Origin of the sequence: Streptomyces cyaneofuscatus (genome assembly GCF_000718135.1) — a bacterium.
Classification (GTDB): domain Bacteria; phylum Actinomycetota; class Actinomycetes; order Streptomycetales; family Streptomycetaceae; genus Streptomyces; species Streptomyces cyaneofuscatus.
Genome location: NZ_JOEM01000004.1, coordinates 223299 through 280969, shown reverse-complemented (window position 1 = coordinate 280969; position 57671 = coordinate 223299). Strand labels below are relative to the sequence as shown.

48 protein-coding genes and 1 pseudogene (2 of these 49 cut by a window edge) are annotated in these 57671 nt (G+C 71.7%); 20 read left to right on the top strand and 29 right to left on the bottom strand.

Annotated elements, in window-relative coordinates:
* From IF17_RS0108525 to IF17_RS0108495, 7 genes are all read right to left on the bottom strand, one after another.
* Nucleotides 1–1267 carry the 5' portion of a hypothetical protein gene (locus IF17_RS0108525; RefSeq protein ID WP_030563780.1) on the bottom strand. Its footprint begins 122 nt before the window's first position, so the window shows 1267 of its 1389 coding nt (coding positions 1–1267); it begins with the start codon at nt 1265–1267; its stop codon lies off the left edge, out of view.
* A gap of 427 nt (nt 1268–1694) precedes the next feature.
* Nucleotides 1695–2669 (bottom strand): N-acetylglucosamine kinase, encoded by a 975-nt coding sequence (locus tag IF17_RS0108520; protein ID WP_030563778.1) that lies wholly within the window; start codon nt 2667–2669, stop codon nt 1695–1697.
* A complete protein-coding gene (locus tag IF17_RS0108515) occupies nt 2660–3925 on the bottom strand; it encodes a 6-phospho-beta-glucosidase (protein ID WP_030563776.1) in 1266 nt (421 codons plus the stop codon). The genes IF17_RS0108520 and IF17_RS0108515 overlap by 10 nt, the downstream gene beginning before the upstream one ends.
* 2 nt (nt 3926–3927) lie before the next feature.
* Nucleotides 3928–4830, bottom strand: a complete 903-nt coding sequence (locus IF17_RS0108510) for a carbohydrate ABC transporter permease (protein ID WP_030563774.1) — start codon at nt 4828–4830, stop codon at nt 3928–3930.
* Nucleotides 4831–4833: 3 nt separating this feature from the next.
* On the bottom strand, nt 4834–5775 hold the full coding sequence (locus IF17_RS0108505) for a carbohydrate ABC transporter permease (protein WP_030563772.1): 942 nt from the start codon (nt 5773–5775) through the stop codon (nt 4834–4836).
* A 7-nt stretch (nt 5776–5782) separates the two neighbouring features.
* The gene (locus tag IF17_RS0108500) at nt 5783–7114 is read right to left on the bottom strand and encodes an ABC transporter substrate-binding protein (RefSeq protein WP_030563770.1); all 1332 of its coding nucleotides are present in this window, start codon (nt 7112–7114) and stop codon (nt 5783–5785) included.
* Between the two features lie 61 nt (nt 7115–7175).
* Nucleotides 7176–8381, bottom strand: coding sequence for an ROK family transcriptional regulator (locus IF17_RS0108495; RefSeq protein ID WP_030563768.1), 1206 nt, complete (start codon nt 8379–8381; stop codon nt 7176–7178).
* Between the two features lie 183 nt (nt 8382–8564).
* Here IF17_RS0108495 and IF17_RS0108490 point away from each other — a divergent pair, with 183 nt between their 5' ends.
* The gene (locus tag IF17_RS0108490) at nt 8565–9134 is read left to right on the top strand and encodes a hypothetical protein (RefSeq protein WP_244890442.1); all 570 of its coding nucleotides are present in this window, start codon (nt 8565–8567) and stop codon (nt 9132–9134) included.
* A gap of 87 nt (nt 9135–9221) precedes the next feature.
* Here the strand turns inward: IF17_RS0108490 and IF17_RS0108485 are convergent, their stop codons facing one another.
* On the bottom strand, nt 9222–10292 hold the full coding sequence (locus IF17_RS0108485) for a mechanosensitive ion channel family protein (RefSeq protein WP_030563764.1): 1071 nt from the start codon (nt 10290–10292) through the stop codon (nt 9222–9224).
* Between the two features lie 315 nt (nt 10293–10607).
* Between IF17_RS0108485 and IF17_RS0108480 the strand changes: the two genes are divergently transcribed.
* Nucleotides 10608–11144, top strand: coding sequence for an HNH endonuclease (locus IF17_RS0108480; RefSeq protein ID WP_018511439.1), 537 nt, complete (start codon nt 10608–10610; stop codon nt 11142–11144).
* A gap of 31 nt (nt 11145–11175) precedes the next feature.
* Here IF17_RS0108480 and IF17_RS0108475 read toward each other — a convergent pair whose 3' ends face one another.
* Nucleotides 11176–14160, bottom strand: a complete 2985-nt coding sequence (locus IF17_RS0108475; protein ID WP_030563762.1) for a glycoside hydrolase family 84 protein — start codon at nt 14158–14160, stop codon at nt 11176–11178.
* Nucleotides 14161–14483: 323 nt separating this feature from the next.
* On the opposite strand from IF17_RS0108475, the gene IF17_RS0108470 reads away from it, so the two are divergent.
* The 5 genes from IF17_RS0108470 to alc all read left to right on the top strand — a co-directional run bounded on the left by IF17_RS0108470 (nt 14484) and on the right by alc (nt 19509).
* A complete protein-coding gene (locus tag IF17_RS0108470) occupies nt 14484–14795 on the top strand; it encodes a hypothetical protein (RefSeq protein ID WP_030563760.1) in 312 nt (103 codons plus the stop codon).
* On the top strand, nt 14796–16982 hold the full coding sequence (malQ, locus tag IF17_RS0108465; protein WP_030563758.1) for a 4-alpha-glucanotransferase: 2187 nt from the start codon (nt 14796–14798) through the stop codon (nt 16980–16982).
* 38 nt (nt 16983–17020) lie between these two features.
* Complete coding sequence (locus IF17_RS0108460; protein ID WP_030563756.1) at nt 17021–17233, top strand: hypothetical protein; 213 nt, start codon at nt 17021–17023, stop codon at nt 17231–17233.
* A gap of 145 nt (nt 17234–17378) precedes the next feature.
* Nucleotides 17379–18290 (top strand): LysR family transcriptional regulator, encoded by a 912-nt coding sequence (locus tag IF17_RS0108455; RefSeq protein WP_030563754.1) that lies wholly within the window; start codon nt 17379–17381, stop codon nt 18288–18290.
* 64 nt (nt 18291–18354) lie between these two features.
* Nucleotides 18355–19509 (top strand): allantoicase, encoded by a 1155-nt coding sequence (alc, locus tag IF17_RS0108450; protein WP_030563752.1) that lies wholly within the window; start codon nt 18355–18357, stop codon nt 19507–19509.
* A 94-nt stretch (nt 19510–19603) separates the two neighbouring features.
* Here the strand turns inward: alc and IF17_RS0108445 are convergent, their stop codons facing one another.
* Nucleotides 19604–20134 carry a hypothetical protein gene (locus tag IF17_RS0108445; protein ID WP_030563750.1) on the bottom strand — a complete coding sequence of 177 codons (531 nt, stop codon included), beginning with the start codon at nt 20132–20134 and terminating at the stop codon, nt 19604–19606.
* Between the two features lie 158 nt (nt 20135–20292).
* Nucleotides 20293–22869 (bottom strand): aminopeptidase N, encoded by a 2577-nt coding sequence (gene pepN / locus IF17_RS0108440; protein ID WP_030563748.1) that lies wholly within the window; start codon nt 22867–22869, stop codon nt 20293–20295.
* 124 nt (nt 22870–22993) lie between these two features.
* Between pepN (IF17_RS0108440) and IF17_RS0108435 the strand changes: the two genes are divergently transcribed.
* On the top strand, nt 22994–23542 hold the full coding sequence (locus IF17_RS0108435; RefSeq protein WP_051883925.1) for a DUF1203 domain-containing protein: 549 nt from the start codon (nt 22994–22996) through the stop codon (nt 23540–23542).
* Nucleotides 23543–23643: 101 nt separating this feature from the next.
* Here IF17_RS0108435 and IF17_RS0108430 read toward each other — a convergent pair whose 3' ends face one another.
* Nucleotides 23644–24672 (bottom strand): aspartate-semialdehyde dehydrogenase, encoded by a 1029-nt coding sequence (locus IF17_RS0108430; RefSeq protein ID WP_030563744.1) that lies wholly within the window; start codon nt 24670–24672, stop codon nt 23644–23646.
* Nucleotides 24673–24876: 204 nt separating this feature from the next.
* On the opposite strand from IF17_RS0108430, the gene IF17_RS0108425 reads away from it, so the two are divergent.
* Nucleotides 24877–25398 (top strand): RNA polymerase sigma factor, encoded by a 522-nt coding sequence (locus IF17_RS0108425; protein WP_030563742.1) that lies wholly within the window; start codon nt 24877–24879, stop codon nt 25396–25398.
* Nucleotides 25399–25400: 2 nt separating this feature from the next.
* Nucleotides 25401–26051 carry a hypothetical protein gene (locus IF17_RS1000000137085; RefSeq protein ID WP_051883924.1) on the top strand — a complete coding sequence of 217 codons (651 nt, stop codon included), beginning with the start codon at nt 25401–25403 and terminating at the stop codon, nt 26049–26051.
* 74 nt (nt 26052–26125) lie between these two features.
* On the opposite strand, the gene IF17_RS0108415 is transcribed toward IF17_RS1000000137085, so the two are convergent.
* The 3 genes from IF17_RS0108415 to pepN (IF17_RS0108405) form a co-directional block, all read right to left on the bottom strand.
* Nucleotides 26126–29434 carry a S8 family serine peptidase gene (locus IF17_RS0108415; RefSeq protein WP_030563738.1) on the bottom strand — a complete coding sequence of 1103 codons (3309 nt, stop codon included), beginning with the start codon at nt 29432–29434 and terminating at the stop codon, nt 26126–26128.
* 251 nt (nt 29435–29685) lie between these two features.
* On the bottom strand, nt 29686–30783 hold the full coding sequence (locus IF17_RS0108410) for a hypothetical protein (RefSeq protein WP_030563736.1): 1098 nt from the start codon (nt 30781–30783) through the stop codon (nt 29686–29688).
* Between the two features lie 214 nt (nt 30784–30997).
* Entirely contained in the window at nt 30998–33610 is a 2613-nt protein-coding gene (pepN, locus tag IF17_RS0108405; protein WP_030563734.1) for an aminopeptidase N, read from the bottom strand.
* Nucleotides 33611–33778: 168 nt separating this feature from the next.
* Here pepN (IF17_RS0108405) and IF17_RS0108400 point away from each other — a divergent pair, with 168 nt between their 5' ends.
* From IF17_RS0108400 to IF17_RS0108385, 4 genes are all read left to right on the top strand, one after another.
* Nucleotides 33779–34426: a mycothiol-dependent nitroreductase Rv2466c family protein gene (locus IF17_RS0108400; protein WP_030563732.1), complete on the top strand. Its 648-nt coding sequence runs from the start codon at nt 33779–33781 to the stop codon at nt 34424–34426.
* A 112-nt stretch (nt 34427–34538) separates the two neighbouring features.
* Nucleotides 34539–34886 carry a VOC family protein gene (locus IF17_RS0108395; protein WP_030563730.1) on the top strand — a complete coding sequence of 116 codons (348 nt, stop codon included), beginning with the start codon at nt 34539–34541 and terminating at the stop codon, nt 34884–34886.
* An 83-nt stretch (nt 34887–34969) separates the two neighbouring features.
* A complete protein-coding gene (locus IF17_RS0108390) occupies nt 34970–36370 on the top strand; it encodes an MFS transporter (protein ID WP_244890441.1) in 1401 nt (466 codons plus the stop codon).
* Nucleotides 36360–37901 (top strand): pyridoxal phosphate-dependent decarboxylase family protein, encoded by a 1542-nt coding sequence (locus IF17_RS0108385; protein ID WP_030563725.1) that lies wholly within the window; start codon nt 36360–36362, stop codon nt 37899–37901. Before IF17_RS0108390 ends, IF17_RS0108385 begins: the two co-directional genes overlap by 11 nt.
* Here the strand turns inward: IF17_RS0108385 and IF17_RS0108380 are convergent, their stop codons facing one another.
* The 5 genes and pseudogenes from IF17_RS0108380 to IF17_RS0108360 all read right to left on the bottom strand — a co-directional run bounded on the left by IF17_RS0108380 (nt 37902) and on the right by IF17_RS0108360 (nt 41736).
* Entirely contained in the window at nt 37902–38309 is a 408-nt protein-coding gene (locus IF17_RS0108380) for a hypothetical protein (RefSeq protein ID WP_030563723.1), read from the bottom strand.
* Between the two features lie 21 nt (nt 38310–38330).
* A pseudogene (locus IF17_RS0108375) lies at nt 38331–38687 on the bottom strand (ATP-grasp peptide maturase system methyltransferase); the annotation flags it as partial.
* Nucleotides 38639–39343, bottom strand: a complete 705-nt coding sequence (locus tag IF17_RS1000000139640; protein WP_244890446.1) for an MvdC/MvdD family ATP grasp protein — start codon at nt 39341–39343, stop codon at nt 38639–38641. The gene IF17_RS1000000139640 and the pseudogene IF17_RS0108375, both read right to left, overlap by 49 nt.
* 79 nt (nt 39344–39422) lie before the next feature.
* Nucleotides 39423–40079, bottom strand: coding sequence for a CatB-related O-acetyltransferase (locus IF17_RS0108365; protein ID WP_030563719.1), 657 nt, complete (start codon nt 40077–40079; stop codon nt 39423–39425).
* An 85-nt stretch (nt 40080–40164) separates the two neighbouring features.
* Complete coding sequence (locus IF17_RS0108360) at nt 40165–41736, bottom strand: MFS transporter (protein ID WP_078615838.1); 1572 nt, start codon at nt 41734–41736, stop codon at nt 40165–40167.
* A 104-nt stretch (nt 41737–41840) separates the two neighbouring features.
* Here IF17_RS0108360 and IF17_RS0108355 point away from each other — a divergent pair, with 104 nt between their 5' ends.
* On the top strand, nt 41841–42761 hold the full coding sequence (locus IF17_RS0108355) for a helix-turn-helix transcriptional regulator (protein WP_030563715.1): 921 nt from the start codon (nt 41841–41843) through the stop codon (nt 42759–42761).
* 2 nt (nt 42762–42763) lie between these two features.
* Here the strand turns inward: IF17_RS0108355 and IF17_RS0108350 are convergent, their stop codons facing one another.
* The 4 genes from IF17_RS0108350 to IF17_RS0108335 all read right to left on the bottom strand — a co-directional run bounded on the left by IF17_RS0108350 (nt 42764) and on the right by IF17_RS0108335 (nt 45286).
* Nucleotides 42764–43528, bottom strand: a complete 765-nt coding sequence (locus IF17_RS0108350; protein WP_032771802.1) for a DUF2071 domain-containing protein — start codon at nt 43526–43528, stop codon at nt 42764–42766.
* On the bottom strand, nt 43525–43869 hold the full coding sequence (locus IF17_RS0108345) for a metalloregulator ArsR/SmtB family transcription factor (protein WP_030563711.1): 345 nt from the start codon (nt 43867–43869) through the stop codon (nt 43525–43527). Before IF17_RS0108345 ends, IF17_RS0108350 begins: the two co-directional genes overlap by 4 nt.
* 172 nt (nt 43870–44041) lie before the next feature.
* The gene (locus IF17_RS0108340) at nt 44042–44683 is read right to left on the bottom strand and encodes a superoxide dismutase (protein WP_018511460.1); all 642 of its coding nucleotides are present in this window, start codon (nt 44681–44683) and stop codon (nt 44042–44044) included.
* Between the two features lie 144 nt (nt 44684–44827).
* Complete coding sequence (locus tag IF17_RS0108335) at nt 44828–45286, bottom strand: hypothetical protein (RefSeq protein WP_051883933.1); 459 nt, start codon at nt 45284–45286, stop codon at nt 44828–44830.
* Between the two features lie 127 nt (nt 45287–45413).
* On the opposite strand from IF17_RS0108335, the gene tkt reads away from it, so the two are divergent.
* Together tkt and IF17_RS0108325 are read left to right on the top strand one after the other, a co-directional pair.
* On the top strand, nt 45414–47648 hold the full coding sequence (tkt, locus tag IF17_RS0108330) for a transketolase (RefSeq protein ID WP_030563707.1): 2235 nt from the start codon (nt 45414–45416) through the stop codon (nt 47646–47648).
* A 51-nt stretch (nt 47649–47699) separates the two neighbouring features.
* Nucleotides 47700–48377, top strand: a complete 678-nt coding sequence (locus tag IF17_RS0108325) for a Dps family protein (protein ID WP_030563705.1) — start codon at nt 47700–47702, stop codon at nt 48375–48377.
* Nucleotides 48378–48392: 15 nt separating this feature from the next.
* Here IF17_RS0108325 and IF17_RS0108320 read toward each other — a convergent pair whose 3' ends face one another.
* Nucleotides 48393–49457: a glycerophosphodiester phosphodiesterase family protein gene (locus IF17_RS0108320; protein ID WP_030563703.1), complete on the bottom strand. Its 1065-nt coding sequence runs from the start codon at nt 49455–49457 to the stop codon at nt 48393–48395.
* Between the two features lie 312 nt (nt 49458–49769).
* On the bottom strand, nt 49770–50198 hold the full coding sequence (tnpA, locus tag IF17_RS0108315) for an IS200/IS605 family transposase (RefSeq protein WP_076966166.1): 429 nt from the start codon (nt 50196–50198) through the stop codon (nt 49770–49772).
* Between the two features lie 50 nt (nt 50199–50248).
* Between tnpA and IF17_RS0108310 the strand changes: the two genes are divergently transcribed.
* The gene (locus IF17_RS0108310; protein ID WP_030563699.1) at nt 50249–51463 is read left to right on the top strand and encodes an RNA-guided endonuclease InsQ/TnpB family protein; all 1215 of its coding nucleotides are present in this window, start codon (nt 50249–50251) and stop codon (nt 51461–51463) included.
* Nucleotides 51464–51507: 44 nt separating this feature from the next.
* Nucleotides 51508–53388, top strand: a complete 1881-nt coding sequence (locus IF17_RS0108305) for a hypothetical protein (protein ID WP_157851137.1) — start codon at nt 51508–51510, stop codon at nt 53386–53388.
* Nucleotides 53389–53476: 88 nt separating this feature from the next.
* Here IF17_RS0108305 and IF17_RS0108300 read toward each other — a convergent pair whose 3' ends face one another.
* Both IF17_RS0108300 and IF17_RS0108295 read right to left on the bottom strand, forming a co-directional pair.
* A complete protein-coding gene (locus IF17_RS0108300; protein WP_030563696.1) occupies nt 53477–54949 on the bottom strand; it encodes an amino acid permease in 1473 nt (490 codons plus the stop codon).
* 121 nt (nt 54950–55070) lie between these two features.
* The gene (locus tag IF17_RS0108295) at nt 55071–56522 is read right to left on the bottom strand and encodes an amino acid permease (RefSeq protein WP_030563694.1); all 1452 of its coding nucleotides are present in this window, start codon (nt 56520–56522) and stop codon (nt 55071–55073) included.
* A 300-nt stretch (nt 56523–56822) separates the two neighbouring features.
* Here IF17_RS0108295 and IF17_RS0108290 point away from each other — a divergent pair, with 300 nt between their 5' ends.
* Nucleotides 56823–57416: a biotin transporter BioY gene (locus IF17_RS0108290; protein ID WP_030563692.1), complete on the top strand. Its 594-nt coding sequence runs from the start codon at nt 56823–56825 to the stop codon at nt 57414–57416.
* Nucleotides 57417–57434: 18 nt separating this feature from the next.
* Here IF17_RS0108290 and IF17_RS0108285 read toward each other — a convergent pair whose 3' ends face one another.
* Nucleotides 57435–57671: the final stretch of an FAD-binding oxidoreductase gene (locus IF17_RS0108285; RefSeq protein ID WP_030563690.1), read on the bottom strand. It continues 1059 nt past the right edge of the window; 237 of the gene's 1296 nt are visible here — the last part of the coding sequence; the start codon falls outside the window, past its right edge; its stop codon occupies nt 57435–57437.

Below are 57671 nucleotides of genomic sequence, written 5' to 3'. Positions count from 1 at the left end.
CGGTGAACTCGCCCTGCTCATGGGCGAGCGCCGTCCGCAGCGCGCTGTCGACCTGCTGGAAGGACTGCCCCGTGGAGTCCTCAGCCCCGATGATCTGCTGCAGAGCGCCCTCGTAGTCGCCCTGGTCGTCCGTGGCACGCGCCTTGCGGTGGCGCTCCTGCCACTCGGTGACGCTCTTGGCGGCCTTGGCCACCGGGGCGCTGCCGCTCTCGTCGTCCGCGAGCCGCTCGGCCTCCTTGAGCTGCGCCCGGAGGGCCTTCATGCCCGTGGTGTAGTCCGTCTCGTACTGGTCGGCCGAGCCGTCGGCGGTCAGCACGGCGCCGCGCGCCACCAGCGTGAGGTTCTCGTTGGCGCGCGCCTTCAGGGAGTTGATCCGCGCGTTGTTGAGCACATCGAGCGACTCCTGGCCCTGCGTCATCGCGGACCGCAGCTCGGTGCGGGCCACCGTGTGCCCGACCGCCAGCCAGAGCAGCACCACCGAGGCGGCGGCCGTGGCCACCAGCAGTCCGTGGTTGAACACCCGGTTGGTGCGGCGGTAGTTGCGGCGCTGCATCCACACCAGGGCGCCCAGCACGACCAGTCCGGCGGCGAGCGAGAGGAAGGGCCACCGGCGGGCGTCGGCGGCGTCCCGGTCGAGCCGGCCCGTCTCCGCCGCGTACAGCCGCTCGGCCGCCGGCAGCAGCTCGTTGGTCATCTTCTGGTTGGCGTACCGGAGATAGGCGCCGCCCAGCGGCAGCCCCTGCCGGTTGTTGGCGCGGGCCCGCTCGATCAGACCGGTGTAGACGGGCAGCACCTCGTTGAGCGTGGTGATCTCCCGCCAGGAGCTTGTCGAGGAGTCGGTGTTCGCCGACGCCTTCACCAGCAGCCGGGCCGCCTCCTCGATGTCCTTCCGATACTGCTCCTGTACGGCCTTGGGCTCCTGTGCCCCCGCGAGGAAGCCGCCGGCCGCCATCGTGTCCGCGTCGGCGAGCGAGCGGTAGATGCTCGCCGAGTCCGCGCTGAGCGGCTGGCTGCGCCCCACCACGTCGTCGGCGGCGGAGGCCCGGTGCGAGATCTCCAGCGCGGTCACCGCCCCGAACGCCACGACCAGCAGCGCCAGCACGGCCCCGATGATCTGGAGGCGGCCGGGCTCGGTCGTCGCCACGGCGCGCAGCCGACGGCTCTGCACGGCCCAGGAGCCCGGTCGTTGAGCGGGCAGGCCGGTGGGCGCGGGCGCCTGCTCCGGCGCGCGCTGCGTCTGCGGGCCGCCCTGCGGCAGCTGTGTCACTCGACCTCCCCCTCGGTCACCGACAGTCCCCCGGACCCCGGCAGATCGGGGCCGGCGCCCGGCCAGAAGTATGGCCGCGGGGACGGACCCGCACATCGTGAACGCCTGGATCCCGCACCGGACAACGCATTCGATCAGGGCGGACGCGGCCGATCAAGGCGATCGGCGCAACGTGCCCCGAAACATCCCCATAAGCGAACCGGCAGCCTCGTCGGCCTCTTCGCACCGCTCCGGATCCGCCCCGAGCCTCCCCGACCGCCCAGCCATCCCCGTGCGTCGCGGACTCCCCATCAGGTACACGAGTGGGGCGCCCGATCGGTTCCCCGGCCCTCCCGCGTTCCCCCGAACGAGGGAGGGGCGCCCCACCGCGCCGAACGCGACAGGACGCCCCTGGTCCCGGTGTTCCCGGGAGATCATTTCTGGGAGATCAGGCGTACTGCTCCCGCAGCCGCCGGTGGACCTCCGGCGCCGCCCCCGTGACGTCCAGCCCCAGCAGCGCGGCCCCCAGCACCGGCGGCTCGGACACCACCCGCACCTCAGCCTTCGGGGCGCGGGCCGAAAGCAGTTCGGCGATCCGGTCGTTCAGCTGCGGATGGCGCGCGGCCAGCACGCTGCCGCCCAGCAGCACCGGAGCCTCCTCCTCCAACAGCCCGAGCCGGGTCAGCGCCACCGACGCCATCGCCACCACCTCCTGTGCCAGCCGCTCCACCAGCGCGGCCGCCACCGGGTCCCCGGCGTCGGCGGTGGCGAACAGCACCGGCGTCAGCTCATGACGCCGAGTCAGCGCAATCGTGCCCCGGTGCAGCGCCTCGATCAGGGCGTACATCGAGTCGAGCCCGAAGTGCCCCGGCAGCACCCGGGCCAGCTCGGTCGGCTCACCCCGCCCGTCCTCGGCCCGCGCGGCGAACCACAACGCCTCCTCCGCGAGCCCCGCACCGCCGCCCCAGTCACCGGATATCCGGCCGATCGCGGGGAAGCGGGCCGTCCGCCCGTCGGGCACCATGCCCACGCAGTTGATCCCGGCCCCGCAGACCACCGCGACGCCCCGGGGCTCGTCCACCCCCGCGCGCAGGATCGCGAAGGTGTCGTTGCGCACCTGCACCGACGTCCCCCAGCCACGGGCTTCCAGCGCCTCGGCCAGCTCCGCCTCCTCGACCGGCAGGTCGGCGTTGGCCAGGCACGCCGAGACATGGCCGACGGAGCCGACGGGCCCGGGCAGCGCCGCGAAGGCCTCGTCCAGTGCCCCGGCCAGCACGTCGAGCGCCGCCTCCACCCCCACGTAGGGCGGCTGGAACCCCCCACCCCGGGCCGTCGAGAGAACCGTTCCGTCCGCACCGATCAACGCCACATCGGTCTTGCTGTTGCCCGCGTCGACGGCGACGACCGAGACGTTCACGCCCACGCGAGGTGCTCCCGATTGTGCGCGATCAGCCGGTCGGTGAGCTGCTCGGCGTACTCGTACTGGCCGATCAGCGGATGGGCGAGCAGCGCCTTGAAGACCCGGTCCCGGCCCCCGCGCAACGCGGCTTCCAGGGCGAGGTCCTCATACGCCGTCACGTTGGCGATCAGACCGGCGTACAGCGGGTCCAGCGCCGGGACGGCCAGCGGGGTCGCCCCGTCGTGGCCGACCCGGGCCTGCACCTCGATGACCGCGTCGTCCGGGAGGAACGGCAGCGTCCCGGTGTTGTACGTGTTCACCACCTGGACCGGCGAACCGCCGCCGCCCAGCAGGGAGGCCGCGAGGTCCACGGCCGCCTCCGAGTAGAACGCACCGCCGCGCTTGGCGAGCAGCTCGGGCTTCTCGTCCAGCGTCGGGTCGCCGTACATCGCCAGCAGCTCCTTCTCCATCGCCGCGACCTCGGCAGCGCGGGACGGCTTGGTCCCCAGCTCCCGTACGACCTCGTCGTGGGCGTAGAAGTAGCGCAGGTAGTACGAGGGGACGACGCCGAGCCGGTCCACGATCTGACGCGGCATGTGGAGGTCGTCGGCGATGGCGTCACCGTGCTCGGCCAGCAGCTTCGGCAGTACGTTCTCGCCGTCCGGGCCGCCCAGGCGCACGCCCAGCTCCCAGGTGAGGTGGTTGAGCCCCACGTGGTCGAGGTGGACCTCGGAGGGGTTCACGTCCAGCAGCCGGGCGAACTTGCGCTGGAAGCCGATCGCCACGTTGCACAGACCGACCGCCTTGTGCCCGGCCTGGAGCAGGGCCCGGGTGACGATGCCGACCGGGTTGGTGAAGTCGATGATCCAGGCGTCCGGGTTGGTGCGGCGCACCCGCTCGGCGATGTCCAGGACGACCGGCACGGTCCGCAGCGCCTTGGCGAGGCCGCCGGCGCCGGTGGTCTCCTGGCCGATGCAGCCGCACTCCAGCGGCCAGGTCTCGTCCTGGTTGCGCGCGGCCTGTCCGCCGACGCGCAGCTGGAGGAGGACCGCGTCGGCGCCGGCGACGCCCGCGTCCAGGTCGGTGGTCGTGGTGATCTTCCCGGCGTGGTCCTGCTTGGCGAAGATCCGCCGCGCCAGGCCGCCGACCAGCTCCAGCCGGTCGGCCGCCGGGTCGACGAGCACCAGCTCCTCGACCGGCAGCGTGTCCCGCAACCGGGCGAAGCCGTCGATCAGTTCAGGGGTGTAGGTGGACCCGCCACCAACTACTGCGAGCTTCATTGTCAGCCCTTTACTCCGGTGAGTGTGACGCCCTCGACGAATGCCTTCTGAGCGAAGAAGAAGACGGCGATCACGGGGGCCATGACCAGAACGGTCGCGGCCATGGTCAGGTTCCAGTCGGTGTGGTGTGCGCCCTTGAAGGATTCGAGGCCGTAACTGAGCGTCCAGGCGGCCGGGTTCTCGGAGGCGTAGATCTGTGGTCCGAAGTAGTCGTTCCAGGCGGCGAAGAACTGGAAGAGCGCGATGGCCGCGATGCCGGGCTTGGCCATCGGCAGGACGACCTTCATCAGCGTACGGAACTCACCGCACCCGTCCACCTTGGCGGCATCCAGGTACTCGTTCGGGATGGTCAGAAGAAACTGCCGCAGCAGGAAGATGGAGAACGCGTCACCGAAGGCCATCGGGATGATCAGCGGCCACAGGGTGCCGGAGAGGTCCATCTGCTTCGCCCAGAACAGGTACATGGGGATGATGACGACCTGCGGCGGCAGCATCATCATCGAGATGACGAGCATCAGGGACAGCTTGCGCCCCCGGAAGCGGAACTTCGCCAGCGCGTACGCCACGGGGATCGACGACACGACGGTGAGTACGGTGCCGAGTCCCGCGTACAAGAGGGTGTTGCGCCACCAGGTGAGGAAGCCGGGGGTGTTGAAGACCCGCTCGTAGTTGCCCCACTCCCAGGTGTTGGGGGTGAGGTCGCGGGTCAGCGCCTGCTGGTCGTTCATCAGCGAGGTGAGCACCACGAAGACGAACGGCAGCACGAAGAAGAGCGCGGCGGCGATCCCGAGCGAGTGGACGGCTATCCAGTGCAGCAGCGCCTTGCGGCGTGCGGTGCGCGCGGCGGGTGTGTGCGGGGCCTTCGCCGGAGAGGCGGCGGCGGGCTTGTCGAGGAGCTGGGTCATGGCTCAGTCACCGGCCTGGATCAGGTTGTTGCGGCCCCGCATGAGCAGCGCGGTGAAGGCCATGGCCAGGGCGAACAGGATGAGGGCGACGACACAGGCGGCGCCGTAGTCGAAGCGCTGGAAACCGAGGTTGTAGACGAGCTGGGGGAGCGTGAGTGTCGACTTGTCGGGATAGCCGGGTTCGAAGGACTGTCCCGAGCCGCCGATGATCCCGGAAGCGACCTTTCCGGCGACCAGGGGCTGGGTGTAGTACTGCATCGCCTGGATGACGCCCGTCACCACGGCGAACAGCACGATCGGCGCGATGTTCGGCAAGGTCACGAAGCGGAACTTCTGCCAGGCGGAGGCGCCGTCCAGCTCGGCCGCCTCGTACTGCTCGGTCGGCACGTCCAGCAGCGAGGCCATGAAGATGACCATCAGGTCCCCGATGCCCCAGACCGCGAGCATGGTGAGGGCCGGCTTGGACCAGGTGGCGTCGTTGAACCAGCCGGGCGTCGGCAGCCCCAGGTCGCCCAGGATCGCGTTGACCGGCCCGGTGCCGGGGTTGAGCAGGAAGACGAAGGCGAGCGTCGCGGCGACGGGCGGGGCGAGGTACGGCAGGTAGAACAGCGTCCGGAAGACGCCCGTCCCTGTCTTGATCTTGGTGATCAGCAGCCCGATCCCGAGCCCGAAGACGACCCGGCAGGTGACCATGACGACGACCAGCCAGAGCGTGTTCCACAGGGACGGCCAGAACATCGGATAGTCCTGGAAGACGTACGTCCAGTTCGTCAGGCCGTTGAAGACCGGCGCGCCGAACCCGTCGTACGACGTGAAGGAGAAGTAGACCGTCGAGACCATCGGGTACGCGAAGAAGACCGAGAACCCGATCAGCCACGGCGACATGAAGGCCGCGTTCCGCAGCGCCGACCTGCGGCGCTTGGAGCGGAGTGTGTGCGTCGTCATCGTCGGGCTACTTGGCCTTGGCGATGTCGGTGTCGATCTGCTTGGCGGTCTTCTCCAGCCCGGCCTGGAGGTCCTTCACCGCGCCCTTCTCGTACTGGTAGCCGAAGTCCTGGAGGGTCTGCTGGTACGTGGAGCCGTTGACGGCCCCGTCGGGGGTGCTGGACTTCGGGTGCTGGGCGATGTCCAGGAAGGTCTTGAAGCGCGGGTCGAACTTCAGGCCGGGCGACTTCAGCGCCTCGAAGGTGGAGGGCACGTTCCGGATGCCGTTCGCGAAGTTGACGACCGCCTCGGTGTCGCTGGTCATGTACTTCACCAGCTCCCAGGCGGCGTTCTGCTTCTTGCTCGCCGGAGCGATCCCCACGATGGTGCCGGAGAGGAACCCCTTGCCGTAGCTGTCCGCCTCGTCGTCGGCGACCGGCATCGGCGCGACCCCGATCTCGAAGCCGGCCCCGGCGTCCTCGGCCATCCCGAGCCGCCACTCGCCGTCCAGCTGCATGGCCACCTGGCCGGTGTGGAAGGGGTGCTTGGCGCCCCACTCGTCACCGAAGGTGCCGCGGTACTTCTCCAGCTTCGCGTAGCCGCCGAGGTCTTCCACGAGCTTCTTCTGATACGTGAACATCTCCGCGAACGCCGGGTCCTTGGCGATGTTGGACTTGCCGTTCTCGTCGAAGTACCTGTGGTCCCACGACGACATGTAGTGGTCCGCGACGGTCTCGTATCCGTGGAAGTTCGGCATGAACCCGAGCTGCCGGTAGCTGTCGCCCTTCTCCACCGTCAGCTTCTTCGCGACGCTCGCCAGTTCGGACATCGTCTTCGGCGGCGCGGTGATCCCGGCCTTCTTGAAGGCGTCCTTGTTGTAGTAGAGGCCGTAGGCGTCCGTGAGCAGCGGCAGGGCGCACCGCTTGCCCTCGAACTGGGTGTAGTCGAGGAGGACCTTCGGGAACGTCTTCTCCAGGTCGAGCTTCGACTTCTCGATGAACGGCTTGAGGTCGGCGAAGGCGCCCGACGAGCAGAACTTGCCGACGTTGGCGGTGGTGAAGGAGGAGACCACATCGGGCCCGTTCGAACCGCCCGCGCGCAGCGCCTGGTTGAGCTTGTCGTCGTTGATGTTGCCGGAGACCTTCACCGTGATGTTCGGGTGGGCCTTCTCGAACCGGTCGATGTTGTCCTGGACGGCCTTGACCTCGGCGGGCGAGCTCCAGCCGTGCCAGAAGTTGATCGTGGTCTTCGCCTTCGGGTCGTCGGTGGCCCCGGCCTCGGACTGGCCGGTACACGCGGTGGCGAGCACCGATATCGCGGCGACGGCGACAGCGGTGGTGGTGAGACGGCTTGTGCGCATGACAAAGCTCCCAGGGACGGGGGAAAAGAGGCAGACGGCAGGGGTGGTTACGGGGGTCGGTTCAGCGCGAGGTGTCGAACACTTCGTCGCGGGTGTCGGCGAGCGCCCTCTCCAGGGCGCCGCGCAGTACGGGGGTGCGGTCGATCTCGCCGACGACCAGCCGGGGCCGGGAGGCGGCGAGTTCGGCCAGCTCGGACTGGATCAGGGAGCGCAGGACCTCGCCGCCCGAGGCGACCGCGCCGCCGGCGAGCACGATGAGCCCCGGGTCCAGGACGGCGGTGACGGAGGCGAGGCCGGTGGCGAGCCGGTGCGCGTACTGGCCCAGCAGCTCGGTCAGCGCCTCGTCCTTCTCGTACGCGGCGGCCGCCCGCTCCAGCAGGGTGGCGGCGGCCTTGGCGTGCGGCTGCTGCGGGGGGTCGATGCCGAGCGCCTTGGCGATCCGGGGCACCGCCTGGGCGCCCGCCAGCTCCTGGAAGCCGCCGCTGTTGGCCTTGACGACTTGGCGTACGAGGGGGGTCCCGGGCACCGGCAGGAAGCCGACCTCGCCCGCGCCGCCGGTGAAGCCGCGGTGCAGGCGCCCGTTGATGACGAGGGCGGCGCCGAGCCCCTCCTCGTTCCAGAGCAGCACGAAGTCCTCGTGGCCGCGGGCCGCACCGAGGCGCTGCTCGGCCACGGCGACCAGGTTGACGTCGTTCTCGTACTCCACCGGCATCGGCAGGAACGCGGCCAGCTCGTCCAGGAGGGTGGGGGAGTGCCAGCCGGGCAGGTGCGAGGCGTACCGCAGCCGCCCGGTGCCCGGGTCGAAGGCGCCCGGGGTGCCGATGACGACCCGGTGGATGTCGGCGCGGGTCAGCCCGGCCTCCTTCACCGCCCCGTCCAGCGCGTCGGCGACCTGGCGCACCACGCTGTCGGCGCGCCGCCCCGGTGTCGCGAGCTCGAACTCCCCGACGCTTGCCCCGGTCACATCCGCCACGGCGGCGATGATGCGCCGCTCGTTCACATCGAGCCCGGCGACATGGGCGGCGCGCGCGTTCACGGTGTAGAGCTGGGCGTTGGGCCCCGGCCGCCCCTCACTGGTCCCGGTGGCGACGACGAGCCCCGCCGCTTCCAGCCGGGCCAGCAGCTGGGACGCGGTGGGCTTGGACAGCCCGGTCAGCTTGCCGATCCGGGTCCGGGAGAGCGGCCCGTGCTCCAGCAGCAGATCGAGGGCGGCCCGGTCGTTCATGGCCCGCAGCACCCGGGGGGTGCCCGGTGTGGTTCCCGTCATCGTGGATGCCCCACCCTCGTCGACTCTGTTAGGAAACTTTCCTATTCTGGGAGGACCGTAAGACGCGGGTCGCCGGGGCGTCAATGGTGACCGCGCGTCCGGCAATCAAAGCGTTACCTCGCCGGGGCGGTATCGAGAGCATCCTGGGGCGGGCACAGTTGTCCAGGCGGGGGTGTGTCAGGCATGGGGGAACAGGTACGAAGACGTGGCGGGGCCGAGCCGGGGCACGGGCGCGCCGGCCGTCCAGGGAGGCGCGCCAAGGCGCTCGCCGGGGCGCTCCCGGCCGCGATACTCCTCGCCTCGTGCGTGCTGGGTGATGCTCCGCCCGAGAAATTCTCCGGGTTCCGCATGGAGGGAACCGGCCTTCTCGCGGCCATGCCGCTCTGCTCCGACGAGACGATCACGGGGGCCGCGATCGTCGTCCCTCGGAAGGACAAGACGGTCGACGACTTCGAGACGCTCTGGAGCGCCCGCGAGCCCAGCACGGCCGAGGCGCGCGGCGGGGTCTTCCACGTGAACAGCCCGAGCAGCTTCACCACGGTGACCAAGCCGCTGTCCGGCACGCTGCCGAACACGTTCTACGTCCAGTTGCAGCATCTCCGGGCGGGGGAGGAGACGACGAAGTCCGGCTACGTCGACCTCGGGAAGCTGAGATCCGCGGAGCTGGCGGACGGTGAGTTCCTGACGTACAAGGGCGACGTGATGACCCGCGCGGAGATCAACGCCCAGCTCCCCTGCGACAAGAAGAAGTGACCGTTTTCCGATGACAGAAGAAGATGACAGAAGAAGGGGCGCCCCACCGACCCGGTGGAGCGCCCCTTCTTCAGAGCACGCGTGCCCCTACTTGTTCAGGTTCGTCGCCGGCGGCGGTATCGGCGTCGCCGCCATCGACTGCGGAGAGGTCGCCGACGCGTACGCCGACGGGGCCGCCATCGCCGCCGTCGGGTCCGCCGTGGACTCGCCCTCCGTCTGGAGCGGGACCGCGCCGATCATGCGGATGCCCGCGTCGTCCAGCGCCTGCTTGATGCGCCAGCGCAGCTCGCGCTCCACGCCCACCGACTTGCCCGGCATCGTCTTGGCGGTGACCCGGACCGTCATGGAGTCCAGCAGGACCGCGTCCAGGCCGAGCACCTCCACCGGGCCCCACAGCCGCTCCGACCAGGGCTCTTCCTTCGTCATGGTCTCGGCGGCCGTGGCGATCGCCTCGCGGACGTGCTCCAGCTTCTCCGTCGGGCGCACCGTGACGTCGACCCCGGCGGTGGACCAGCCCTGGCTGAGGTTGCCGATCCGCTTCACCTCGCCGTTGCGGACGTACCAGATCTCGCCGTTGTCGCCGCGCAGCTTGGTGACCCGCAGGCCCACCTCGATGACCTCACCGGAGGCCACCCCCGCGTCGATCGTGTCCCCGACCCCGTACTGGTCCTCCAGGATCATGAAGACGCCGGAGAGGAAGTCCGTGACCAGGTTGCGGGCGCCGAAGCCGAGCGCCACACCGGCGACACCGGCCGAGGCGAGGAGTGGCGCCAGGTTGATCTTGAAGGCGCCCAGCACCATCAGGGCGGCCGTACCCATGATCATGAAGGAGGCCACCGACCGCAGGACCGAGCCGATCGCCTCCGACCGCTGGCGTCTGCGCTCCGCGTTCACCAGCAGACCGCCCAGCGCCGTGCCCTCCACCGCCTGGGCGCTGCGGTTCATCCGGTCGATCAGGTTGGTCAGGGCGCGCCGGATCAGATAGCGCAGCGTGACCGCGACGGCCACGATCAGCAGGATCCGCAGACCGGTGCTCAGCCAGGTGGACCAGTTCTCCTCGACCCACCCCGCGGCGTTCCCGGCCTGCTCGGCGGCTTCCTCCAGCGAGCCGCCCGGCCCGGGTGACGGGGTTGCGGCCAAGAGGACGGACAGGTGCACGGTGGGGACCTCCAGAGGGACGACGGTTGACCGATAACACTAACGAAGCCGGGGGAGTGGATCGTTGCCGTCTCCGGAGGAGAGACAGGTCTCACCGGGGATACGTCCGCTGTGGCCGATCGCACACTGCGCGCGGCCGCCCTGGTGGGACCGCCCTCCGGGGCCGGGCCGGCGCCCGCCACGCCCCGGGGTGAGAAAAATCCTCCCGGCCCGTTACCCCTACGTGGTGGCGCTTTGACCAGGCATGAGGAGAGACTGAGATCGGATCGTCCCGGCGCGAGCCACGCGCCGCCGGCGTACAAGGAGGCATCCACCGTGCCGCACGTCCTGGTTCTCAACGCGTCGTACGAGCCGCTCGGCGTCGTACCGCTCCGCCGCGCGCTCGTCCTCGTCCTCGAAAACAAGGCGATCTGCCTCGAGGAGACCGGCGCCTTCCTGCACAGTGCCACCGCTGCCGTGCCCGCGCCCAGCGTGGTCCGGCTCAAGCGTTTCGTCCGGGTCCCCTACCGGGGGCCCGTTCCCCTGACACGCCGGGCGCTGTTCGCCCGGGACGGGGGGCGCTGCATGTACTGCGGGGCCGCCGCGACCAGCGTCGACCACGTGATCCCGCGCAGCCGCGGTGGACAGCACGCGTGGGACAACGTGGTGGCGGCCTGCCGCCGCTGCAACCACGTCAAGGCCGACCGCCACCTCCCCGAGCTCGGCTGGCGGCTGCGCCACCAGCCCGCCCCGCCGACCGGCCTGGCCTGGCGGATCATCGGGACCGGACACCGCGACCCGCGCTGGCTGCCGTACTTGCAACCGTTCGGCGCGGACGACGTGATGGCCCGGATCGACGGCGTTTCCGCCTGAGACCGGGCCTTCGTCGTCCCTGTCCAGAACGTCACTCCGCTACCGCGTACGCCTCCACCGACCACAGCGAGTAGCCGTACTGCGTCGCCCGGGCGTCGCCCTGCACCCGGATGAACCGGGTGTCCTTCGCGTCCATCCGCACCGACTCGCGACCTCCCCGGCCCTCCCGGACGGTCGCCGCGGTGCGCCAGGTGCGGCCGTCGGCGGAGGTCTGTATGCGGTAGCCGGCGGCGTACGCGTCCTGCCAGGACAGCACCACCTGCCCCAGCCGCACCGGCTGCGGGAGCTCGGCCTGCCACCACGCGCCGTCCTCCGCCGGCGAGGACCACCGGGTCTCCGGATCGCCGTCCGAGGCGGCGGACGCCGGGAAGTCCGGGGTCTCGTCGGCGGAGGAGGAGGCCGTGGCCGTACGCACGAGATCCGGGCCGCCCGTACGCGGGAAGGCCCGCACGGTCAGCGTGGACTCCTGGCCGCCGAAGGTCAGCGGCACCTCGTACTCACCCGCCGGGGTGTCCGCCGGAACGGTGATGTCCACCGGCACCTCGGTACGGGAGCCGCGCGGCACCGTCGTCTGCTTCGGGACCCGCACCTCGATGCCCTTCGGCGCCTTCGCCGTCAGCTTGCCCTTCACCTCGGCCGGACGCCGCCCTGCCAGCCGCGCCGCCACCCGCTGCGGCTCACCGCCGATCTCCGCGTCCGTCTCGCCGTGCGCCAGATCGAGCACGGCATCCGGCTCGTCCCCGAACCACGGCACCAGGGCGCGCAGCTTCGGGGTCCCCGCCGGGATCGCGGGGGCCGGCGGCAGGCTGGGGCTCAGGTACGACGGGGGCGTGGTCCGGGCCGCCTCGGGCACCGTGACCCGTACGGCATCCGCGCGCAGCCCCTTCGCGGCGGTCTGGGTCCAGCCCGTCGGGGACAGCTGCCCCAGCGCCCGCCACCCCTCGCCCGGCACATGGGCCTCCACGACCGCGCCGGTCAGGTCGGGTCCGGGCTCGGCGAGCGCCGTCACGGCCTCCACCGGACGGGCCCGGTCCAGGCGGACCGTGTAGCTGTGCGCGTCCTTGGTGACCCGGCCGCTGGACCGGTCCACGCCGTTCCAGCCGTCGGCGGTCTTCTCCGCCCGGTCCAGGAAGGGGTCGAGCACCCCCTTGCCGACCGTGGCCCTGGCTGCCGCGATCTCCTGGCGCAGCGGCTCCAGCGCCAGCTGCGCCCGCCAGGCGGCCGCCCCGTCGCCGGCCGCCTGGGCCTGGAGCAGATCCACGACGAGCTCACCGGCGTGGCCGTAGCGGGCCAGCTGCTCGGTCCAGGGGCGGACCTCGTCGGCGAGGCGCCCCTCGGCGGGGGTGGCGAGCCGGTCGGGGGTCTGCCGCATCACGGTGAAGGCCGCCCGCAGCTCGCGCGCCGCCCGGTCGCGTACCGGCGCGGCGGCCGCCCGGGACTGCCAGAACGCGGCGAACAGGGGCTGGAGGTAGGCGGACTCCGCCGAGCCGAGCACGGAGTCCGCACTGTTGCCCGCCAGTGCCCGCAGCGCCTCCCGGGCCCCCGCGTCGCCGCCCGCCAGATCGTCGATCGCCGCCTGCCACGACTCGTCCGCGCGGTACCCCTTCGGGTTCCAGGCGAAGTCGGCGGCGGTGAAGAGCGGGATGCGGGAGGCGGCCGCCTGCTCCATCGCGTTGGCCAGCAGCGCCGCCGAACCGCTCGCCACCGCCGGGTCCCGGCCGGTGTAAGGCCCCAGGAAGATCCGGTCCTGGGCGTAGTCGTTGACCGGGTAGTTGTCCATCGTCACCAGCGGGTGGCGGAACGCGGCCCGCGCCCCGGACAGCTCACGCCCGGTGATCTTCTTCGGTACGACCCCGACGCCCGTCCAGGCCACCTGCACCCGGCCGTCCAGCTCGGCGGCGAGCGCCGTGCGGTAGTCGGTCGCCCCGTCCTGGTAGAACTCCGTCGGCAGCACCGACAGCGGCGCCGCGTCCGGATGGCGCTCCTCCAGATGCCGGGCGACCGCCCCGGCCACCCTCGCCTGCGCGCGGGCCGCCGCCGTGGGCCCGCTGCCGAACGTCTCGGCGTCCAGGTCGCAGTGCCACTCGCTGTAGCTGACGTCCTGGAACTGGAGCTGGAAGACCCGCACGCCCAGCGCCCACATCGCGTCGATCTTCTTGGTCAGCGCCCGGACGTCCTGGTCGGAGGCCATGCACATGGCCTGCCCCGGCGAGACGGCCCAGCCGAGCGTCACATGCTCGGCCTCGGCCTTCTGCGCCAGCTCCCGGAACTCCGCGCGCTGCTGGGCCGGGTACGGCTCACGCCACCGGGCCAGCCGGTAGGGGTCGTCGCCCGCCGCGTAGAGGTACCGGTTCTGCTTGGTGCGGCCCATGAAGGCGAGCTGCGCGAGCCGCTCCTCCTGGGTCCAGGGCTGTCCGTAGAACCCCTCGGCCATGCCGCGTACGGCCGTGCCCGGCCAGTCCCGCACCACGACCCCGGCCACCGAGCCACCGCGGACCAGCTGCCGCAGCGTCTGGACCGCATGGAACAGGCCGTCCTCGCCGAGCCCGTCCAGGGCCACGGTGGCGCGCCCGGCGACCTGGCCGGAGGCGATCCGGTAGCCGCCGGTGGGCAGGTCGGCGCGGTCGGGTGCGCGCAGCGCCCGCAGCGCCTCCCCGGCGCCCGGGCCGCCGATCCGGATCAGGGGCCCGCGTCCCGGCAGGCTCTCGTGGACGGTCGTGACCCCGGCCGCGCGCAGCAGGGAGCGGAGCTCCTCCACGGCGTACGCATCCGCGTCCGGCGCGGCGACGACGGTGGCCTCACGGCCGAGCGGCACGGCCGGGCCGGTGGCCCTGATGCTCTGCGGCCGGGGCCACACGGCGGGCGGCTGCGCGCTGTCTGCGCGGTCGGGCGAGGTGGCGGGGGGTTTGCCGGGGTCGGCGGGGGCGGCGGTCGCGGCCGGTGCGAAGGGGCTCAGCAGCCCACCGATCACGGCGACGGCCACGGCCGTGGCCCGCTTTCTGCGCCCGAACCGCACGTCGCGCTCCCTCGAAAGGCCTGAGTGGGGTCCGAGCCCACCACCCGGGCGCGAGGGTGTCAATGCAGCTGGCTGTTCTGTCGGATTTGCCGGGAATACTGACACCTTCGTGCCTGGTGGGACGCGTGTGGCTGACGGGGATGGCTTAAAACGGCCCATACCTGCCGTACGGGGAACGGAATGTGACCCACGGCACGTTGGCTCGTTGTTCTGATGCGTGCGTGGTATCTGCCTGGACATGACGTGTACGTCACGTCGAGGTCTGCGCACGCGAGGCCTGGGTAGGCCTGCTGTGTCCTGTTCTCCACGGCCAGGAGGCCACCATGCCCGCATCCGCGCAGCTTCTGCTCTCCGCCCTTTCCAAACAGGTACCCGCCCAAGCCGATCCCGCACCTCTCACCAGCGGCCTCCCCCTCGACGATGTCGCCTTCCTGATCAGCGGGCCGCCGCTCGCCGATATCCCCCTCCAGCTCGGCGAGTCCTCGTTCGCCGACGCCGCACCGCTGACCAGCGAGCCCCCGCTCGCCGATGCCACCCCGCTCACGAGCGAGCCTCCGCTCGCCGCCGTCGCCCCTCTGACCAGCGAGCCGACCGCACCCGGCACCGCAGGGGGCATGGAGTTCCCAGGAGTCTGAATGGGCTTGTCCCGGCTCGCCGCACTGCACGGTGTCGCCACCTCCTACTCCCCGTCCCCGGATGTCACGGTGTCCGTCCCCGACGACACGGTCATCGCCGTGCTCGCCGCGCTGGGCGTGGACGCCGGCACCCCGGAGGACGTACGGAGGTCACTCGTCGCCGCGGAGTCCCGCTCGCGCCTGCTGCCGCCCACCGTGGTGGTCTGGGCCGGTGAGCCGCTGCCGCCCGCGCTGACCGCGCTGCCGCCCGGCTCGACCGTCACGGTCGAGCCGGAGCCGGCCGGCGGGCTCCCCGCGCCCGGCGCCTCCTGGACGGTCCCGGAGCCCGCCACCTCCTGGACGGTGCCGGAGGCCGCCTCGTCCTGGAAGCTGCCGGGGGTAGCGGAGGCCGCCCCGGACCCGGCCGAGCTCCCGCCCGGCTGGACCCAGCCCCCGTACGGCGTCCACCGCCTCCATGTCCGTGCGCCCGACCACCATGAGGCCACCGCCACCCTGGTCGTCGCCCCGGCCCGGGTCCCGCAGCCGCCCGAGCGCACCCACGGCTTCCTGGTCCAGCTCTACTCCCTGCTCTCCGCCCGCTCCTGGGGCATGGGCGACCTCGGCGACCTGGCCGACCTCGCCGCCTGGGCCGGGCGCACCCTCGGCTCCGGGTTCATCCAGGTCAACCCCCTGCACGCAGCCGTCCCCGGGAAACCCACCGACCCCTCCCCGTACCGCCCCTCCTCGCGCCGCTTCCCCGACCCCGTGCACCTGCACGTCGAGTCCGTCCCGGAGTACGGGCACGTCCACGACCGGGCCACCCTGGACGACCTCCGCCAGGACGCCGCCGCCCTCAGTGAGGCCGTCCTCAACAAGGGCGCCCTGATCGACCGGGACGCCGTCTGGGAGCTGAAACGGCAGGCTCTGGAGCTGATCGCCCAGGTGCCGCTCACCCCCGGCCGCCGCGCCGCCTACTGCGACTTCCTGGCCGAGCAGGGCCAGGCGCTGGAGGACCACGCCCTGTGGTGCGCGCTCGCCGAGGTGCACGGCCCCGACTGGCACAGCTGGCCCGAGCCCCTGCGCGACCCCCGCTCCCCGGGGACCGCCCGCGCCCGCTCCGAGCTGCTGGACCGGGTCGACCTCCACTGCCGCCTCGCCTGGCTGACCGCCACCCAGCTCGCAGACGCCCAGCGGGCCGCCGAGGACGCCGGGATGGAGGTCGGGATCGTCCACGACCTGGCCGTCGGCGTGCACCCGGCGGGCGCCGACACCTGGGCCCGGCAGGACGACTTCGCCCACGGCATGTCCGTCGGCGCGCCCCCGGACGCCTTCAACGCGCGCGGCCAGGACTGGGGCCTGCCGCCCTGGCGCCCCGACGCCCTCGCCGCCACCGGCTACGCCGCCTTCCGGGGCCTGCTGCGCGGCCTGCTGGCCCACGCGGGCGCCCTGCGCATCGACCACGTCATGGGCCTCTTCCGGCTCTGGTGGGTGCCGGAGGGCAGACCGCCCACCGACGGTACGTACGTCGCGTACGACGCCGAGGCCATGCTCGCCGTCCTCGTCCTGGAGGCCCACCGGGCCGGCTCCGTCGTCGTCGGCGAGGACCTCGGCACCGTCGAGCCCGGCGTCCGCGAGGCGCTCGCCCGGCGCGGGGTGCTCGGCACCTCCGTGCTCTGGTTCGAGCGCGACTGGGACGGCGACGGCCGCCCGCTCGCCCCCGAGAAGTGGCGCCGCGACTGCCTCGCCACCGCCACCACCCACGACCTGCCCTCCACCGCCGCCCGGCTGACCGGCGACCATGTGACGCTCCGCCACCGCCTCGGCCTGCTCACCCGCCCCCTGGAGGAGGAGCTCACCGAGGACGTCACCTCCACCGCCGAGTGGCTGGCCCTCCTCGCCCGGCTGCGGATGCTCCCCGAGGGCGACGGCAACGAGGAGGCGGCCGTCCGCGCCGTCCACCGCTTCCTGCGCGCCACCCCCGCCCGGATGACCGGCGTCTGGCTCCCCGACACGGTGGGCGACCGCCGCCCGCAGAACCTCCCCGGCACCTGGGACCAGTACCCCAACTGGCGGCTGCCCATCGCCGATCCGGAGGGCCATCCGGTCACCCTGGAGGAGATCGCCGCCTCGCCCCGGCTGCACGGACTGATGGAGGTCCTGCGGCCGGCGAAGGCCCGTACGGCACCCCCGGGCGAGCGCCCCGACTAGGCGTTCGCTACGTTGGCACCGTGGACAAGAAGAACGGAATGCGCGCCGGCGTCGTTGCGGCCGGGACGACGCTGATGATGCTGCTCATGTCGGCCCCGGCTCTCGCGTACACCCGCGACGACGGTGACGACCCGGGCCCGGGCCTCAGCGCGATGGAGACCATCGGTCTCTACGTCATCGCGCCCATCGGGCTGTTCCTGGTGATCACGGCCCTGGTCATGGTCCTGGACAAGTCCAAGAAGCAGGTCTGACCCGCACCCGTACGAAGGATGCGCCGCCGGTAGGAGCTACCGCGCGGCGCATCTGCATGTCGGCGCGGCGCATCCGTACGTCCGGCGGCGGAGGGCGCACGAGGCATCCCGTCAGGTTCACGAGGCACCCCGGTAGGTTGCTGCCATGACCGAGTGGGACGTCAAGAAGCTCCGCATCCTGCGCACCCTGCGCGACCGGGGCACGGTGACGGCGACCGCCGAGGCGCTCCTGATGACCCCCTCCGCCGTCTCCCAGCAGCTCACCAACCTGGCCAAGCAGCTCGGCGTGGAGCTCCTGGAACCCCAGGGCCGCCGCGTCCGCCTCACGGACGCCGCCCACCTCGTCCTGCGCCACGCCGAGGCGGTCTTCGCCCAGCTGGAGCGGGCGGACGCCGAACTCACCGGCTATCTGCGCGGCGAGGCGGGTGAAGTGCGCGTCGGCGCCTTCTCCACCGCCGTACCCGCCCTCGTGGTCCCCGCCGTGCGGCTCCTGCGCGCCGAGGACCGCCCGGGACCCGACGTACGCGTACGGGAGGCCGAGGCGGCACAGGCGTACGAGCTGCTCACCGCGGGCGAGGTCGACCTGGCCCTCTCGCTGGCCGCCCACGCGCCGACCGCCCGCGACCCCCGCTTCTCCCTCTTCCCGCTGCTCGCCGACCCGCTGGACGTGGCGCTCCCGGCCGGCCACCCACTCGCCGAAGCCCCCGCGCTGCGCCTCGCCGACCTGGCCGCCGACCGCTGGATCTTCGGCGGCTCGGGCCCCTGGTCCGAGATCACCACGGCCGCCTGCGAGGCGGCCGGCTTCGTCCCCGAACAGGCCCATAGCGCCGCCGGGTGGACCGCGATCCTCGCTCTGGTCGAGGCGGGCATGGGCATCGCCCTCGTCCCCCGGATGGCCTCCCGGGAGCAACGGCGCGAAGGGGTGGTGATGCGGGTCCTGGAGGAGGACCAGCCGCGCCGCCATGTGGTGGCGGCGGTCCGGCACGGGGCGGAGAGCGGCCCGGCGGTGGCCCGGGTCCTGTCGGCCCTCAGCCGCGTGGCCGGATCGTTCATCTGAGCTGAACGGTATCTGCGAAAACTTTCGATGGACCTGATGGGTCGGTCGGCGCGAAGGTAGGGACATGACCTTCGACGCGAGCGAGACCGCATTCCAGAACTCCGACACCGACCCCCACGCCAATGACGCCGCGCCCTACGGCGGCGGCGACCCCTACGCCGACTACCGCGAGGCGGGCGACCTCCCCTTCACCGAGCTGGTCGACCTGGCCGACCGCCGCCTCGGCGCGGGAGTGATCGCCGCCAACGACGAGTTCTTCGCCGAGCGCGAGAACCTCCTCCTGCGCGAGCGCGCGGTCTTCGACCCCGAGCACTTCGGCCACAAGGGCAAGATCATGGACGGCTGGGAGACCCGCCGCCGCCGTGGCGCCGACGCCGAGCACCCCTTCCCGGCCCCCGAGGACCACGACTGGGCGATCGTCCGCCTCGGCGCCCCCGGCATCGTGCGCGGCCTGATCGTGGACACCGCCCACTTCCGCGGCAACTACCCCCAGCGCGTATCGGTGCAGGCCACCGCAGTCGAGGGCGCCCCGAGCCCCGAGGAGCTGCTCGCCGACGACGTGAAGTGGGAGGAGATCCTTCCGCCCACCCCCGTACGCGGGCACGCGGCCAACGCCTTCGAGATCACCGGCGGTCGCCGCTACACCCACCTGCGCCTCTGCCAGCACCCCGACGGCGGCATAGCCCGCCTCCGCGTGCACGGCGAGGTCGTCCCCGACCCGGCCTGGATCGCCGCGCTCGGCACGGTCGACCTGATCTCGGTGCTCAACGGCGGCACCTACGAGGACGCCTCCGACCGGTTTTACTCCTCGCCCACCCAGATCATCCTGCCGGGCACCTCCCGCAAGATGGACGACGGCTGGGAGAACCGCCGCCGCCGGGTCCGCGACACCAACGACTGGGTCCGCTTCCGCCTCCCCGCCCAGGGCGCGGTCCGCGCGGTCGAGATCGACACCGCCTACCTCAAGGGCAACTCCGCCGGCTGGATCGCCCTCCACGGCCGCAACGGCGACACCGGCGAATGGTTCGAGATCATCCCGCGCACCCGCCTCCAGCCCGACACCCTGCACCGCTTCGTGCTGCGCGCCCAGGCCGTCGTCACCCACGTCCGCCTCGACGCCTTCCCCGACGGCGGGGTGGCCCGGATGCGGCTGCACGGCGGCTTCACGGAGTCCGGCACGGCCGAGCTCACCCGCCGCTACGAGGAGTCGGGCGCGTGACCCCGTCATCCCGCTGACCACCCCCAGTTCCCGCCCGGCGGACGGCTGCGCTCCCGCGCCCGCCCGCCGGGCGGTTTCCAGCCCAGCGCGCGGCTCAGGCGGCGTACGCCGAGATCCGCAGCGTCTGGGCCAGTACCCGCCAGCTGCCCCAGGCGAACACCCGGTTCACCGTGTTGCAGAAGGCCTCGCCCGTGCAGTCGGTGGGCCGGTCCTGCCAGGCGCGGACGGTCAGGGTGTGGAAGCCGAGCGTCCGCGTGAACGCGAAGCGGATGTGCATGCCCCGGCCCAGCTGGTGGCCCGGCAGCGTGTTGATCTGGAAGAAGTCGTTCCCGATGTACTCGACCTCCACCGGGTTACCGCCCAGCAGCTCGCAGCGCGCGCCCGCCCGGATCCGGCCCGCGCAGCCGCCGCTCACCGGGAAGAGCCAGAAGTGGTCGGTCAGCTGGGCCCGGACCGCGTGCGGGCTGGTGAAGGGGTGCAGCCCGAGGCTGTACCCGTACGTGTAGAGGCCGTAGCAGCCCGCCGGGCCCGCGCGGCAGCCGGTGCGGGGCTCCGCGACGGCCGGGCCCGTCAGCAGCCCCGCGCACAGGGCCAGCGCGACCGGGACAGCGGCGAAGCCGGGCATCGACCCTCCGGTTGCGTACGGCGTACGGCGTACGTCTCGCACGCTAGGCCACCGGATACGGGCCCGCACGCGGGCGTACGCCGAAGAGGCGGGGGTGTACGCCAAGGGGCGTCCCCTCCGCCGCAGCGGAGAGGACGCCCCCAGGAGCACCGTAAGGACTACGCGGTGGCCGCCGCCGCGTCCGCCGTCTGGGCCTTCAGCGCGCGCTCCACGCCCGACCGCGACTCCGACATCGTTCGGCGCAGGGCGGCGCTCGGCTCGGCAGAGGCCAGCCACGCGTCCGTGGCGTCCAGGGTCTCCTGGGAGACCTGGAGGGCCGGGTAGAGGCCCACGATGATCTGCTGGGCCATCTCGTGGCTGCGCGAGTCCGAGACCTCCTTCACCGAGGCGAAGTACTTCTCCGTGTACGGGGCCAGCAGCTCGCGCTGGTCCGCCTGGACGAAGCCGGTGATGACCGCCTCCTGGAGCGAGTTGGGCAGCTCGCCCGACTCCACGACCGAGGCCCACGCCTCCGCCTTGGCCTCCTCCGAGGGCTGCGAGGCCCGGGCGGTGGCCGCGTGGCGCTCGCCCGCCGCCGTCCGGTCGCGCTCGTACTCGGCGGCGATCTCCTCCTCGTCGAGCAGGCCGACGGCCGCGAGCCGCTGCACGAACGCCCAGCGCAGCTCGGTGTCGACGGTCAGGCCCTCGATCGACTCCGTACCGTCCAGCAGCGACTGGAGCAGGTCCAGCTGCTGCGGGTTGCGGGCCGTCGCCGCGAAGGCACGGGCCCACGCCAGCTGGTGGTCGCTGCCCGGCTCCGCCGCCCGCAGGTGCGCGAGCGTCGCCTCCGTCCACTGGTTGAGCACGGCCTCACGGGACTCCGGGGCCGCGTACAGGTCCAGGGCCAGCTTCAGCTGGCGGTGCAGCGACTGGACGACGCCGATGTCCGACTCCTTGCCGATGCCGGAGAGCACCAGCGAGAGGTAGTCGCGGGTCGCCAGCTCGCCGTCGCGCGTCATGTCCCAGGCCGAGGCCCAGCACAGGGCGCGCGGCAGCGACTCGGTGAAGTCGCCCAGGTGCTCGGTGACGACCCGCAGCGACTCCTCGTCGAGGCGGACCTTCGCGTACGACAGGTCGTCGTCGTTGAGCAGGACGACCGCCGGACGGGCCTTGCCCACCAGCTCCGGTACGGCGGTGCGCTCGCCGTCGACGTCCAGCTCGATCCGGTCCGTCCGGACGAGCTTGCCGCTCTCGTCCAGGTCGTACGCGCCGATGGCGATGCGGTGCGGGCGCAGCGTCGGCTCGCCCTTGGCGCCGGCGGGCAGCGCGGGGGCTTCCTGGAGCACGGTGAAGGAGGTGACGCGACCGTCGGCGTCGGTCTCGATCTCCGGGCGCAGGATGTTGATGCCGGCCGTCTCCAGCCACGCCTTCGACCAGGTCTTCAGGTCACGGCCGGAGGTCTTCTCCAGCGCGCCCAGCAGGTCGGAGAGGCGGGTGTTGCCGAAGGCGTGCGCCTTGAAGTACGCCTGCACGCCCTGGAAGAACGCGTCCTTGCCGACGTACGCCACGAGCTGCTTGAGGACGGAGGCGCCCTTGGCGTACGTGATGCCGTCGAAGTTGACGAGGACGTCGTCCAGGTCGCCGATGTCCGCCATGATCGGGTGCGTGGAGGGCAGCTGGTCCTGCCGGTACGCCCAGGTCTTCATGGAGTTGGCGAACGTGGTCCACGAGTGCGGCCACTTCGAGCCCTCGGCGTCCGCCTGGCAGGCGATCGAGGTGTAGGTGGCGAACGACTCGTTCAGCCAGAGGTCGTTCCACCACTCCATGGTGACGAGGTCGCCGAACCACATGTGGGCCAGCTCGTGCAGGATCGTCTCGGCCCGCACCTCGTACGCCGCGTCCGTCACCTTGGAACGGAAGACGTACTGGTCGCGGATGGTGACCGCGCCCGCGTTCTCCATCGCGCCCGCGTTGAACTCCGGGACGAAGAGCTGGTCGTACTTGGCGAACGGGTACGCGTAGTCGAACTTCTCCTGGAACCACGCGAAGCCCTGCCGGGTGACGGCGAAGATGTCCTCCGCGTCCAGGTACTCGGCGAGCGAGGGACGGCAGTAGATGCCGAGCGGGACGGACTGGCCGTCCTTCTCGTAGCTGCTGTGCACCGAGTGGTACGGGCCGACGATGAGCGCCGTGATGTACGTGGAGATGCGCGGCGTCGGTTCGAACGTCCAGACGTCGTCCTTCGGCTCCGGCGTCGGCGAGTTCGAGATGACCGTCCAGCCGGCGGGGGCCTTCACGGTGAACTGGAAGGTCGCCTTCAGGTCCGGCTGCTCGAAGGAGGCGAAGACGCGGCGGGCGTCCGGCACCTCGAACTGGGTGTAGAGGTAGGCCTGCTCGTCGACCGGGTCGACGAACCGGTGCAGGCCCTCACCGGTGTTGGTGTACGCGCAGTCGGCGACGACCTTCAGCTCGTTGGCGCCCGCCCTCAGCTGCGGCAGGGCGATCCGGGAGTCGCGGAACACGGCGGCGGCGTCCAGCGCCTCGCCGTTGAGCACGACCTCGTGGACGGCCGGGGCGACCAGGTCGATGAAGGTCTCCGCACCGGCCTCCGCGGAGTCGAAGCGCACGGTGGTCACGGACCGGTAGGTGCCGCCCTCCTGCGCTCCGGAGAGGTCGAGATCGATCTCGTACGCGTCCACGGTCAGCAGGCGCGCCCGCTCCTGTGCCTCTTCGCGGGTCAGATTCGTGCCAGGCACGCGGTCATCTCCTAGGTGTGCGACTTGATATGCGACGTTTCCGTCATCCTTCCATGGGCCGCGCTCTCAGCGCGATGTCCGTTTTCCGCCGGACGCGGACGGCTCCGGGGGCCAGGCTCGAACCATGACCGGATACGAGACCCGCGCCATCACCGCCTACGAGCCGAGCCCTGTCGCCCGATACGAGCCGCGCCCCATCGCCCCCGCCGCCCTCGCCGAGCTCCGCGCCACCGACGACGCGGGCCGCCCCTGCGCCCCGTACACGGAGACGGGGGCCGGCGCCCCTCTCCGCTGCTGCCTGCGCGGCAGCGAGCCGGGGGAGCGCATCGCCCTGGTCTCCTACGCCCCGCTGCGCCGCTGGGCGGCCGGGACCGGGGCGGCCCCGGGGGCGTACGACGAGCAGGGCCCCGTCTTCATCCACGCCGAGGAGTGCGCGGGCCCGGCCCCTGCGCGCCCCGGCTACCCCTTCTCACGCCCCGGCGCCCTGCGCACGGTGCGCCGTTACGACGCGCGCGGGCACATCGCGGGCGGCCGTCTGCTGGAGATCCCGGCCGAGGCGGGGAAGGGCTTCGACGCGGCGTTCGACGAGGCGTTCGCGGACCCGGAGGTGGCGCTGGTGCACGTACGGGCGGTGGAGTACGGGTGCTTCCACTTCGAGGTGCGGCGGCCCTGAGGTACGTATACGAAGGGGCGGCCACCGGTGCACTCCGGTGGCCGCCCCTTCCCGTGCTCGTACGCATAAAAGGGTCGCGCGTCAGCGAAAAGGGCCGCGCGTCAGCCCTTCAGCTCGGCCGCCACCAGCTCCGCGATCTGGACGGCGTTCAGCGCCGCGCCCTTGCGGAGGTTGTCGTTGGAGACGAAGAGGGCGAGGCCGTGGTCGACGGTCTCGTCGACCCGGATGCGGCCCACGAAGGAGGCGTCCTTGCCCGCCGCCTGGAGCGGGGTCGGGATCTCCGAGAGCTCGACGCCCTCGGCGTCCTTCAGCAGCTCGTAGGCGCGCTCGACGCCGATCGGGCGGGCGAAGCGGGCGTTGATCTGGAGCGAGTGGCCGGAGAAGACCGGGACCCGGACGCAGGTGCCGGAGACCTTCAGCTCCGGGATCTCCAGGATCTTGCGGGACTCGTTGCGGAGCTTCTGCTCCTCGTCCGTCTCGAACGAACCGTCGTCCACGATCGAGCCCGCCAGCGGCAGCACGTTGAAGGCGATCGGACGCTTGTAGACGGCCGGCTCGGGGAAGTCCACGGCCTCGCCGTCGTGGGCCAGCTTCTCGGCCTCGGCGACGACCTTCGACGCCTGGCCGTGCAGCTCGGCGACGCCGGCCACACCGGAGCCGGAGACGGCCTGGTAGGTGGCGACGGTCAGCGCTTCGAGGCCGGCCTCGGCGTGCAGCGGGCGCAGCACGGGCATGGCGGCCATCGTGGTGCAGTTCGGGTTGGCGATGATCCCCTTGGGCCGGACGCGGGCCGCGTGCGGGTTGACCTCGGAGACGACCAGCGGGACCTCGGGGTCCTTGCGCCAGGCGGAGGAGTTGTCGATCACCACGGCGCCCTGGCCGGCGACCTTCTCGGCCAGCGCCTTGGAGGTCGCGCCGCCGGCGGAGAAGAGCACGATGTCCAGGCCGGTGTAGTCGGCCGTGGAGGCGTCCTCGACGGTGACGGGCGCACCCTTGAAGTCGATCGTGGAGCCGGCGGAGCGGGCGGAGGCGAACAGCCGCAGCTCGTCGACCGGGAAGTCCCGCTCGGCCAGGATCCTGAGCATGACTGTGCCGACCTGACCGGTGGCGCCGACGATTCCGACCTTCACTGGGACTCCTCTGTATGTGTGTGCGGCTCTGTATGTGTATATGCGCGGCCCTATTGCCCGCTCCATGATGCGTATGTCCGGGCCCGGCTTGTCCAATCCATTGTCCGGCCTGCGGACGGCCACCGCGGAAGTGAACGCTTTGCCCGGCTCCGGCGTCGTAGGAGCGATGTCCGTCGGGGAGCGCGGTGGAGTGGGGGAGGAACCTTGCCGAAGAGGGGACGTACGGGGCCGGAGGGGGATCTTCTGGACCCTTCCCAGGTCCATCGGGTCAGGTCTGTGCTCTCCCTGGGCGGGGTGCCCCACGGCGACCTGCCCGACGGGGTCCAGCAGGTCCGCCTCCGCCTCCTGGAGCACACCGCGGCGGGCCGTGAGGCCCCGCGCGACCTGGGTGCCTGGGCCGCTGTGGTGGCCTCCAACCTGGCGGCCGACTGGCACCGGGCCCGCGGCCGGCAGGAGCGGCTGCGGACACGTCTGGAGGCGCTGGGGCCGGCGGGAGGCGGGGCGGAGGGCGGCCAGGAGGCCCGTCTGCTGTCGCTGGCCGTCGCGGAGGGGCTGGACGCACTCCCGGACGCTCAGCGACAGGTGCTGATTCTTCGCTTCTACGCCGATCTGTCCGTTCCGCGCATCGCGGAGGCGCTGGGCATTCCGGAGGGCACGGTCAAGAGCCGGCTGCACACGGCGGCCCGCGCCCTGCGTGGGCGGCTCCATGTGGACGAGGTGGTGTGACGATGACCATGAAGGACTCCGACGAGCTGATGGCCGTGCTGATGGCGGGGCCCGCGCCCGAGGGCGAGGCGGAGGCGGCCGCGTACCGGGCCGCCGAGCGGGACATGGCGCTGCTCCGGGAGGAGCTCGGCCTGCTCGGTGACCTGCTGGCCCGGGAGGAGCCGGGAGCCGCCCCGCCCCCGGTGGCCGTCGCGCCGTCCCGCCCCAGGTGGCGGCGCCCCGGAGTGCTCGCGCTCGCCGCCTCGGCGGCCGTCCTGGCCGGTGCGGCCGGCGTCGGCCTGTTCTGGACGGCGGCGCGGCCCGCGGACGACGGCATGGCCAAGCTGACGGAGGCCGGCATAGTCTCCTGCGCCCGGGTCATCGCGGACGGCACGGTGACCGCCGTGGAGCCGGCCGGGGAGCGGCTCCGGGTGGTGCTCACGGCCGACCGGTTCCTCAAGCCGGACGCGCCCGGGACGGACCGGGTGGAATTCCTCGTTCCGAGGAGCGAGGCGGCCGGGTTCCCTCCCGGCGTCCCCATGGTGGTCAGCGTGTCCCGCTTCGAGGACGAGCCGGTCATGGGCTTCACGGGGGACGGACGGGCCGAAGCCTGGGAGTGGATGGCCGCGGCGCTCCCGGAGTCGCGCTCGACACCCTGCGACGGCCGCGGATGACCTGCGAGGCCCGCGGATGAAAGGAGAAGAGGCGGGCGCCCGAAGGCACCCGCCTCTTCACCGTGCTGGGGCTGTTACGGCGTGACCTTCTCGATCACGACGCTGCCGGTGCCCGCGGCGGTGCCGCGCGCGTTGACGAGCTGGACCTCACCGAAGAACTGGCGCCCCTCGGGAGCCGCACCGGCGACCACGACCTCGGCGCCGACCTGCGCCGAGGCGCCGTTCGCCAGGTTGTAGGTCTTCGACGCGTCGACCTTCAGGGTGCCGAGCGAGGCCGCGTAGTAGACATCGCGGTAGTCGTACGTGGTCGACCCGGACGGGACCGAGTACCCCTCCACGATGACCGTGTACGTACCGGCGGCCGGGTTGGTCAGGCTGACCTTCTCCTCGGAGCCGGCGGTGGTGCCGCTGCCGACCTGCGTGGCGCCCCGGAGGACGTAGAGGTCGAGGTCGGCGTTGGCGTCCGACGTACCGCCGATGGCGACGTCGAGCTTCTCGACGCCCGCACCGATGGTGACCGTGGTCTGACGGGTCTGGCCCGTGGAGATCGACGGCTTGTCGACCTTGGCCGAGCCCAGTGAGCCGCCCTTGAGCTTGCCCTCAAGAGCCGCCGCGCCGTTGGTGACCTTCCAGTTCACCGCGGCCGGAGCGCCGATCTTCGCCTCGGCGATGGTCTGCACCGCCGGGTCGAAGGAGGCACCGAGCAGCGAGACGTCCAGCTTGAACGGGTTGTCCAGCAGCGGCGACGTACGGCGCGACTCGACCTCGATCTCCCACACGCCGGGGTACGGGTCCTTGTAGGACCGCACGTCCGGACGGCAGGTGTTGGCCGGGTTCTCGTAGTTCGGGTAGCAGTTGACCGTGGAGGTCGGGTCGACCGGCGTCCCGTACGGGTGCAGGGCGATGAACCGGGTCTGGCTGCCCGAGCGGAGCGCGCTGAGGGCGACCTCAAGGGTCTTGGCGCCCTCCGGCACGTTGATGAAGTACGAGGTGGTGCCGTTGCGCTGCACCGAGCTCGACGACTTGAACGCGTAACCGGGGTGGTTCAGCTCGTTGGCGACGACGACCGTGGAGAGGACCTGGTGGTCGATCCCCTTGGTCTTCTTGTCGTCCAGCTCCAGGATGGCGCTGTGCACGCCGGCCTTCTTGGCGTTCGCCGTGACCTTCAGCTTCACCGGGGTGTCGAGCGGCAGCGAGACGTACTCGGGGCTGCTCAGCTTGAAGGTGCCGTCGTTGTTCTTCCACGACAGCTTGTGCTGGACGTTGCGGTCCGGACCGGTGGTGCGGGTGACGGTGATCTCGTAGACCTTCGTCTCGCCGGTCTTGAGGCCGCCCTCACGGTCGTAGAGGCCGGTGCCGAAGCCCGGGTCCTTGAGCGCGAAGTCGATCGCGGTGTCGACCGGGGCCTTCACCTTGTACTCGTGCGCCGGGTTGCCCTTCCTGGTGATGAGCTTCCAGGCACCGACGATGTCGATCAGACCGGAGCCCTGGGCGTGCGCGGGCACGTCCTTGATGTGGCTCGCCGAGCTGGTCAGCGCCACACGGAGGTCGGCCGGGGGCAGCTCCAGGTCCTTCTGCTTCGCGGCGGAGAGCAGCAGGGCTGCGGCGCCGGCGGCCTGCGGCGAGGCCATCGAGGTGCCCTGGAGCATCGAGTAGCCGGGCGGCAGGGCGTAGCCCGCCTCCTTGACCGGACCGCCCTCGGACCAGGTCTGGGTGGTGTTGATCGCCGCACCCGGAGCCGAGATGGTCGGCGTGAAGCCGCCGTCCTCACGCGGACCGCGCGAGGAGAAGGGGAGCAGGTCGTACTTCTTGGTGACGCTGGAGCCGTAGTTCGCGGCCCACGTCTCCTTGGAGATCGACGCGCCCACCGAGATGACGTGGTCGGCCAGGGCCGGGTCACCGATGGTGTTGAGGCCCGGGCCGCTGTTGCCGGCCGAGATGACGAGCTGGACGCCGTAGATGTCGACGAGGCGCTTGTAGAGCTCGGCGCGGGCGTTGTTGCCGTCGTTCAGCGGCGGCAGGCCGCCGATCGACATGTTGACGATGTCGACACCGCGGTTGACGACGAGGTCGATCATGCCCTCGGTCAGCGCGATGTTGGTGCAGCCGCCGGACCAGGTGCAGGCGCGCGAGGAGACGACCTTGGCGCCGGGCGCCGCGCCGTTCATCTTGCCGCCGAACAGGCCGTTGGCCGCGGTGATCCCCGCGACGTGCGTGCCGTGCGAGCCCTCGATCACGCCGATGTTGACGTAGTCGGCCTTGGCGCCCGCGGCGTTGTAGACCACGTTCTTGCGGGTCTCGACGACGAACGGGATGCGCTCGACGACCTTGGTGGCCGGGTCGTCCTCACCGAAGTACGCGACCTGGAACTTGTCCTTGTACGGCTTGAGGGCCGTGTCGTCGGAGAAGTCCGCGTTCGCGTTCAGGTCCACCCGGATGGTGCCCTTGACCGCGTCGTACAGCACGCCCCACACGTCGGTGGTGTCACCGTCGCGGTTGAGGTCGCCCGCCATGTCGCCGCCGGTGGTGGCGGCCTCGGCGAAGGTGGCGAACTTGTAGCTGCCCGCCGGAGCCGAGTAGGTCTTCCCGCCGGCCGTGAACGTCGGGCCGGTGACGGTCTGCGACATCTGCAGCCAGGTGCCGTCGCCGTCGTTCACCGGGTCGGTGGCCGTCACCCAGTCGACGATCTTGCGCTCGCCGGTGGTGGTCTTCTTCAGCGCCGGGTGGCCGAGGTCGACACCGGAGTCCAGGACACCGATGGTGATCCCGCGGCCGTCGGCCGTCGGGTTCTTCTCGACGAACTCGACCGCACCCGTCTCGAAGGAGGGGTTGTACGGGTTGGCGGCCGGGGTGTTCTTGCCCGGTGCGGCGTAACTACCCGTGGCCTTCAGCTGCTTGGCCCCCGCGGCCCGGTCGCCCGAGGGCGTCGGGTCGTCCAGCTTGATCTCCTGCTTGAGATCGATGCCGAGCACGGACTTCAGCTTGGAGGCCGCCTCGATGGTGGCCTCGGCGGTGCCGGTCGGCACCGTCGCCCGTACGTACCCGAGCTTGTCGTAGGTCTGGCCGAGCACGGAGCCCTTGACGGCGTCCAGCTGCTCGGTGACCTGCTCGGTCGCCCCCGGGGTGGTGGCGATCATCATCGTGACGTTCTTCTCGCCCTTGGCCTCGGCCTTGGCCAGAACCTCGGCGTCAGCCTTGCCGAGCTTGTCGCCCCGGTCGCTCGTGGCGGCCGGTTTGACGGGTGCCGGTGCCGGGTCGTCGACGGCGAACACCGGCGCGGCGCCGGCGGCCGCGAGGGCGGCAGCCAGGCCGGCCGCGGCCGCTATGCGCGCGGCGCGTCTCGTCCCGGGTATGGAGCTGGGGGATTCCTTGGTCATCAGCATCCCTGTAATTGAAAGAGAGAGTCCGGAATTCGGTACCGGATGACCGCTCAGCCTGTCGTAAATGACAGGGCTTTGTGGAGAGTTGACGGAGACGAGACAGGTACATGGCATAGATCCGCCACGGGGCGCGATACGTCACGCGGGATGAATGAGGTGAAAGTGGCTGCCGGAATTCCTTATTCCGGGTCTGCGGTCCGGACCACGGGCCTGGTGGTCCGGACCAGTGGCACCGGGAACGCCTCGCCCCCGGCTCACCGCGGCAGCACCACCACATACGCGGCCGGCTCCCGGTCGTTCGCCGCCATCAGCGCCGTACGCACCACCGTGGCCTGCTGGTCCATCGCCTCGCGCAGCTTCCTCGGGGTGAGGTGGACGACCGTGACCCCCAGCCGCTCCAGCCGGTCCCGACGGGCGGCGTACGCGGACCACTGCGGGTCCTCCACGCGTCCCGCGCCCCGGTTCCCGCCCCGCCGCCCCTCTTCCGGCGCACCGGACCGGGGCGCGCGGGTGTCCAGCTCGACGGCGACGGCGAGATCCGGCCAGTACGCGTCGACGCCGCCCAGCTCCGGCCCGCCCGGCAGCCGCAGCTCCACGTTCCACAGCGGTTCCGGCAGCCCGTGCTCGCGCACCATCGCATACAGCCGCTCCTCCGCCACCGCCCGCCCCGCCGCCAGCAGCGCCTCCACCGCACCCGCCACCGCCGGCCGCCCCAGCAGCTTCGCCGCGCTCAGCTCCCGCACCACGGCGGCCGGTTCGCTGTGCCCGGCCCGCACGGCCTCGGTCAGCAGCCGGCTCACCTCCTCCGCCTCCCCCAGCCCCGCCACCGCGTCGGCCAGCGCCCGCTCCACCGGGGCGACGGGCACCCCGGCCAGCCGCACCGGCACGGGCGGCGCGGCGGTCGCCCGTACCACCTCCACGAACCGGGTCGAGCGCAACCACCGGGTGCGCGGCACCAGGACGTCGATCCGGTGCAGCGCCCCGAGGTCCGGCACCGTGGCGAAGCCGTGCAGCGCGAGCGCCGCCTGCCCGGTCACCATCGCCTCGCCGAACCCCGCGTCCGCGGGCGCCGGGACCGTACGCCGGGAGGAGACCGGCGGGCGGCCCGCGTACAACAGGGCGCCGTGCAGCCGCTCCTGGCCGCTGGGCGGGCCCGGGTGCAGCAGATAGACCCCGGGCAGCAGGTGCTGCCAGGGGCCGCCGGGCAGGCAGTGCGCGGACGTCTGCGCGGCGGAGACGCCCCGCGCGCGGAGCTGGGCCGCGGACAGGACGCGGTGCGTCACGTCCTGGAGGTGGTGCGGGGGGCGGGGGAGGCGCGGGGACAGGGGGGAAAGCGGGGTGTTCTGGGTCATGGTCGATGATTTCCCGCCGGCCGAGGGTGCCCTAACCCCTGTTACACGCCCGTCGACAATTCCGGACAACGCCGCCCTAAAGTACGGGCGTTCGAGGAACGAAAAGGGCTGTCGCGCGGGAAATGGGGAGGGGGCGCGTGGGGCAGGTGTACGAGCGCTGCTTTCACGCCGCGCACACACCTGCCCCACGCGCCCCCTGGGACACCCTGTCCGTCTACGCCTGCGCGTCGCACTCCTGGCCGCGCAGCACCCGCGCCAGGTCGTCCCGGGCCTCAAGGACCAGCCGACGCAGTGCCGGCGCGGCCTCCGCGTGCCCGGTCAGCCAGGCGTCGGTCGCCGCGAGGGTCTCCGGGCTGTCCTGGAGAGCCGGGAAGAGCCCCTTCACCACGTGCATGCCGATCTGGATGGACCGCTCCGCCCACACCCGCTCGATCACCTCGAAGTAGCGGCTCGCGTACGGGGCCAGCAGCTCCCGCTGCGAGGGCTGCTCGAAGCCCGCGATCGTCGCCTCGACCAGGGCGTTGGACAGCTTGTCCGACTCCACGACCGCCGCCCACGCCTGCGCCTTGACCGCCTCCGAGGGGCGCGAGGCCAGGCACCGTACGTGGTGGCGCTTGCCGGACGCCGTGTCGTCGCGGGCCAGTTCGGCGTCGATCGCCGCCTCGTTCGCCACCCCGTGCGAGGCGAGCGGCGAGAGGAAGGCCCAGCGCAGCTCCTGGTCGACCTCCAGCCCGTCGATGCGGGCCGTGCCGTCCAGCAGCCCGCCCAGCAGCTGGAAGTCCGGCTCGGAGCCCGCGACGGCCGCGAAGAACCGGGCCCACGTCAGCTGGTGCTGGCTGCCCGGCTCGGCTCCCCGCAGCTCGCGCAGCGCGCCTTCGGCCAGCGCCCGGCCGCCCTCCTCGCGCCAGGCGGGGGCGGCGTAGTTCACCAGCGCCGACTGCGCCCAGGCGTGCAGCATCTGGAGGACGCCGATGTCGCTCTCCCGCCCGGCGTGCGCCAGCACCAGCGCGACGAAGTCGCGGGCGGGCAGCAGGGCGTCCCGGGTGAGGTTCCACAGCGCCGACCAGCACAGGGCGCGGGCCAGCGGGTCGGTGATGGAGCCCAGGTGGTCGCGGAGGGTGGCGAGCGACCCCTCGTCGAAGCGGACCTTGCAGTACGTGAGGTCGTCGTCGTTGACCAGGATCAGGTCGGGCCGCTCGGAACCTGCCAGCTCCTTGACCACCGTGCGCTCCCCGGCCACGTCCACCTCGGCCCGGGCGTACCGCGTCAGCTCACCCTCCGGCGTACGCCGGTAGAGGCCGACGGCGACCCGGTGCGGGCGCAGTTCCGGATGGGAGGCGGCGGCCTCCTGTACGACGACGATTTCCGTCAGCTTCCCGGCCTCGTCGTACGACGCGACGGGCGTCAGCACGTTGACGCCGGCGGTCTGGAGCCACGAGCGCGACCAGGCGGTCATGTCACGGCCTGAGGTCTCCGCAAGCACCGAAAGAAGGTCACCGAGACGCGTGTTGCCGTACGCGTGACTCTTGAAGTAGCGCCGCGCGCCCTCAAGGAAGGCGTCGCGTCCCACGTATGCCACGAGCTGCTTCAGTACGGAGGCGCCCTTGGCGTACGTGATGCCGTCGAAGTTCAGCTTGGCGTCCTCCAGGTCACGGATGTCGGCCGTGATGGGGTGCGTGGAGGGCAGCTGGTCGGCGCGGTAGGCCCACGCCTTGCGGTTGTTGGCGAAGGTGATCCAGCCGTTGGTGAAGCGGGTCGCCTCCACCATCGAGAAGGAGCCCATGAAGTCCGCGAAGGACTCCTTCAGCCACAGGTCGTCCCACCACTTCATGGTGACGAGGTCGCCGAACCACATGTGCGCCATCTCGTGCAGGATGACGTTGGCGCGCCGCTCGTAGGCCGCCGAGGTGACCTTGCCGCGGAAGATGTACTCCTCGCGGAAGGTGACCATGCCCGGGTTCTCCATCGCCCCGAGGTTGTACTCCGGCACGAAGGCCTGGTCGTACTTCCCGAAGGGGTACGGGTAGTCGAAGTTGTCGTGGAAGAAGTCCAGGCCCTGCTTGGTCACCAGGAAGACGTCGTCCGCGTCGAAGTGCTTGGCGAGCCCCTTGCGGCACATCGCGCCGAGCGGGATCTCCAGGGTGGTGCCGTCCTCGAACGTACGGCTGTAGTGGTCGGTCACGTAGTGGTACGGACCGGCGACGACGGCCGTGATGTACGTGGAGATCGGCTTGGTCTCCGCGAACCGCCACACCCCGCCCTCGTGCGACTCCTCGGCCCCGTTGGACCAGACCCGCCAGCCGTCGGGGGCGGTCACCTGGAAGCGGTAGGGGGCCTTCAGGTCCGGCTGTTCGAAGTTGGCGAAGACCCGGCGGGCGTCGGCCGGCTCGTACTGCGTGTAGAGGTAGACCTCGCCGTCCTCCGGGTCGACGAAGCGGTGCATGCCCTCGCCGGTCCTGCTGTACGCGCAGCGGGCGTCGACCACGAGGACGTTCTCGCCCTCCAGGAGCCCGTCCAGGGCCACCCGGACCCCGTCGAAGACAGCGGAGGGGTCGAGGGCCTTCCCGTTCAGCGTCACGGCGTCCACACCCGGCGCCACCAGGTCGGCGAAGGTCGAGGCGCCGGCCCGGGCGGAGCGGAACCGGATCGTGGTGAGCGAGCGGAACGTACGCGGACCGGAGTCACCCTCGCCCCCGCCGTCGCCCCCGTCGGCCCCCTCGGGCCCGTCGACGGCGGAACGCAGGTCGAGCTCGACCTCGTAACCGTCGACGGTCAGCAGCTCGGCCCTCTTCTGGGCCTCGTCGCGGGACAGGTTTTCACCGGGCACGGGCACTCCTTCGTGACGCGCGTCATGTGTCGTGTTCGAACCCATTGATCCTTGCACGCGTCCCCGGCGGCCGGTATCCGGTCAGGCCGTAGTGGCCGGTACGGGAATGGGAGGCCCTCCGGTGGCGTTGCCGCCCACAGGAGCAACAGGCCTTATCCGAGGAGAGAGATGTCCCAGAACACCCCCGCGAACGGCAAGACCCCGGCCGACTTCTGGTTCGACCCGCTCTGCCCGTGGGCCTGGATGACCTCCCGCTGGATCCTGGAGGTCGAGAAGGTCCGCGACATCGAGGTCCGCTGGCACGTGATGAGCCTCGCCGTCCTGAACGAGGACAAGCTGGACGACGTACCCGAGGAGTACCGCGACAAGCTGGTGAAGGCGTGGGGCCCGGTCCGGGTCGTCATCGCCGCCCAGCAGCTCCACGGCGACGAGGTCGTCGGCCCCCTGTACACCGCCCTCGGCACCCGCTTCCACAACAACGGCGAGGGCCCCACCCGCGAGGCCATCGCCGGTGCCCTGAAGGACGTCGGCCTGCCCGAGGACCTGCTGGAGTACGCCGACAAGGACACGTACGACACCGAGCTGCGCGCCTCCCACCAGGAGGGCATCGACAAGGTCGGCCAGGAGGTCGGCACCCCGGTCATCGCCGTGCCCGGCGCCGACGGTGAGCAGGTCGCCTTCTTCGGCCCCGTCGTCACCCCCGCCCCCAAGGGCGAGGACGCGGCGAAGCTCTGGGACGGCACGCTGCTGGTCGCCTCCATCCCGGGCTTCTACGAGATCAAGCGGACCCGCACGCAGGGCCCGATCTTCGACTGACCGGGCCTTCCGCTGACCGGGCTTTCCGCTGACTGGGCCTTCCGCCTGGTCGGGCCGGGAGCACGCGCGTGCTCCCGGCCCGTTGTCAGTGGCGGATCGTACGGTGAGGACCGTGCGAATCTCACCGGAGATGATCACGATCGACTGTCCCGACCCGCAGACGCTCGCCGCCTGGTGGGCCACGGCGCTGGGAGTGGAGGGCACGCGGGACTACGGCGAGTTCGTCATCGTCCCCGCCACGCCGCTGTTCCTCGGCTTCCAGCGGGTGCCCGAGCCCAAGTCCGTCAAGAACCGGGTGCACGTCGACTTCGCGTCGCCCGACCGCCCGGCGGACGTGGAGCGCCTGGTGGGGCTGGGGGCGACGGTGATCGGCGAGCACTCCATGCACGGCCTGGTCTGGAACGTCCTGCAGGACCCGCAGGGCAACGAGTTCTGCGTGGCGGACGAGGGCACGCAATGAGCCGACGAGGGCACGCGGTGAGCTGAGAGGGCTCCGGCCCCACCCCTTGCCCTTCGCTCGAACTCTCGTTCATGATCTGCCCCATGCCGACCGAGAGCCGCCACGACAGCGGTACGGAGCAGGGCCCGGGGAGTCCCGGGATTCCGGGCCCGCTCCTCCTCCCGCGCCGGGTGCGGATCGGGTACGGCCTCGGCTCGCTCTGCACCGGGACCTTCGCCACCGTCCCCGGCCTGATCCTGCTGTACTACCTGACCAACGTGCTCGCCGTCTCCCCGGCCCTCGCCGGGGCGGCGGTCTTCCTGCCCAAGGCCTGGGATGTCCTGATCAACCCGCTCGTCGGCGCGCTCTCCGACCGCAGCCGGCTGCGCGGCGGCCCGCGCCGGCCGTTCCTCCTCATCGGCGCCTGCACCCTGCCGCCGCTCTTCGCGCTGATTTTCGCCGCGCCCCCGCTGCGCGGCATGGCCGCCGCCGCGTACGTCGCCGCCCTCTTCCTGCTCGCCGCGACCGCCTACGCGGTCTTCCAGGTCCCGTACGTCACGATGCCCGCCGAGATCACCGACGACCCGGCCGAGCGCCGCCGGGTGCTGAGCTGGCGGGTGGGCTTCCTCGGCGCCGCGATCCTGCTCTCCGGCGCGCTGGCCCCGGCGATCGCCCATGCGGACGGCGGCACCCCCGCGAGCTACCGCCTCATGGGCATAGCCGTCGCCGTCCTGCTCGCGGTGGGCATGTTCGGCGCCTGGTTCACCACCCGGTGGGCCCCCGCAGTGGCCCGCTCCACCGCCGAACCCTCCCTCCGCGCCCAACTGGCCGTGGCCCGCACGAACCGGCCGTTCCTCTTCCTGGCCGGCATGTGGTTCCTCCAGGCGCTGGCGGTGGGCGTGATGCTGGCGGGGGTCCAGTACTTCGCCACGTACACCCTCGGCTCACCGGGCGCCGTCACCCCGCTCTTCGCCTGCCTGATCGGCCCGTTGGTCCTGGTCATGCCGGTGTGGACGAGGCTGGCCCGGCTGCGCGGCGCGAAGTACGCGCAGGGCTGCGCCACCGTGCTGTACGTCGCCGGGGCGGCGGCCCTCGCCTTCACCGGCCAGGTCGGCAACGCCTTCGGATACGCCGCCGTCGCGGTCATCGGCATCGCCTACGCGGGCCTCCAACTCCTCCCGCTCACCCTGCTCGCGGACACGCTGGCCGCCGACACCGCCCGTACGGGCAAGCGGCGCGCGGCCACGTTCACCGGCCTGTGGACGGCGGCCGAGACGCTGGCGTTCGCGCTGGGGGCGGGCGTCTTCGCGCTCGTCCTCACGGTGACCGGTTTCCGCTCCTCGGACGCCGACCACGAGGTCGCCCAGCCGGCCGCCGCGCTGACCGGCATCACGGCGGGTATGAGCCTGCTGCCCGCACTCCTCGCCGCCGCGAGCCTGTGGCTGCTCCACCACTACCGCGAGGACCCCGTCGACGCCCCGGAGGACGCCACCTGTGCAGCCTGACCCCGCAGCAAGCGCCCAAGAGACCCCCGCGCTCCCCGCAGGCCGCCCGGCGGCAGAGATCCTCACCGAACTCAAGGCGCTGCGCACCGCCGACGCCCCCACGCGGGGCGGCCGGACCTTCGCCTACGTCTACGACCCCGGGCGCGAGGGCCTGGACGAGCTGGCCACCGAGGCCTACGCCGCGTACGCCACCGTCAACGGCCTCGACCCCACGGTCTTCCCGAGCGTGGCGCGCTTGGAGAACGACCTGGTGGGAGCGGCGGCGGCGCTCCTCGGCGGGTCACCGCAGACGCAGGGCACCTTCACCAGCGGCGGCACCGAATCGATCCTGCTGGCGGTCAAGACGGCGAGGGACCACGCCCGTTCGACCCGTGGCGTGACCGACCCCCAACTGGTGCTCCCGTCCACCGCGCACGCCGCGTTCCACAAGGCGGCCGCCTACCTGGGCCTGGAACCGGTGGTGGTCCCGGTGGACCCGGTGACGTACAAGGCCAACCCCACCGCGATGGCCGCCGCGATCACTCCCCGTACCGCCCTGGTGGTCGCCTCGGCCCCCTCGTACGCGCACGGGGTCATCGACCCGGTGGCGAGGATCGCGGAGGCGGCGGCGGAGCACGAGGTGCTGTGCCATGTGGACGCGTGCATCGGCGGCTGGCTGCTCCCGTACCTTCGCAAGGCGGGCCGCACGGTGGAACCCTTCGACCTCTCCCTCCCCGGCGTGACGTCCCTCTCGGTCGACCTGCACAAGTACGGCTACGCGGACAAGGGCGCCTCCGTGGTCCTCTACCGGGACGCCGAACTCCGCCGCCACCAGTACTTCGCCCACGCGGGCTGGCCGGGCTACCCGGTGGTCAACCCGACGGTCCAGGGCACCAAGTCGGCGGGCCTGCTGGCCCAGGCGTGGGCGGTGCTCCAGCACATAGGCGAGGACGGCTACACGACCTTGGCCGCAAGGGTGGCGGAAGCCTCCGACCACCTCCTCGAGGGCCTCCGGGCCACCCCGGACCTCCACATCCTCGGCGAACCGGAGGCGGGCCTGGTCGCGTTCACGGTCCTCACCTCCGCCACACCCGACCGGCCCTCCGGCACGCCCGACCTGAGCCTCCTCCTGCACCTGGCCGACGAGATGCGCGTACGCGGCTGGTACCTCCAGCCCCAGCTCTCCTTCGACGGCCTCCCGCCCAACCTCCACCTCACCCTGACCCCCGCCACGGTCGACCGCGTGGACGCCCTCCTCACCGACCTCCCGGAAGCCCTGACCTCGGCCCGATCCCTGCCCCCGACCACCGCCGACCCAGCCCTCACGGACCTGGCGGCGACCCTGGACCCCGACACCCTCACCCCGGAGGACGTGGCGGGCATCCTGGCCTTCGCGGGCCTGGGGGAGGGGCCGGACGGGTCGGGTGAGCCGGGCGGGCTTCCGGAGCGGATGGCTCCGGTCCTCTTCCTGCTGGACACCCTGCCGGTCCGGCTGAAGGAACGGCTGCTGACGGAGTTCGTGGGGTCGGTGTTCCAGCGGCGCACGCCCTGATCAGGGCTCGTCGATGCCGTTGGGCGACGTGATCAGGTCCCCGAGGGGGTCGGTCACGAAGAAGGAGTGCGGGCCGGGGTGGTGGTCGAAGTACGCGCATGAGGTGACCGTGTGGGTGGCCAGGCCGCGGAGGCGGGCGGGGCACAGGGGCAGGATGTCGAGCCGGTAGAGGCGGTGGGCGCCGGTGCCGGCATAGAGCAGCCACAGGTCCTGGTCCACGTCCGGGGTCCGGGCTGCCCAGAGGTACGCGGCGTGCTCCACCGACTCGTCGTGCTCGCCCAGTTCGCAGAGCAGGAACTCGTCCGGGGCGAGTACATCGGGCGGGTGCTCGGGCCCTCCCTCCAGGGTGGCGAGCGCGAGGAGCGCCTCGGCGTACGGAACGGGTGCCACGGCGGTGCACTGCAACACGGTCTCGGGTTATCTTCCTTACGGCATCGGGGCAGCACGAAGCCACGGGATCGCGGTCTCGACCCGGTCCCACAGCCGTACGGGACCACGCTGCACGACCGTCCACCCGCCACCCGGCCCGGGCGCCGTCCGCGCCTGGGAGCCGGTCGAGACGTCCCAGAGGATCTGTTCAGGCCCCGACCCCATACGTTCCGCCGCCGGCGCCGCGAGCTGGGCCACCCAACCACCTGTCCACGTCCCGATCACCGCAGGGTCGATCAGGCTGGGCCGTTCCTCGCCGGGCAACAGGGCCAGGGGCGGACGGGGTGGCCGGTCGTGCGGGCGGGCGATCATGAAGCTGGTGTACCCGGGCAGGAACCGTCCGGTCGCGGTTCCTGGCCGTAACCCGTGACGGGGCCTGGTACTTCCTTGAGTGCAACCCCAACGGGCAGTGGGCATGGCAGCCGCCCGGCATCACCGACGCGGTCGCCCATGCTCTCGCCGATCAGCTGGAGAAAGGCTCGGAACCGTGAGCACATCCGCTCAACTGCGCGCCGCCCTCGCCGACGTACTGGCCGAGGGGCGAAGTCGAACGCCCCGTACACCAGACGGAAGTGGGTGAGGTAGGCGATGACGGAGACCCGCACCGCTTCGGGCACCTCCATCGGCCCGCACCGCATGAGGTTCTGGCGACGCCGCCAGTCGAGATCGGGGCTGTCGACCCGGGCCCCGAACAACCGATGACCGACGGCGGTCACCCGCACATCGAACGCCTTGTCCACCCGGGTCTGGAAGAGGTGGGGGCAGACGTTGTCCTTCTCGGGGATACCGCTGAGGTACGCCTCGGTGAGGACGTACGGCAGCCCGTCCACCCGGAACCGGATACTGCCGTCGGGGTAGGCGCTGACGCGGACCTTGCGGCCGTCGGGAAGCTCGATCGGCTCGGTGACGAAGTGAGAGGGGGCCGGCCAGCTCCACAGCGTATGGGTGCGTGAAGTGCGTGAGCAGGAGATCACGGACGCCGTGGCCGCGATCCTGAAGATCTCGCCCGGCAAGCAGGGAAGCAACTGCGGTAGGTCGACCCCTAGCGCCCCCGGACTCCTTCGCGGAGGCCGGGGGCGGGCGCTTCGCGTCTCAGTCCCGGGGAGCCGCCGCCTCCAGCTCCGCCACCGTGCCCGACATCACCGTACGGATATGGCGTGTCAGGTGCTCCGTCGGCCAGTCCCACCACGCCACCGCCAACAGGCGCGCGATGTCCGCCTCCTCGTACCGGGTGCGGATCAGGCCGGCCGGGTTGCCGCCGACGATGCCGTAGTCCGGGACGTCCGAGACGACCACGGACCGCGAGCTGATGATCGCGCCATGCCCGATGCGGACGCCCGGCATGATGACCGCCTCGTAGCCGATCCACACGTCGTTGCCGATCACCGTGTCGCCTCGGTTGGGCAGGCCCGTCAGCAGGTCGAAGTGGTCGGCCCAAGAGCCGCCGAGCGTCGGGAACGGGAACGTGGACGGGCCGTCCATACGGTGGTTGGCGCCGTTCATGATGAACCGTACCCCCGTCCCCAGCGCGCAGAACTTGCCGATGACCAGGCGTTCCGGGCCGTAGTGGTAGAGCACGTTCCGGGTCTCGAACTCCGTGGCGTACTCGGGGTCGTCGTAGTACGAGTACGCCCCCACCTCGATCAGCTCCGAGGTGACCAGCGGCTTCAACTGCACCACGCGCGGCTGCCCGGGCATCGGGTGCAGGACGCTGGGGTCGGCCGGGACGAGGGCGGGGCCGGGGCTCATGGAGCGCCTCCAGGCTCGGGGCGGGGGCGGGTGGACGAAGGTCATCGTGGCAGTCCGGCCGCATCCGTGCCGGGCATTTTTCGGCTCAGGGCATGGCGGCCTCCCTCTCGCCGCCCGACCCGGAGGCCTCCGCCCCGGCGGCCTCCGGGCGGTCGCCCTCGCCGCCCCGGCCGGCACCCCCCTCGTCCTCCAGGGACTTCGGAGACTTCGGAACCCGGCGCAGGGTGAGCAGGCCGAGGACGATGTGGAGGAGGGCGGCGGTGACGGCGACCACCCGGAGGCCGGTGACGAAGGCGTCCTGCGCCTGGTCGACCACCGCCTGCGCGAGGCCGGGGAGGGCGACCGTCTCGCCGAACGTACCGGCGAGGTCAGGGCCCTGGAGGCGGAAGACGAGGACGGACAGCGAGCCGAGCAGCGCGATGCCCAGAGCGTTGCCGAGCTCGTTGCTGGTCTCGGCGATCGCGGCCGCCGACCCGGCCCGTTCGGCCGGAACCGCGGCGACGGCCGTCTCGGCGACGAGGCTGAACGAGATGCCGTACCCGACCCCGGCGAGCACCGTGGACGCGATGTACCAGCCCACCCCGCCGGAGGACGCGACGGGCAGCAGCAGGAGCAGACCGGCGGCCACGAGGAGGTGGCACGTGACGAGCGCCGTCCGCTTGCCGATGCGCGCGACCAGCATCGGCGTCACGATGCACGTGACGGTGAGCAGCAGGGCCCCGGGGAGGGCGAGCAGCGCGGCGCGCAGGATGGGGATCCCCAGTACGGACTGGAGGTAGACCCCCGAGAGGTAGGCGGTCGCCGACCACGCGGCGAGCGGCAGCAGCCCGGTGATGATCGCGACGGTGAACACCCGGTCCCGGAACAGCCTGAAGTCGATCAGCGGATGCTCCAGCGTGAGCTGCCGCCGGACGAACCACACCAGCACCGCCAGGCCGGCCACCCCCACGGCCGCGACGGCCGTCGACCAGCCCTCCGCGGCCAGGTGCTTGACGGCGTAGATGGTCAGCAGGAGGCCGGCCACGGACTGCACGGTGCTCAGGACGTCTATGCGGCCCGTGCGCGAGGTCGCCACCTCGCGGAGCAGGAACGGGGCCAGGACGAGGAACAGCACGAGGACCGGGAGGTTGACCAGGAAGACCGAACCCCACCAGAAGTGGCTCAACAACTGCCCGCCGACCGCCGGCCCGATCGCGAACCCGGCGGCGAAGGCGGCGGCGAAGATGCCGATCGCCTGGGCCCGCTGCCTTGGGTCCGCGAACAGTTCGCCGAGCACCGCGAGCGCCGAGGGCAGCAGCGTCGCCCCCGCCAGGCCCATGAGCGCCCGGAAGGCGATGAGCGTGTCGGGGCTCGACGCGAACGCCGCTCCCAGCGAGGCGAGACCGAACAGGGCCACCCCGCTCATCAGCAGCTTCAGCCGGCCGTACCGGTCACCGATGCCGCCGAAGGTGATGAGCAGGGAGCCCACGACGAATCCGTAGATGTCCAGCGCCCACAACGCCTGGTCGGCGGTCGGCGCGAGGGCTTCGGTGACCTTCGGCATGGCCAGGAACAGCACCGAGCCGTCCATCGCGACCAGCAGAACCGGGCCGAGGATCACCGCCAGGCCGAGCCATGCCCGCGGACCGGGCTGGTGGATGTCAGTAGTTCGCTTCATGGACACGAGCTTGGGATTCGCCATGACGCGCAGCCATCCCCACGCCGTGGGTACACCTCGCAGGGATACCCAGGACCCCGCCGTGCCCTCCTACACTCGCAGCCATGGCCATGGAACTGGAGAGCCTCGGGACGTTCCTCAAGTCCCGCCGCGCCCGGGTCACACCGGAGGACATCGGACTGCGCACCTACGGCACCTCCCGCCGCGTCCCCGGGCTCCGGCGGGAGGAGCTGGCCCAGCTCGCCGGGGTGAGCGTCGGCTACTACACCCGGCTGGAGCAGGGCCAGGCCGGGGCCGCCTCCCGGCAGGTCCTCGACGCACTCGCCCGCATCCTCACCCTCGACCCCGCGGAGAGCGCCCACCTGCACAACCTGGCGCTCCGGCGGGCGGAACCGCGCATGGTCCGCCACCAGCGCCAGCGGCTGCATCCCCGGGTGCTCGCGCTTCTGGAGTCCCTGGGCCGCAACACCCCGGCCGTCGTCCTCGGCCGCCGGGGAGATGTGCTGGCGTGGAACCGCACCGGGCACGCCCTCACCGCCGAACACGTCGACTTCGACGCGCCGCAGGACCCGGCGCGACGGCCGTCCGTCCCGCGGATGTTCTTCCTCGACTCCCACACCCGTGCCCTGCACGAGAACTGGGACGAACTCGCCCGGATCCATGTGGCCTACCTGCGGTTCACCGCGGGGCGGTACCCCACCGATCGCCGGCTGGCCGAGCTCATCGGTGCACTCGTCATGCGCAGCGACGACTTCGCCAGGCTGTGGGCCACCGGCGATGTCGCCGACTGCACCGTGGGCACCATGCGGATGCGCCACCCGACCGTCGGCAGGGTCAGCGTCGACTACCAGGTCTGGCTCCAGCCCGACATCCCCGACCACCGGCTGGAGATCTACACTGCCAACGACCAACCCTCCGCCGACGCACTGCGCCTGCTCGCCGACGGCCAGGGCTCGGACCGGCCCGACGGGCAGCGCTCAGGCGGGCACCTCCCCGAGGCCGTCCCCTCAGCCCCACCCCGGTGACTTCAGCCGCACCCCGGTGACCCGGGCGGCGAAGCGTCGCGCGCCCCCACCCGGAACGGCGCCCCCTGCGACCAGTCGGCCGCCACGCCCCGCATCACCAGCGCGCTGTCCAGCACCGCACTGCCCGGCGGGAAGCGGTCCGGGTCCTCGAAGAACGAGGAGCGTACGGTACGGGGCCGGCCCGCCGTCACCTTATAGGCGTCCGTGGACAGTTCGAGGACGTCCAGGTGGGTGCCCCCGGCGTTGGGGGAGAGGCCCCGGCTGCCGAGGCGGAAGAACTCCGACGCCTCCGCCAGGTCCGTGAACAGCCCGCTCCCGCGCAGCTCCCCGGCCGGCTCCACCGTCGCGTCGACCTCCACCTCACCGTCCCGGGTCGCGAAGGCCACCCGTACGGCGTCGGCCTCCTCCCGCACCGTGAAGTCCGCCCGGCCGTGCTCACCCGGGTAGATCCGGCCGCCCGCGAAGGCGTTGAGACGGGAGGCGGTGTCGCGGCGCGGGATGTACACGCCGCACTCGACGCCGTCCGGGCCGTCCCACTCGACGGAGATCCGGTGTGCCGCGTTCTCGCTGGTCACCCCGGTCGCCGCTGGGGCCCAGCCCGGGCGGACGCCGCCGATCCGGAGCAGGCAGATCCCCGCCACCGCCTGGCCGCGCACCAGTTGGGGCCGCAGCGGCGCGGGCAGCAGGGCCGCCGCGACGGACGGGTCCACCCGGTAGTTCACCAGGAGGCGGCGTTCGATGGTGCTGGAGAGCCGGGGCCGGATCATGAGGCATCGCCTTCCGGGGCGGGGCGCCACTTCGTGTGGCGGAGCACGATCTGCTCGGGGCACACGGCGCTCAGGAAGCGCCCCACGCACATGGCGAGGCGCTCCTCGGCCAGCGAGTAGAGGATGCGGTTGGCGTCCCGGCGCTCGGTGACGAGCCCGGCTCCCTTGAGCACGCCCAGGTGGCGCGAGATGGACGGGGCGCTGATCGAGAACCGGCTCGCGATCTCCCCGGCGGCCAGCTCGCCCCCGCGCAGATCCTCCAGGATCTGGCGGCGGGTGGGGTCGGCGAGCGCGCGGAAGGCGCTCGCCTCGTCATCGGAGGCATCGGAGGGTGATTCCATGACTCCTGTTTAGCGTATGAGCTAAATACCTAATAATGCAGGTGAGGGCGGTCGGAGCATGGGAAAGCCCCCGCGAGTCACGTCCTCGCGAGGGCTTTCCGTTCATCCGCCTGCCGAAGTGAAGGTTGAGAAGACGATCACGAGGCAGGACGCATCAACCGCCGGAGCGGAGTCAGGGCGCGAGCAGCAGTACGTCCGTGCGCTCCTTGGCGGCCGCGTAACGCTTCGCCACGTCCTGCCAGTTGACGACCCGCCACATCGCCTCGATGAAGTCCACCTTCTGGTTCTTGTACTGAAGGTAGAAGGCGTGCTCCCAGGCGTCGAAGACCAGGATCGGGACCGAGCCCTGGCCCACGTTGCCCTGGTGGTCGTAGACCTGCTCGACGATGAGCTTGCCGCTGAGGGGCTCGTAAGCGAGCACGCCCCAGCCGGAGCCCTGGGTGGTGGCCGAGGCCTTCGTCAGCTGGGACTTGAAGCCCGCGAACGTGCCGAAGGACTCCGTGATCGCGTCGGCGAGGTCGCCCACGCCGTCCGCCGCGAGGGGCTCGCCGCCGCCGTCGCCGGTCATGTTGTGCCAGTAGATCGAGTGCAGGATGTGGCCGGAGAGGTGGAACGCGAGGTTCTTCTGGAGGCCGTTGATCGCGCCCCAGGCCTCCTTGTCGCGGGCTTCTTCCAGCTGCTCCAGGGTGTCGTTCGCACCCTTGACGTAGGCGGCGTGGTGCTTGTCGTGGTGCAGCTCGATGATCTGCGGATTGATGACCGGTTCGAGCGCCGCGTAGTCGTACGGGAGTTCCGGGAGCGTGTACGTGGCCATGATGCGAGCCCTCCGACTGCTGGGAATGCCGTCCAGTTGTTATTGCAACAGATATGCAGGAGCAGGCTAACAGCAGGAAGGTTCCGGAAGTGATCAGCCCTTCGGCCTAGGACCTGGGGCGCAGAGGGCCCGCGCGCCTCTGACTCAGTGGCTGGGGTCGCCGCCCTTCCGCTCCTGGGGGTCGACGCCCGTATGGGCGGACGCGTCCTTCTCGCCGCTGGGGCGCCGGGACTTGCCGCGCCGGCCGGTGTCCTGCATGTCGGAGTCCTTGCCGCGGTCCTCCCCGCGGCTCGTCGAGCTCTCCGTCGTGGTGCCTTCCAGGGAGGCGCGCTTCTCCTCCTCGGACGGCTTCCTGCGTGGCCTGTCCGGCTCGGGGGCGTACGTGTCCGGGTTGAAGGGGCGGTGCGCGCTGGGGTTGGGCTGCTGCGACGTCTCGTCGACGTCGGGGGCCCAGCCGTGCTGCCCCTCGCCCTTGAACCTGCTCGGCCCCTCGCCGTGCCGGGGCGGTTTCTTCGACGTGGCGGGCCTCTCGTTCTCGTCGGGTGTCCTATTACCCTCCCTTTTCTTGTTATAAAGGCGTTCTGTCTTCTTGCCTGCCCCCACCTTTCGCATGCGAGTGCCCATGTTTGGACGCCGTTTCCGGGGGGACCCGGCCAAGCAGCCGGGCGGCTCGGGGTCGGGGACCGCAGGTGCGCCGCTCGCCGCCCGCCCCACCGACCAGGAGGACTTGATGGCACCCCCCAACGCCCCCGAAGCGCCGGAGCGCCCGGACAGCGGCCGCGACCCGAAGCTGGCCCTGCCGGTCGCGGACGCGGCGGGCTGGGGCCCGCTCGACGTCCGCGCCGTCGACACCGTCCGGCTGCTCGCCGCCGACGCCGTGCAGAAGGCGGGCCACGGCCACCCCGGCACCGCGATGAGCCTGGCGCCCCTCGCGTACCTGCTCTTCCAGCAGGTCATGCGCCACGACCCGGCCGACGACCAGTGGCTCGGCCGCGACCGCTTCGTGCTCTCCTGCGGCCACTCCAGCCTCACCCTCTACATCCAGCTGTACCTGAGCGGTTACGGCATGGAGCTGGACGACCTGAAGGCGCTGCGAACCTGGGGCTCCAGCACCCCCGGCCACCCCGAGTACCGCCACACCCGGGGCGTCGAGATCACCACCGGGCCGCTCGGCCAGGGGCTCGCCTCCGCCGTCGGCATGGCCATGGCCGCCCGCCGCGAGCGCGGCCTCCTCGACCCCGACGCGCCGGCCGGCACCAGCCCCTTCGACCACCACGTGTACGTCGTCGCCTCCGACGGCGACCTGATGGAAGGCGTCACGTCCGAGGCCAGTTCGCTGGCCGGACACCAGGAGCTCGGCAACCTCGTCGTCTTCTACGACTCCAACCACATCTCCATCGAGGACGACACCGACATCGCCTTCAGCGAGGACGTGACCGCCCGCTACGCCGCGTACGGCTGGCACGTCCAGACGGTCGACTTCACCCGCACCGGCGACTACGTGGAGGACGTCGACGCCCTGCTCGCCGCCGTCGAGGCCGCGAAGAGCGAGACCGGCCGCCCGTCCCTGATCCTGCTGCGGACGATCATCGGCTGGCCCGCGCCCACCAAGCAGAACACCGGCAAGGCCCATGGTTCCGCCCTCGGCGACGACGAGGTCGCCGCCACCAAGAAGCTGCTCGGCTTCGACCCGGACGCCGACTTCACCGTCGAGGACGACGTACTGGAACACGCCCGTGCGGTACGGGAACGGGGCGCCGAGGCCCACCGCGCCTGGGAGCCCCGCTACCAGGAGTGGCGCACCGCCCACCCCGAGCGCGCCGCGCTCCTGGACCGGCTGCTGGAGCAGAAGTTCCCCGACGGCTGGACCGACAGCCTGCCCGTCTTCGACGCCGACCCCAAGGGCATCGCCACCCGCAAGGCCTCCGGCGACGTCCTGACCGCGCTGGCACCCGTGCTCCCCGAGCTGTGGGGCGGCTCGGCCGACCTCGCGGGCAGCAACAACACCACCATGGAGGGCGAGCCGTCCTTCGTGCCCGAGGGGAAGCAGACCGGTGAATTCCCCGGAAACCCCTACGGCCGCACGCTCCACTTCGGCATCCGCGAGCACGCCATGGGTGCCGTCCTCAACGGCATCGCGCTCCAGAGCCTCACCCGCCCCTACGGCGGTACGTTCCTGATCTTCAGCGACTACATGCGCCCGGCCGTCCGCCTCGCCGCCCTGATGAAGCTGCCGGTCACCTACGTCTGGACCCACGACTCCATCGGCCTCGGCGAGGACGGCCCCACCCACCAGCCGGTCGAACAGCTCGCCGCTCTCCGCGCGATCCCCGGCCTCGACGTCGTACGGCCCGCCGACGCCAACGAGACCTCCGTCTGCTGGCGCACCGTCCTGGAGCACCACGACCGCCCCGCCGGCCTCGCCCTCACCCGGCAGCCGTTGCCCGTCCTGGAGCGGGGCGAGGGCGAAGACGCCTACGCCCCCGCCTCCGGAGCGGCCCGGGGCGGCTACGTCCTCGCCGACAGCCGCAAGGAGACGCCCGACGTCATCCTCATCGGCACCGGGTCCGAGGTCCACATCGCCCTGGAGGCCCGCGAGTTGCTGGCCGCCGAGGGCCACGACGCGCGGGTGGTCTCGCTGCCCTGCCGCGAGTGGTTCGCCGACCAGCCGTACGCGTACCAGGACGAGGTCCTGCCGCCCGAGGTAAGGGCCAGGGTCAGCGTCGAGGCGGCCGTCGCCCAGGGCTGGCGGGACATCGTCGGCGACGCGGGCCGCATGGTCAGCCTGGAGCACTTCGGCGCCTCGGCTCCTTACGAGCGGCTGTACGAGGAGTTCGGCATCACCCCGCGCGCGGTGGCCGACGCCGCCCTGGCGAGCATCCGCGCGGCGGCGGGCCCCGTCCGGCCCGGCGGCGAGCGCCCCGGCGCCACCCCGACCGAAGGCGGCACCGCCGACGCCGGCTAGACCGCCATCCCCCCACTCACCCACCGGCACATCACCAGGAACAGGAGCCCCATGTCCCCCGCACGCACCCCCCGCTACACCGTCCCCGGCCTCGGCGTCGACGAGGGCCGCCAGGTCATCGACCTCCTGACGCTGCGCCTGCACGCGCTCAACGACCTCGCCCTGACGCTCAAGCACATCCACTGGAACGTGGTCGGGCCGCACTTCGTCGCCGTCCACGAGATGCTCGACCCGCAGACCGCCGCCGTACGGGAGATGGCCGACGCGGCCGCCGAGCGCATCTCGGCCCTCGGCGGCGAGCCGCAGGGCACCCCGGGCGTTCTGGTCAAGGAGCGCACCTGGGACGACTACAGCGTCGGCCGCGCCGACGCCATCGCCCACCTCGGCGCCCTGGACCTGGTCTACACGGGGATCATCGAGGACCACCGCGAGGCGGTCGAGAAGGCCGGCGAGATCGACCCCGTCACCGAGGACCTGCTCATCGAGCACCTGCGCGGCCTGGAGCAGTTCCAGTGGTTCGTCCGCGCCCACCTGGAGAGCAGCTCCGGCACCCTGTCGAACGCCGGCGCCGACACCGAGGAGGCGGCGGCCGAGGCCGCGTCACCGAAGCGCGCGGCCGCCAAGCGCACCCCGGCGAAGAAGACGGCGCTGCCCACCCCCGCCAAGAAGACGACGGCGGCGGCCAAGAAGACCGCCAAGAAGACGGCGAGCAAGCGCACCACGCGCTGAGAACCGGCTGCGGTGCTACCGCCGCAGCTCCTCCCGCGCCCGTACCGCGAGGTCCGGGAAGTCCGTCACCACGGCGTCCACGCCCTGCGCGTAGTGGAAGGCGTACTCGGCGAACGCGTCGCCGAAGTCGTTCGGCGCGGTACCCCGGCGGTGCGCGGCCGGGAGGTACTGGTTCTCGGCGCGGAAGGTGTACGCGCCGACCTTCAGGCCCGCCGCATGCGCGTCCGCGAGGAGCGTGTGCGGCGGGACGAGGGAGGACTTGTCGGGGCCGATCCACTGCGCGTACGAGGCGATCTCGCGCAACCCGGCCGGGCTCATCATGTCCTTATAGGTGACCGCGTGACCATAAGGGGAGCCGCTCGTCCCCAGCGCCTGCCAGAGGGGGAGGCCGAGGCGGGCGGCGGCGATCCGGTGCAGGCTGGACGGTTCGAAGGACTGGACGACGCACTCCCGGGCGGTCAGCCGGTTGCGGCGGACCACCCGGATCAGCTCCTCCTCCAGCGGCAGCCCGACCGAGCGGAAGTACGTCGGGTGCTTGGTCTCCGGGAAGACGGCGATCCGGCGGCCCGACTCCTTCGACAGCAGCCGGGCCAGGTCGATCACCTCCTGGAAGGTCATCACCCGCCCCCGCCCGTCGAAGACCGTGTTCCGGTTGCGGACCAGCGGCAGCCGCTCCACCGTGCGCAGCGTCCTCAGCTCGCGCAGCGTGAAATCCTCGGTGAACCAGCCGGTCACCGCCCTGCCGTCCACCGTCTTCGTGGTCCGGCGGTCCGCGAACTCCGGGCGCCCGGCCACATCCGTGGTCCCGCCGATCTCGTTCTCGTGCCGCACGACCAGGACATGGTCCTTCGTCGGTACGAGATCCGGCTCGATCCAGTCGGCCCCGGCCCGTACGGCGTAGGTGTACGCGTCGGCGGTGTGCTCGGGGCGCCAGCCCGCCGCCCCGCGATGGCCGATCACCAGGGGACCGGAGGGGCGGCGGCCCGGAGAAGCCGACGCGGGTGCCGACGCGACAGCCGGGACGGTGACGGCGGCCGCGGTGGCCAGGAGGACCGAACGGCGCCTCGGTGCACGGGACATGACAGCTCCTCGGGTGGCGGAGCCACCACGGAAGCGAGGGCGGATGACCTCCCGGCGTACGGCGGCCGTCCCTGCCGTGTCCGGTGGCCCACGTGTTCCCGGGCCGTGCCGAGAGCCCGTGAGCGCGCCGGGAAGCCGCCAGCACGTACCGGAACCGCGAACCTCGGTCCCGGCCCCCGAACCCCGGGCCCGGCATCGCCCGTGGCCATCCCTAATCTTGCGTGGGTATCCCCGGGTTCAGCTGGGGAGGGAAGCGCATTCTCGACACCGAGGGGCGAAGCGCCGGAGGTCTCCGCGCTTTCGTGTGGACGATCAAGCAGGGCGTTGCCGGCCCTCGATGTAGTGGCGGATGATGCTGAGCGGTGCTCCGCCACATGAGCCGGCGAAGTAGGAGCGGGACCAGAAGACGGAGCCCGCGCCGATGCGGTTGATTCGGTCGGTGTACTCGGCGCGCAGGTAGCGGGAGCTGACTCCTTTGAGCGAGTTGATCAGCTTCGACAGGGCGATCTTGGGCGGGTAGTGCACGAGAAGGTGGCCGTGGTCGGCCTCGCCGTTGAACTCCTGTAGCTCCGTCTCGAAGCTGGCGCAGACCTCGCGCATGATCTCTTCGCAGCGCTGGAGCATGGCGTCATCAAAGACACCCTTGCGGTATTTGGTGACGAACACCATATGGGCGTGCAGGCTATTGGTGACGTGACGACCGGTGCGAATATCGGAGTTTGGTTCCCAGCGCGGTGAAATACACCAACTGTATTAGGATCGAGGGAACTCGACCGAAGGAGGTGGGCTGAATGATCCGGGCGTACAAGTTCCTCATGCGGCCCACCGCTCGCCAGGAGCAGGCACTCGGCGAGATGTTGCGGGATCACTGCTCCCTCTACAACGGGGCTTTGCAGGAGCGGCGTGACGCTTACCGGCACGTCTCGAAGACCTCGGTCAAGTACGGCGTGCAGTCGGCGCAGCTCAAGGACATCCGGGCGTTCGACCCGGAGCGTCAGGGCCGCTGGTCGTTCTCCTCACAGCAGGCGACGTTGCGCCGTCTGGACAAGGCGATGCAAGCGTTCTTCCGCCGAGTCAAGTCCGGTGACACACCAGGCTATCCGCGCTTTCGCGGGGTGAACTGGTTTGGCACGGTGGAGTTTCCCAAGGACGGCGACGGCTGCCGCTGGGACTCCACCCCGCACGATCCCGTCACTCGCATCCGCCTCCAGGGCGTCGGGCACGTCAAGGTCAACCAGCACCGGTCGGTGGCTGGCAGGATCAAAACCGTCAGCGTCAAGCGCGAGGGCCGTAAGTGGTTCGTCGTACTGACCGCCGAGCAGGCCCGGCCCGAGCCGCTGCCGCCGACCGGCAGCGTGGTCGGGATCGATCTGGGCATCGTCGGCTTCCTTGCCGATTCCAACGGCGAGTTCATTACCAACCCGCGCTACGGTCGCCGCGCGGCCGCGAAGATCAAAGCTGCGCAGCAAGCCCTGTCCCGGTTTCCGCGCCGCAAGGCCAAGGACCGGACCGGCAACCACCGGCGCGCCGTGGAGAAGGTCGCTGCGCTGCACGGCAAGGTCCGGCGCCAGCGGCTCGACCACGCGCACAAGGCCGCGCTCGGCCTGGTCCGCATGCATGACTTCATCGCGCACGAAGACCTCAAGATCCGCAACATGGTCAAGGCCCCCGCACCCAAGCCCGACCTCGAGAACGCGGGCAGCTTCCTGCCCAACGGGTCCGCCGCGAAGGCTGGGCTCAACCGCAGTATTTCTGACGCCGGATGGGGGGTGTTCCTGACGATCCTGCATGCCAAGGCTGAGAGCGCCGGACGGGAAGTGATCGCCGTGGACCCCCGCAACACCTCCCGTACCTGCCCCGAATGTGGGCACGTCTCAGCGGAGAACCGGCCCACACAGGAGAAGTTCCACTGCCAGTCGTGCGGCCACACCGCGCACGCTGACACAGTCGGAGCACTCAACGTTCTACGGGCCGGGCTGGTCCGTCGCGGCGCCAACCCGGCGTAACGAGAAACTCCCGGATTCATCGGGGGAGGAGTCACAATGCGCTGGTGAACAGTCTTCCCGTGCCGCTGCCCGCCGAACACATACCCCCCGGCACCGCCGACTGGCGGACCCCCGACGCCGAGCGCTGGCTCGCCGCCGTGCCCGCCCGGTGGGCGCACCCGCTCTGGGCGGTGCTGGCGCTGGTCGTCTCGATGTTCTGGTACATGGGGGAGGCTCCCCTTGCCCCCTGTACGTCCGCCGAGCCGTGCGGCACCGACTGGTCGGGGCTCGGGATGATGGTCGTGCTGGTGGTGACCCCGTACTGGGTGTGGCGGCAGCCCCGGCTGGCCCTCGTGGGGCTGGCGGCCGGGCTGGTGGGGTTCGCCGAGGACGGCGGCTTCACCGAGTCGTTCGGCGAACCGTACGCACTGGCCTACCCCGTGGCCGCCGCGTTCACCACCGCCGGGATCATCCACCGGCTCACCCTCGCCGGGCGGCAGCGGGCGCTGGCCCTGGAGGCGGCCGGGCCGGTCGCGCAGCCGTTGCCCGCCGCCGCGCTGACGTTCCGCCGGGGCCGGTTCTCCTTCGCCCTGGCCGCCCTGATGCTCGCCGCCGCCGGGTTCGGCTCCTGGCAGGCCCAGCAGGTCGCCGACGCGTACGAGGAGCGGGCCGCGGGCGCCACGCACCTGTCCGGCCTCGTCGTGGCCCAGGAGCAGGATGACGACGGCATCGACATCCTGAAGGTGGAGGCCGACGAGCGGACCCATCGCTTCGAGACGGCCTTCCCCGAGGACTTCCCCGAGGGCAGCCGGGTCGACATCGTGGTGGACGGCGACTGGGCGGCGCTGGTCGCGGAGCCGTACGACGCCTTCGGCTGGGAGACGCTGGTGCTGGGCGGCGCGGCCGCGGCGCTGGGGTTCTTCGCGAACGGCGTGGACGGGCGGACGCGTTCGGCGCGGCTGCGGCCCCGAACGCTGCCGGTGCTGAAAGTGCTGGTGCGTGAGGGACATGAGGACGCCCGTACCTGGGTGTTCGCGGCAGACGACCGGGAGGCCCTCCGGCCCATCCTGCACTTCCACTCGCTGCACGCCTTCGAGGAGGAGGACGAGGAGGAGCAGAAGGAGGGCGACGAGGGGGAAGCGGACGCCGTCGACCTCACCAAGGTCAGGCAGATCCTCAGCGGCGACGACCCGCCCCCGCCGCTGCGGGAGGCGGTCCTGTACGGCGCCCCCTACGCCGGCGCCGAGGTCGCCCTCGCCGCGCGCCTCGACGCGGACGAGCCGGAGGTATTGGTCGAGTGCAGCGTCACCGCCGTGAAGCCGGCCGTCCCCAGGCTGCTGACGCGCGGAGCGAAGAGCCGTAGGCGGAAGAACGAGAGGCGGTCCGTCGAGGAGATCGCCGCCGCCATGACGCCCGGCCCGGGCCTGCGGGTGTGGAAGGCGCACGGCTTCTCGCGCGCCGTGGGCCTCTGCCTGCTGGTGGTGCAGGGCGGCGGCATCTGGGCCATGCTCGACGACGGACCGTCGTGGTCCTGGCTGTGGCTGCCCGTGGCCCTGTCGTGGCTGATCTCGACCGTGGCGACGACGCTCACCTGGCGGATCACCGCCGACCGCGACGGGCTGTGGGTGACCGGGGCGTGGCGCGTCCGGCGGGCCGAGTGGGACGCGATCACCGCCGTACGCCACCACGAGGACGGCATCCGTATCGGCACGGGCAAGGGCCACGACAACGTCGACCTGGCCCCCACCGGCTGGGCGTGGCTGGAGCGCCGCCTGGGCCGTGAGCCGTATGCCGTGCGCGCTGCCGACGAGGTGCGGGCCCTGCACCTCGACCCGGAGCTGCGCCCGGCCGAGGAGGCGCCGGCGTCACGGCAGGGCATGCCGGCCGGGCCGCCGCTGGTGGCCCTCTCGGTGCTGTGGGGCGCGGCGGTGCTGCTTCTGCTGTGACCGGGAAGGCCAGGGAGGGCGGGGCAGAGGAGCCGCCCCGCCTTAGGCATCCCCCGCCCCCCGGATCACAGCAGCGGGCGGCTAGCGGCTACTTCCGCTGCGCCGGGATCTCGGCGGCGTCACTGCTGCGGAGCCGCCGCTGACGTACGACACCGATGCCGATCAGCACCGCCGTCAGCGCCCCCGTGGCCAACAGCTGGTCGCGGGTGTCCGGCTGGCGCAGCATCAGCAGGAAGATGCCCGCCATGCCCGCCAGGGCGACGATCGTGAGGACCGGGAAGAGCCACATCCGTACGACCAGCTTCTCGGGCGACTCGCGCTCGGTGCGGCGGCGCAGGATCAGCTGGGAGACGGCGATGAAGATCCAGACGACCAGGATCACCGCGCCGATCATGTTCAGCAGCCAGGGGAAGACGTCGTCCGGCCGCCAGTAGCTGAGCAGCACGCACAGGAAGCCGAACACCGAGGAGAACAGCACCGCGTTGCGCGGCACCCCGGAGGAGATCCTGCCGAGTACGGCCGGTCCCTGGCCCCGGGCGACCAGGGACCGGGCCATCCGCGAGGCGCCGTAGATGTTGGCGTTCATCGCGGAGAGCAGGGCGATGAGGATGACCACGTTCATGATCTGCGCGGCGCCGCCGATGCCGAGGTGGTCGAGCATCGCGTAGAAGGGGCCGACCTCGGCGACCTTCGGGTTGTCCCAGGGGACCAGGGTGACGATGACGGCCATCGAGCCGATGTAGAAGACAGCGATGCGCCACATCGCCGTACGGACCGCCTTCGCGACGCCCTGCACCGGGTTCTCCGACTCGGCGGCGGCGATGGTGACGGTCTCCAGACCGCCGTACGCGAAGACGGAGGCGAGGAGCCCGATGATGAAGCCGTCCATGCCCTTGGGCAGGAAGCCGCCGTCGCCGGTGAGGTTGGTCAGACCGGGCGCGTCCGTGTCCGGGAGGACGCCGAAGATCGCCAGCAGGCCGAGCACCAGGAACAGGGTGATCGCGATGACCTTGAGCGCGGCGAACCAGAACTCGAACTCGCCGAAGTTCTTCACGGCCGCCAGGTTCGTCCCCAGGAAGACCACCATGAACAGGGCGACCCAGGCCCACTCGGGCGTCCCGGGCAGCCAGCCGCTGACGATCTGGGCGGCGCCGATGCCCTCCAGGCCGACGGCGACGCAGAGCAGGAACCAGAAGGACCAGCCCGCGGTGAACCCGGCCCAGGGGCCGATCGCCCGTTCGGCGTGCACGGAGAAGGAGCCGGAGGCCGGGTTGGCGGCCGACATCTCGCCGAGCATGCGCATCACCATCATGACGAGCAGCCCGGAGAGCGCGTACGCGACGACGATCGAGGGGCCGGCGGCGGCGATCCCGGCCCCGGAGCCCACGAAGAGCCCAGCGCCGATGACCCCGCCGAGGGCGATCATCGAGAGGTGCCGCTGCTTGAGACCGTGGGTGAGCGCGGAGTCCGCCGAGGCCCCGGTGGGGGCCGCGGAGTCCGCCGAGGCCCCGGTGGGGGCCGCGGAGTCAGCGGTGGGGGGAGACGCGGAGGTCCGAGACATGGACAAGCTCTGTTCGCTAGCGGAGACAGGGGAACGAACCCACAGTCTGAGCATCCGCACCGCTCACACGGAACGGGTGTCCGCTATACGGGCACGAGGCTCACACAAGGTGCACACGCGCCTACCGGCCGGTAAGGGCCGACCCCTTGCGTTCCGACCCCGTGCGTCCCCGCTGCTCCCGCCACTGACGCCCCACCGCCACCAGCAGCACCAGCGCCGTCGCCCCCGCCGACCACAGCACCTGCGGCCGCGCGTCGGCATCCGTCAGCATCAGCACCAGCACCCCCAGCAGCCCCGCCAGCGTCAGCCAGGTCAGATACGGGAACCACCACATCCGCAGCGCGAGCGCACCCGGCGCCTCCCGCTCCAGCCGGGCGCGCAGCCGCAGTTGGGAGGCGGCGATCAGCGCCCAGACGAACAGGAGCACCGCGCCGACGGAGTTGAGCATGTAGAGGAACACGGTGTCCGGCCAGAGCAGATTGAGCAGGACGGAGACGAAGCCGAACGCCACCGAGGCCAGCACCGCCCGCCGGGGCACCCCGCCCTCCGTACCAGGCCTGCGGGACACCTTCAGCAGCCCGCGCGGCGCCTCCCCGCGCTCGGCCAGCGAGAACACCATCCGCGAGGAGCCGTACAGATTGGCGTTGAGCGCCGAGAGCAGCGCCACGAACACCACGATGTTCATGATCTGCCCGGCCGACGGCACCCCGATCGAGTCCAGCACCTTCACGTACGGGCTCAGCCCGGCCTGCTGGGCGGTCCACGGCAGCACGGTCACGATGACCAGCATCGACCCGACGTAGAAGAAGAGGATGCGCACCACCGCGCTGCGCACCGCGCGCCCGACCGCGCGCGCCGGGTCGTCCGTCTCGGCGGCGGCGATGGTGACGACCTCCAGGCCGCCGAAGGCGAAGACCACGGTCAGGACGCCGGAGACGACCCCGCCCCAGCCGTTCGGCAGGAAGCCCCCCTGGCCGGTCAGGTTGGTCATCCCGACCGGGTCGGTGTCCGGGAGCAGGCCGAAGACCGCCAGGCCGCCGAGCACCAGAAAGACCACGATCGCGCCGACCTTCAAGGAGGCGAACCAGAACTCGAACTCGCCGAAGTTCTTCACCGCCGCCAGGTTGGCCGCGGTGAACACGATCATGAACAGCAGCACCCACGCCCACGGTTCGACCGCCGGCACCCACCCGTGGGCGATCTGCGCGGCGGCCGTCGCCTCCACGGCGAGGACCACGACGAGCAGGAACCAGTACAGCCAGCCGACGCTGAACCCGGCCCACCGCCCGAGCGCCCGCTCCGCGTGCACGGAGAAGGAGCCGGAGGCGGGCATCGCGGCGGACATCTCGCCGAGCATCCGCATGACCAGCATCGCGAGCGCGCCCGCGATCAGGTACGAGACGACGATGGCGGGCCCCGCCACCGCGATGCCCGCGCCCGACCCGACGAACAGCCCGGCCCCGATCACCCCGCCGAGCCCGAGCATCGTGAGGTGACGCTGTTTCAGCCCGTGCTCCAGGGGCTCAGCAGGGGTCGTGGAAGCCCCGGACGGGGTGGGGGGAGCCTCGTGCATGGTGTGCGGGTCACTCTCGGATCATTTATGGGGAACCTACAGTCTGGGCCCGCGATGCCCCTCCCGCCAAAACGGACCACCCACCGCCCCACCTCAGTGACGAGCATCACGCCCAGCGGCGATTGCGCGGGGACCTTTGTGCGAATCCCACCAACCCGTCAACCACCGCTTTGTGGGCGGCTGATGGTGATCGGTCGTTCACTGCTGGGCTAACGTCGGCAGCAGTCCCACCCCACCTGCCCCACCCCACCTGCCTGGCGGAGCCGTCCCAGCCCGCCTGCCCTCACCCGCGGAGACCCGATGAGCACTGCTGCCGCCCCCGTCCGTTCCGGAGCGGTCCTCGCCGACCTGCTGCCCGCAGCCCGGCACCGCTACGCCGTCGACGCGGCCCTCGTGCTGGGCGGCGCCGCCCTCACCGGCATCGCGGCGCAGATCTCCGTCCCCGTCCCCGGCTCCCCGGTCCCCGTCACCGGCCAGACCTTCGCCGCGCTCCTCATCGGCACCGCGCTCGGCGCCCGCCGCGGCTTCCTCGCCCTGGCGCTGTACGCGGTCGTCGGCATGGCCGGGATGCCGTGGTTCGCGGAGGGCACCTCGGGCTACGCGATGCCGTCCCTCGGCTACATCCTCGGGATGCTGCTCGCCGCCACCGTCGTCGGCGCCCTCGCCCGCCGCGGCGGTGACCGCTCGGTGCTCCGCACGGCGGGCACGATGGTGATCGGCTCCGCGATCATCTACGCCGTCGGCGTGCCCTACCTGGCGCTCGCCACCGGCATGTCCCTGAGCGCCGCCGTCGCGGCCGGCCTCGTCCCGTTCCTGATCGGCGACGCGCTCAAGGCGGCCCTGGCGATGGGCGCGCTACCCGCCTCCTGGAAGCTGCTGGGCCGCCGAGGCTGATCCCGTTCGCCCGAAGACTCAGGCCCCGTACGGGCCACCGAAGAGGCCCGCCGGATCGTACTGGGAGACCAGACCGGCGAGCCTCTTCGCCGTCTCCGCCTCATGGAAACCGGCGGTACGGTCCCCGCCGCCGAAGGAGAAGTTCAGCGACCGCCCCAGGACGGCCGGCTCCAGCACCCGCCCCACCTCCCCGTACAGCGCACGCACCGCGCCCACCTCCGTACCGTCCAGCGGCGACAGCAGCCGCAGCAGGAA

Excerpts from the sequence above, each read along its gene's own strand:
- IF17_RS0108360 (WP_078615838.1), bottom strand. The coding sequence starts at position 41,736 with ATGAAGCGAACTACTGACATCCACCAGCCCGGTCCGCGGGCATGGCTC.
- IF17_RS0108300 (WP_030563696.1), bottom strand. The coding sequence starts at position 54,949 with ATGTCTCGGACCTCCGCGTCTCCCCCCACCGCTGACTCCGCGGCCCCC.
- IF17_RS0108410 (WP_030563736.1), bottom strand. The coding sequence starts at position 30,783 with ATGACCCAGAACACCCCGCTTTCCCCCCTGTCCCCGCGCCTCCCCCGC.
- IF17_RS0108515 (WP_030563776.1), bottom strand. The coding sequence starts at position 3,925 with ATGAAGCTCGCAGTAGTTGGTGGCGGGTCCACCTACACCCCTGAACTG.
- IF17_RS0108445 (WP_030563750.1), bottom strand. The coding sequence starts at position 20,134 with ATGCCCGGCTTCGCCGCTGTCCCGGTCGCGCTGGCCCTGTGCGCGGGG.
- IF17_RS0108290 (WP_030563692.1), top strand. The coding sequence starts at position 56,823 with ATGAGCACTGCTGCCGCCCCCGTCCGTTCCGGAGCGGTCCTCGCCGAC.
- IF17_RS0108415 (WP_030563738.1), bottom strand. The coding sequence starts at position 29,434 with ATGCTGATGACCAAGGAATCCCCCAGCTCCATACCCGGGACGAGACGC.
- tkt (WP_030563707.1), top strand. The coding sequence starts at position 45,414 with ATGGCACCCCCCAACGCCCCCGAAGCGCCGGAGCGCCCGGACAGCGGC.
- IF17_RS0108325 (WP_030563705.1), top strand. The coding sequence starts at position 47,700 with ATGTCCCCCGCACGCACCCCCCGCTACACCGTCCCCGGCCTCGGCGTC.
- IF17_RS0108350 (WP_032771802.1), bottom strand. The coding sequence starts at position 43,528 with ATGATCCGGCCCCGGCTCTCCAGCACCATCGAACGCCGCCTCCTGGTG.
- alc (WP_030563752.1), top strand. The coding sequence starts at position 18,355 with ATGACCTTCGACGCGAGCGAGACCGCATTCCAGAACTCCGACACCGAC.
- IF17_RS0108310 (WP_030563699.1), top strand. The coding sequence starts at position 50,249 with ATGATCCGGGCGTACAAGTTCCTCATGCGGCCCACCGCTCGCCAGGAG.
- IF17_RS0108355 (WP_030563715.1), top strand. The coding sequence starts at position 41,841 with ATGGCCATGGAACTGGAGAGCCTCGGGACGTTCCTCAAGTCCCGCCGC.
- IF17_RS0108365 (WP_030563719.1), bottom strand. The coding sequence starts at position 40,079 with ATGAGCCCCGGCCCCGCCCTCGTCCCGGCCGACCCCAGCGTCCTGCAC.
- IF17_RS0108505 (WP_030563772.1), bottom strand. The coding sequence starts at position 5,775 with ATGACGACGCACACACTCCGCTCCAAGCGCCGCAGGTCGGCGCTGCGG.
- IF17_RS0108345 (WP_030563711.1), bottom strand. The coding sequence starts at position 43,869 with ATGGAATCACCCTCCGATGCCTCCGATGACGAGGCGAGCGCCTTCCGC.
- IF17_RS1000000137085 (WP_051883924.1), top strand. The coding sequence starts at position 25,401 with ATGACCATGAAGGACTCCGACGAGCTGATGGCCGTGCTGATGGCGGGG.
- IF17_RS0108500 (WP_030563770.1), bottom strand. The coding sequence starts at position 7,114 with ATGCGCACAAGCCGTCTCACCACCACCGCTGTCGCCGTCGCCGCGATA.
- IF17_RS0108470 (WP_030563760.1), top strand. The coding sequence starts at position 14,484 with ATGCCCGCATCCGCGCAGCTTCTGCTCTCCGCCCTTTCCAAACAGGTA.
- IF17_RS0108435 (WP_051883925.1), top strand. The coding sequence starts at position 22,994 with ATGACCGGATACGAGACCCGCGCCATCACCGCCTACGAGCCGAGCCCT.
- IF17_RS0108400 (WP_030563732.1), top strand. The coding sequence starts at position 33,779 with ATGTCCCAGAACACCCCCGCGAACGGCAAGACCCCGGCCGACTTCTGG.
- IF17_RS0108295 (WP_030563694.1), bottom strand. The coding sequence starts at position 56,522 with ATGCACGAGGCTCCCCCCACCCCGTCCGGGGCTTCCACGACCCCTGCT.
- IF17_RS0108460 (WP_030563756.1), top strand. The coding sequence starts at position 17,021 with ATGCGCGCCGGCGTCGTTGCGGCCGGGACGACGCTGATGATGCTGCTC.
- malQ (WP_030563758.1), top strand. The coding sequence starts at position 14,796 with ATGGGCTTGTCCCGGCTCGCCGCACTGCACGGTGTCGCCACCTCCTAC.
- IF17_RS0108390 (WP_244890441.1), top strand. The coding sequence starts at position 34,970 with ATGCCGACCGAGAGCCGCCACGACAGCGGTACGGAGCAGGGCCCGGGG.
- IF17_RS0108455 (WP_030563754.1), top strand. The coding sequence starts at position 17,379 with ATGACCGAGTGGGACGTCAAGAAGCTCCGCATCCTGCGCACCCTGCGC.
- IF17_RS0108510 (WP_030563774.1), bottom strand. The coding sequence starts at position 4,830 with ATGACCCAGCTCCTCGACAAGCCCGCCGCCGCCTCTCCGGCGAAGGCC.
- IF17_RS0108495 (WP_030563768.1), bottom strand. The coding sequence starts at position 8,381 with ATGACGGGAACCACACCGGGCACCCCCCGGGTGCTGCGGGCCATGAAC.
- IF17_RS0108320 (WP_030563703.1), bottom strand. The coding sequence starts at position 49,457 with ATGTCCCGTGCACCGAGGCGCCGTTCGGTCCTCCTGGCCACCGCGGCC.
- IF17_RS0108340 (WP_018511460.1), bottom strand. The coding sequence starts at position 44,683 with ATGGCCACGTACACGCTCCCGGAACTCCCGTACGACTACGCGGCGCTC.
- IF17_RS0108490 (WP_244890442.1), top strand. The coding sequence starts at position 8,565 with ATGGGGGAACAGGTACGAAGACGTGGCGGGGCCGAGCCGGGGCACGGG.